Source organism: Streptomyces luteolus (genome assembly GCF_029968015.1).
GTDB lineage: Bacteria > Actinomycetota > Actinomycetes > Streptomycetales > Streptomycetaceae > Streptomyces > Streptomyces luteolus.
In genome coordinates this window covers 53958-111063 of record NZ_JASCIS010000020.1, presented here as the reverse complement: position 1 = coordinate 111063, position 57106 = coordinate 53958, and the positions used below count along the sequence as shown (strand labels likewise).

Here is a 57106-nt window from a genome sequence, read left to right as displayed (position 1 = left end):
AATGCGCGTACCTGCGCGAAGATCCCTGCTATTCCGGGCCAAGTCTGCCCGAGGGCACCGACACGTCAAGCCGGGTGCCCGTTCCGTGACCCTACGCGCAAGAACCGTCTCGGAAGCGTTACCGGGGGCGTCCGCAGGGTGATATGGCGCCCGTCACGCTCTTGTCACGTCCCGCGCCCCGCGCGCCGGGACAGACCACTCGATTTGCCCGAAACCCCGGGTAACAGGTTTGATGGCCGGTCCATCTCGAACCAGCGTGCCGCGCCGAGGCTGTAGCGTGGGCTGGCGGAGGCCGTAAGAGGAGACGCGCGCACTCGCCCATCTGGGGCAGATGCAGGCGGGCATGCCGGGTTCGCGGGCATGTCGGGTTACGGACCAGACGCGACCAGTTACGACAGGAAACGACGGCGAGGACTGATGGACCAGCAGCGCGCTCAGGGCCCGTCCGACCCCGAGGCGACTGGCGGCGGTATGTCAGACGCGCCTGAGTTGTGGGGTAATGGCGGGCTTGTCGGAGACGGACGATACCGGCTGACCCACAGACTCGGACGCGGCGGCATGGCCGAGGTCTTCGCCGCCGAGGACGTACGCCTCGGGCGCACGGTCGCCGTGAAGCTGCTCCGCTCCGACCTCGCCGAGGACCCGGTCTCCAAGGCCCGCTTCACGCGCGAGGCCCAGTCGGTCGCCGGTCTCAACCACCACGCCGTGGTCGCGGTCTACGACTCCGGTGAGGACCTCATCGGCGGCAACACCATCCCGTACATCGTGATGGAGCTCGTCGAGGGCCGGACCATCCGGGACCTGCTGCTCAACGCCGAGGCGCCGGGCCCCGACCAGGCGCTGATCATCGTCTCGGGTGTGCTTGAGGCGCTCGCGTACTCGCACCAGCACGGCATCGTGCACCGCGACATCAAGCCCGCCAACGTGATCATCACCAACACCGGTGCGGTGAAGGTGATGGACTTCGGCATCGCGCGGGCCCTGCACGGCGCGTCCAACACGATGACGCAGACCGGCATGGTCATGGGCACCCCGCAGTACCTCTCGCCGGAGCAGGCCCTCGGCAAGGCCGTCGACACCCGCTCCGACCTGTACGCGACGGGCTGCCTGCTCTACGAACTCCTCGCGCTGCGGCCCCCGTTCACCGGTGAGACGCCGCTCTCGGTGGTCTACCAGCACGTGCAGGACATGCCGGTCCCGCCGTCCGAGCTGTCCGACGGGGTGCCGCCGGAGCTGGACGGCCTGGTGATGCGCGCCCTCGCCAAGGACCCGGACGACCGGTTCCAGACGGCGGAGGAGATGCGCGGCCTCGTCCAGTACGGCCTGCAGATGCTGCAGGACCAGGGTGGCCACACGGGTACGTGGAGCACCGGCCCGGTGGCGATGCACGAGGGCGGCAACACCCCGGCGATGGGCGTCACCGGCGCCGCGGCCCGCCCGCACCCCGGGGACACGGGTACGGCGCAGATCCAGCAGCCGATGCTCCGCCCGATAGGGGACGACGACGGCGGCTTCGACGGCGGCGGCGGGAACGGCGGCGGCCGGGGCGGTCGCGGCGGCAACGGCCGCGGCAAGATGTGGCTCTTCGCGGTCCTGGCGATCGCGGCGATCGCGGTCGGCGTGGCCGTGGCCCTGAACGCCGCGCAGGGCACAAAGAAGGACCCGGGCCCGGACAAGGACCCGACGCCGACGCAGTCCCAGTCGAAGGACCCCACGGACGAGCCGACGGACGAGGAGACGACGCAGGAGGAGACGGAGCCCGGCAACACCGGCGGCAACCCGGACTACACCGACACTCCGACCCAGCCCTCGTACACCCCGTCCGAGGACCCGACGACGCAGGAGCCCACCGAGGATCCGACGACGCAGGAGCCGACGGAGGAGCCGACGACGCAGGAGCCGACCGAGGAGCCGACCGAGGAGCCCACCGAGGACCCGGTGACCGACGAGCCCACGCTGGACGTCGGGTAACCGACCCCCTGGACGTCGGGTAACCGACCCCCTGGACGTCGGGTAACCGACCCGCGGTCCCGGAACTCGCCGACCGCCTACGACAAAGCCCGCTCACGCACCCCGTGAGCGGGCTTCGTCGTACCGCTGTCGTCCCCGTCGTCGCCGGTGTCGCCGCCGGCCAGGCGGTCCATGCTGTGCACGCGCACGAACTGCGGCTCGACGCGCAGGTAGACCGGGTCGAACAGCTCGCCGTCCACGAAGTGCGGGGCGGGGCCGAAGAGTCCGAGCTCGGCCGCAGACGGCTCGACCGCCTCGCAGGTGCCGACGAACTGCACGGACCAGTGGCCGTCGGCGTCGCCGAGGGTGGTGAAGTTGTCCGCGCCGTAGGCGACGACGCTGCCCTGGCAGGCCTGGTGGTAGCCGACGCCGCGGTGCATCCGGAGCAGGACGCGGCCGTCCACCACGATGTGCCGCGCCGCGGCGAGGAACGGCAGGGCGCGCATGCTGGTCGCGACGCGTCCGTACGGGACCCGGCTCAGCAGTTCGACGGCGCGGAGTTCTTCGGTGGACATGTATTCCACTTTCCGCTGCCGGAGAGGCGCGCGGAAAGAGCCACCCGCCCCGATGGGCGGGGCAATAGGTCCCGGCCGAATGCGGGATTTTTGAACGGACCGGTCAGTGCTTTTCGGCCTGCATACGGGCGACAAAGGCGGCGGCCTGCGAACGGCGTTCCATGCCGAGCTTGGACAGCAGGCTGGAGACGTAGTTCTTGATGGTCTTCTCGGCCAGGTGAAGGCGCTCGCCGATGGCCCGGTTGGTGAGGCCCTCGCCGATCAGGTCCAGGATCTTGCGCTCCTGTTCCGTGAGGTTCGCGAGCCGGTCGTCGCCCTTGGCACTGTTGCCGTGGCGCAGCCGCTCCAGGACCCGGGCCGTGGCCACCGGGTCGAGCAGTGACTTGCCGGCCGCCACGTCCCGTACGGCGGTGAGCAGCTCGTTGCCGCGGATCGCCTTCAGGACGTACCCGGAGGCGCCGGCCATGATCGCGTCGAAGAGCGCCTCGTCGTCCGCGAACGAGGTCAGCATCAGACACTTGATGTCCTCGTTCCGGGAGCGGATCTCGCGGCACACCTCGACGCCGCTGCCGTCCGGCAGGCGTACGTCGAGCACCGCGACGTCGGGCCGCGTGGCGGGGATCCGGACGAGGGCGTCGGCCGCCGTGCCGGCCTCGCCGACCACCTCGATGTCCGACTCGACGGACAGCAGCTCATGGACTCCGCGACGGACGACTTCATGGTCGTCGAGCAGAAATACGCTGATTTTTCCCTGTTCGTGCACCCTGCCAGTGTCACACACCGACTCTTCCAATGCTCTGGGTGGCCGGGATAACGTGCCGTTGTTCCGGCCCCCTGCAAGGCGCTGACCAGTAGTTGTTCCCGCTTTCTCGAATTTACTTGGAAATCCAAGCAAAGTCGCAGGTCAAGTGGGGTTTCGCAGTTATGCGGAGCACTGGGTAACGTGCTTTGTGCAGGGCTCTCGCCGGGGCACCTGTCACGCCTGCCATCCCTGAAACGCCTTACGCACACACCCCGTGCACGGGCCGGGACGACAGGCGAGCCGCACTGGCTTACCCGGCGGACCCCGGGAAGCCGGACCGACGGAGGAGCACACGTGACCGTGGAGAGCACCGCCGCGCGCAAGCCTCGCAGCAACAGCAGCGGGGCGAGCACAAAGCGCGCGACCGCCAAGAAGGCGCCGGCCAAGCCGGCGAAGAAGGCGGCGGCGAAGAGCGCAGCGCGCGAAGCAGCACCGCACGACGCACCACCGCACGACCCCGAACTCGTCCAGCTGCTCACCCCCGAGGGGAAGCGCGTCGAGCACCCCGAGTTCTCGATCGACCTCGGCCCGGAGGAACTCCGCGGCCTCTACCGCGACATGGTGATGGCCCGCCGCTTCGACGCCGAGGCCGTCACGCTGCAGCGCCAGGGCGAGCTGGGCCTGTGGCCCTCGCTGCTCGGCCAGGAGGCGGCGCAGATCGGCTCCGCCCGCGCGCTCCGCGACGACGACTACATCTTCCCGACCTACCGCGAGCACGGCGTCGCCTGGTGCCGCGGGGTCCCGCCGGAGAACCTGCTCGGCATGTTCCGCGGCGTCAACAACGGCGGCTGGGACCCGAACAGCAACAACTTCCAGCTGTACACGATCGTCATCGGCTCCCAGGCCCTGCACGCCACCGGCTACGCGATGGGCGTCGCCAAGGACGGCGCGGACTCCGCGGTCATCGCCTACTTCGGTGACGGCGCCTCCAGCCAGGGTGACGTCGCCGAGTCCTTCACGTTCTCCGCGGTCTACAACGCCCCGGTCGTGTTCTTCTGCCAGAACAACCAGTGGGCGATCTCCGAGCCCACCGAGAAGCAGACCCGCGTCCCGCTCTACCAGCGCGCCCGCGGCTACGGCTTCCCCGGCATCCGCGTCGACGGCAACGACGTCCTCGCCTGCCTGGCCGTGACCCGCTCGGCCCTGGAGCGGGCCCGGCGCGGCGAAGGCCCCACGCTCGTCGAGGCGTTCACGTACCGCATGGGTGCGCACACCACGTCCGACGACCCCACCAAGTACCGCCAGGACGAGGAGCGGGTGGCCTGGGAGGCCAAGGACCCGATCCAGCGCCTGCGCACGTACCTGGAGACCGAGAAGATCGCGGACGCCGACTGGTTCGCCTCGCTGGAAGAGGAGGAGGCGGCGCTCGGCAGGCGGGTCCGTGAGGCGGTGCGGGCGATGACCGACCCGGACCCGATGTCGATCTTCGAGAACGTCTACGCGGACGGCAGCTCGCTCGTCGACGAGGAGCGCGCCCAGTTCGCCGCCTACCAGGCGTCCTTCGCCGACTCGGCTGTCCCGGTGGGAGAGGGCAAGTGACCATGGCCGTACAGAAGTTGCCGATCGCCAAGGCGATCAACGAATCCCTGCGCAAGGCCCTGGAGACCGACCCCAAGGTCCTGATCATGGGCGAGGACGTCGGCAAGCTCGGCGGCGTCTTCCGCGTCACCGACGGGCTGCAGAAGGACTTCGGCGAGGACCGGGTGATCGACACTCCGCTCGCCGAGTCCGGCATCGTCGGCACCGCGATCGGCCTCGCGCTGCGCGGCTACCGGCCGGTCGTGGAGATCCAGTTCGACGGCTTCGTCTTCCCCGCGTACGACCAGATCGTCACGCAGCTCGCCAAGATGCACGCCCGCGCGCTCGGCAAGATCAAGCTGCCGGTCGTCATCCGCATTCCGTACGGCGGCGGCATCGGCGCGGTCGAGCACCACTCCGAGTCGCCGGAGGCCCTGTTCGCGCACGTCGCGGGCCTGAAGGTGATCTCGCCCTCCACCTCGTCGGACGCGTACTGGATGATGCAGCAGGCCATCCAGAGCGACGACCCGGTGATCTTCTTCGAGCCGAAGCGGCGCTACTGGGACAAGGGCGAGGTCGACACCGAGTCCATCCCCGGCCCGCTGCACGCCGCCCGCACCGTGCGCGAGGGCTCCGACCTGACGCTCGTCGCGTACGGGCCGATGGTGAAGGTCTGCCTGGAGGCCGCGGCGGCCGCGCAGGAGGAGGGCAACTCCCTGGAGGTCATCGACCTGCGCTCGATGTCGCCGATCGACTTCGACACGGTGCAGGCCTCGGTGGAGCGCACCGGCCGCCTCGTCGTCGTGCACGAGGCCCCGGTGTTCTACGGCTCCGGCGCGGAGATCGCCGCGCGCATCACGGAGCGGTGCTTCTACCACCTCGAAGCGCCCGTGCTGCGGGTCGGCGGCTATCACTCGCCGTACCCGCCCGCGCGGGTCGAGGAGGAGTACCTGCCGGGCCTTGACCGGGTGCTCGACGCCGTCGACCGCTCGCTGGCGTACTGAGGGGAGCTGGACTGATGGTGTACGAGTTCAAGTTGCCCGACGTGGGCGAGGGTCTGACCGAGGCGGAGATCCTGAAGTGGTTCGTCGCGCCCGGTGATGCCGTGTCCGACGGGCAGGTCGTCTGCGAGGTCGAGACGGCGAAGGCGGCCGTGGAGCTGCCGATTCCGTTCGACGGGGTCGTACGGGAGTTGCGGTTCGCCGAGGGGACGACGGTGGATGTCGGCCAGGTGATCATTACCGTGGGTGGGGCGGGGGAGTCTGTGCCCGAGCCTCCCGCTGAGGTTGAGGCCGAGGAGCCTCAGGGGCGACAGCCTGTGCTGGTCGGGTACGGGGTTGCCGAGAGCTCGACCAAGCGGAGGGCGCGTAAGGACGACTCGGCACGTGGGGTTGTGCCCACCCTCCCCCAAGATCTCGACTCCGCTCGAGCAGGGGGGACCCCCATCGCCCCTGGCGGACCAGCTGCCCACAACGGGGAGGGAACGGCGGCCCCCACCACAGTGGTCAGCAACGGCACGGTCGTCCCCCGGCCCCTCGCCAAGCCCCCCGTCCGTAAGCTCGCCAAGGATCTCGGGGTGGACCTCGCGACCGTCACGCCCTCCGGGCCCGACGGGATCATCACGCGGGAGGACGTGCACGCGGCTGTCGCGCCCGCGCCGGAGCCCGTCGTCGAGGAGCAGGCTCCCGTCCAGGCACCCGTGGCCGCCGACGCCCGCGAGACCCGGATCCCCGTCAAGGGCGTACGGAAGGCGACCGCGCAGGCGATGGTCGGGTCCGCGTTCACCGCGCCGCACGTCACGGAGTTCGTGACCGTCGACGTGACGCGGACGATGAAGCTGGTCGAGGAGTTGAAGGGCGACAAGGAGATGCAGGGGCTGCGGGTCAATCCGCTGCTGCTCGTCGCCAAGGCGCTGCTCGTCGCGATCAAGCGGAACCCGGACGTCAACGCCGCCTGGGACGAGGCCAACCAGGAGATCGTGCGGAAGCACTACGTGAACCTGGGCATCGCCGCCGCGACCCCGCGCGGCCTGATCGTGCCGAACATCAAGGACGCGCACGCCCAGACCCTGCCCCAACTGGCCGAGGCGCTCGGCGAGTTGGTGTCCACGGCCAGGGAGGGCAAGACCTCCCCGGCCGCGATGCAGGGCGGCACCGTGACCATCACCAACGTGGGGGTCTTCGGGGTCGACACCGGTACGCCGATCCTCAACCCCGGCGAGTCCGCCATCCTCGCGGTCGGCGCGATCAAGCCGCAGCCGTGGGTGCACAAGGGCAAGGTCAAGCCGCGTCAGGTCACCACCCTGGCGCTCTCCTTCGACCACAGGCTCGTCGACGGCGAGCTGGGCTCCAAGGTCCTCGCCGATATCGCGGCGATCCTGGAGCAGCCCAAGCGCCTGATCACCTGGGCGTAGCCTGCACACGCCCTTCGCACATCGAGCCCGGGTGCGCCCCGCAAGGCGCATCCGGGCTCCCGCCTGTCCCGCCTCTCCCGCCCGTCCCGCCTCTCCCGCCCGTCCCCGTACGAAAGCTCCTGCCGTGCACGTCCTCTGGTTGCTCCTCGCCGTCTTCTCCGGGGCGCTGATATCCCTGCAGGCCCGCATCAACGGCCAGCTCGCCGCCGACCTCGGCGACGGGACGGCCGCCGCGGTGCTCTCCTTCGGCTCCGGGCTGCTCGTGCTCTCCGTGGGGCTGCTCGCGGTGCGGGGCGCCCGGCACGGGTTCGGCCGGGTGGTCCGGGACGTCCGGGCGGCGCGGCTGAAGTGGTGGCAGCTCCTCGGCGGGTGCGGCGGCGCCACGTTCGTGCTGGCGCAGGGCCTGACCGTCGGGGCGCTCGGCGTCGCGCTGTTCACGGTGGCCGTCGTCGCCGGGCAGGTGGGCGGCGGGCTGCTCGTCGACGCGAAGGGCCTCGGCCCTGCCGGTCCGCAGCGGCCCACGGTGCGGCGGGCGGTGGGTGCCGGGCTCGTGCTCGTGGCGGTCGGGGTGTCGATGGCGGACCGGCTGGGTGCCGGGTTCCCGTATCTGCTGCTCGTGCTGCCCGTGGTCGCCGGTGTGTGCGTCAGCTGGCAGCAGGCGGTGAACGGTCACGTACGGCTGTCGTCCGGGTCCGCGTACACCGGCACGTACGTCAACTTCCTCACCGGTACGGCCGTGCTGGGCCTGGTCTTCGTGGGGCACGCGGTCGCGGTCGGGGTGCCGGCGGGGCTGCCCGGCGATCCGTACCTGTATCTCGGCGGGCTCGTCGGCATCGCGTTCATCTCGGTCGCCGTGGCCGCTGTGCAGAAGCTGGGCGTGCTGCTGCTCGGCCTGTGCACGATCACCGGGCAGCTGCTCGGCTCGCTCGCCCTCGACGTGTTCCTGCCGCACGGCGATGCGCAGGTCAGCGCGTTCACGGTGGGCGGGGCGGCGCTGGCGCTCGCGGCTGTGGCGCTCGCGGCGGTGTCCGGCTCCTCCCGGGGCGGCAGGAGCCGGATCAGGGCCGCGAGCCCTCAGACCGGGAACGGCCGGGGCGTCAGTCCTGCTGCGCGCCGCTCGGCAGCGGACGCAGACGCATCGTCTTCGCGGAGTTCGACTTGAAGCCGTGGTCGAGCATCTTCGCCGCGTCGGCGTAGCGGTTCGAGTCGTTCAGGATCGCGCCGACCAGGGTCTTGTCGCCGCGAGTCGCGGCGAACACGAGGCAGGAGCCGGCGGCGCTGCCGGTACCGGTCTTGATGCCGATGGCGCCCTTGTAGGAGCCGAGCAGCTTGTTGGTGTTGTACCAGGTGTAGGTGCGGGTGCCGCCGCTGCTCGCCCGGGCCTTCTGCCTGGTGCTCTTCGCCTTCACGACCGTACGGAACGTGGAGTTCTTGACCGTGTGCGCGGCCAGTGTGCTCAGGTCCTTCGGCGTCGAGTAGTTCTTGCCGCCCTGCGAGATGCCGTCGAAGGAGTCGAACCTGGTGTTCTTCATGCCGAGCGCGGCGGCCTTCTTGTTCATCTTCGAGATGAACGACGCGGTGCGCGCCTTCACCGTCGAACCGCTGCCGAAGGCGTCGGCCAGGGCGTACGCCGCGTCGCAGCCGGAGGGCAGCAGCGTCGCGTAGAGCAGCTGGCGGACGGTGAGCTTGTCGCCGGTGCGCAGGTCGGCGGTGCTGGCGCCCTCCTTGGCGACGTAGTCGCGGTAGGTCTTCTTGACGGTGATCTTGCGGTCGAGTTTCAGGCCGGGGCTGTCCAGGACGACGGCAGCGGTCATGACCTTGGTGGTGGAGGCCATCTGCCGCTTGGTGTCGACGGCCTTCCCGAAGAGCTGTCTCCCGCTCTTCGCGTCCGCGAGGTAGGCGCCCTTGGCGCTGACGGACGGGGGTTTGGCGGCGGCCTGCGCGGGCGTCGCGAGCGGCGAGACGACCAGGGCGGCTCCGGTCGTGAGGACGACGGCGGCAGTCCTGCGCGCGCGTCGGGTGGTACGGATCAAAGTCGATGCTCCGAATTCGCGTAAGCGTCTGGGGAAAGACACCCGAGAGGTGTCAAATCGGAAACCCAGAAAGGCAGTTCCGGATACAAGACGTACGGCCGAAGTGAATGGATGCGCACTCGTCCGGGTGAAAGCGGGAACGCGCGAGCGTGTCCTGCGACCGACTTCGCACGTCCGATATCCGCACCCGTCCCGGATCCTGTCCCGGACCCCGTCCCGGACCCCGTCCCGGACCCCGTCCCGCATCCCGGACGCCGGTTCCTGATGCACACCTGATGTATCTATGCTGTGCGCATGCCTGCCGCACCCTCCCCCGCCCCCGCGCCCCCGACGAAGCAGCCCCCCGCCGCGGAGCGCGTCTACCAGCACGTGAAGCAGGCCGTACTGGAACGGCGGTACGAGGGCGGCACCCTCCTCACCGAGGGCGAGCTGGCCACCGACGTCGGCGTCTCCCGTACGCCCGTGCGCGAGGCCCTGCTCAAGCTGGAGGTCGAGGGGCTGCTGAAGCTCTACCCGAAGAAGGGCGCCCTGGTCCTGCCGGTCTCCGCGCAGGAGATCGCGGACGTGGTCGAGACCCGGCTGCTCGTCGAGGAGCACGCGGCGCGCAAGGCCGTGCCCGCGCCCGCAGCGCTCATCGAGCGCCTGGAGGAGCTCCTCGCCCAGCAGCGCGCACAGGCCGCGGCCGGGGACTTCGCGGCGGCCGCCGTCAGCGACCGCTGCTTCCACGCCGAGATCGTCCGCAGCGGCGGCAACGAGATCCTCTCCCGCCTCTACGACCAGCTCCGCGACCGGCAGTTGCGGATGGGCGTCGCCGTGATGCACTCGCACCCCGACCGCATCGCCAAGACCCTCGGCGAGCACGCCGAGATCCTCGACGCGCTGCGCGCGGGCGACGCGGACGCGGCCGTCGCCGTCGTCCACCGGCACGTCGGCTGGTTCTCCAACCTGGCCAGGGGAGACGTGCGATGAGCGATCGAGAGATCCGGCTCCCCGGCGATCCGCCCGGCGGCCGGAGGGCCGTCGCGGTCTGGTCGATCGGCGTCGCCGTCTACTTCGTCGCCGTCATCTTCCGCACCTCGCTCGGCGTCGCAGGCCTTGACGCCGCCGAACGCTTCCACGTCAGCGCCTCCGCCCTGTCCACGTTCTCGATCCTCCAGCTCCTCGTCTACGCGGGCATGCAGATCCCCGTGGGCCTGATGGTCGACCGGCTCGGCACGAAGAGGGTGCTGACCCTCGGCGTCGTCCTGTTCACCGTCGGCCAGCTCTCCTTCGCGCTCGCGCCCTCGTACGGCATGGCGCTCGCCGCGCGTGCGCTGCTCGGCTGCGGGGACGCGATGACCTTCATCAGCGTCCTTCGCCTGGGCACCCGCTGGTTCCCGGCGCGGCGCGGACCGCTCGTCGCGCAGCTCGCCGGGCTCATCGGGATGGGCGGCAACCTCGTGTCCACGCTCGTACTCTCGCGGATGCTGCACGGGCTCGGCTGGACCGCCGCGTTCGTGGGCAGCTCGCTCGCGGGCGTCGTCGTCCTCGTCCTGCTGCTGCTCTTCCTCAAGGACCACCCGGAGGGCCACGAGCCGCCGCCGGTCAAGCAGGCCCAGGGGCCCGCGTTCGTACGGCGGCAGATAGCGGAGGCCTGGCGGGAGCCCGGCACCCGGCTCGGGCTCTGGGTGCACTTCACCACGCAGTTCCCGATGATGGTCTTCACGCTGCTGTGGGGGATGCCGTTCCTGGTGGAGGCGCAGGGCCTGTCCCGCGCCGCGGCGGGTGAACTCCTCACCCTGACCGTGCTGTCGAGCATGACCATCGGCCTTGTCTACGGCCAGGTCGTCGCCCGCCACCACGCCGCCCGCACCCCTCTGGCCCTCGGCACGGTCACCGCGACCGCCCTCGCGTGGGCCCTCACCCTCGGCTACCCGGGCGAATCGGCGCCGACGGCCCTGCTCGTCGTCCTCTGCGTGGTGCTCGGCACCTGCGGACCGGCCTCGATGATCGGCTTCGACTTCGCCCGCCCCGCCAACCCGCCGGAGCGCCAGGGCACCGCCTCCGGCATCGTCAACATGGGCGGCTTCGTCGCCTCCATGACCACACTCCTCGCGGTCGGCGTCCTGCTCGACGCGACCGGCCAGAACTACCGGATCGCGTTCTGCTCGATCTTCGCCCTGGAGGCTCTGGGCGTCACGCAGATCCTGCGGCTGCGGCGGCGCGCGGTGCGGTTGGAGAGTGAGCGGTTGGTGGCGAGCCGGGTGGAGGCGGTGCACGTACCGGCGTAGGTCTTACGTCGGCGTCCCGGTGCGGGTGGTCCGGGGCTCGGCACCTGGGGCTGCGCCCCAGACCCCATCGGCCTGACGGCCTCGTCCTCAATCGCCGGACGGGCTAGCCGGTCACACCGTCATCGCCAAGTTCCGCAGGATCGCCTCCGCCAGCTCCTGGTCACCGTCCGCCTTCACGCGGTCCCGTACGGAGCCCGGCTTCACGCGGCCGCAGCACAGCTTGTAGAACGTCTCCCAGTCGAGCGCGAGCGTGACCGCGGGGCCGAGCGACGGGGCGTTGTCCACGGTCCCCCTGCCGTCGGCGTCGATCCGGACCGTACGCAGGAAGTCCACGGGGCCGCCGACGTCGAAGACGACCGCCGAGTTCACGGGCGCACCGGCCTGCTTGGCGACCACCTTGGGCAGCCCGGAGATCAGGATGTCCCGCGCGACATACGCGCCGGGGGAGTCCAGGTTGGCCGGGGTGTCGAGGGCCGTGCGCAGGTCCTGCTCGTGCACCCACACGTCGAACGCCCGCTTGCGAAGAGCCTCTTCGAGCGGCTCCTGGTTGCCGAGCGGCCCGCGCACCTGCGTCTGCGGGTCGCGCGACTCGTTCCGCAGCTGCCGGGAGCGGCGGATGATCGTGTACTCCAGCTCGGCGGTCATCTCCGGCGCCGTGTGGTGCCGGCGGACGTCGACCTGCACCTCCATGTACCGCTGCAGCTCCGTCTGCACGTGGTACAGGTCCCGCGGCAGCGTGTGGATCGGCCGGGGGTCGCCGAGCATCTCGCAGTCGAGCCCGATGACATGGGAGACGAGGTCCCGCACGGACCAGCCGGGGCAGGGCGTCGCCAGGTTCCAGGAGCCCTCCGCGAGCGGTGTCACCAGCTCGGATATGGCCTCCACGGAGTGGGTCCAGGAGTCGGCGTAGGTCTGGATGCTGGGATGGACGGTCACGGGACCCCTCGGGCGGTTCGTCTGTACGGGCTGGCAGGACTGCGTGGGAGGCTCGGCCCCTTAAGTTACGCTGCCGCACGGGCCGCCTGCAGTGCTTTCGTGTGACGATCGTAGGCGGTGATGGGTACTCGAATGCCAGGACGGTGGTAGTGTGCGCGCCTCGCTGATCCAGATCGACGTAGACCCCGACGAATCGGTCAATTCCCGCCGCTCCAGGGTGGCTTCACTGGTACGCGACCAGGCCGGGGCCGACTTGGTGGTGCTGCCGGAACTGTGGCCGGTCGGCGCCTTCGCGTACGACTCCTTCGGCACCGAGGCGGAAGCGCTGCGCGGGCCCACGCACGACGCGATGGCCGCCGCCGCGCACGACGCGGGCGTCTGGCTGCACGCCGGGTCGATCGTGGAGCGCGAGGACAGCGGCACGCTCTACAACACGACCCTCGTCTTCTCCCCCGACGGCGCCCTCGCCCAGACGTACCGCAAGATCCACCGCTTCGGCTTCGACAAGGGCGAGGCCACGATGATGGGCGCCGGCAAGGACCTCGTCACGGTCCCGCACCCGTCGACCGTGCTCGGCCTCGCCACCTGCTACGACCTGCGCTTTCCCGAGCTGTTCCGCGGCCTGGTCGACGCGGGCGCCGAGACCCTCGTCGTCTCCGCGGGCTGGCCCGAGCGCCGCCGCGCCCACTGGACGCTGCTCGCACAGGCCCGCGCGGTCGAGAACCAGGCGTACGTCCTGGCCTGCGGCACCGGCGGCGCGCACGCGGGGGTCCCGCAGGCGGGCCACAGCATCGTGGTCGACCCGTGGGGCGAGGTGCTGGCGGAGGCCGGCTCGGGCGAGGAGATCCTGACGGTGGACTTCGACCCGAGCGCGGTGGCGACGACCCGGGAACGCTTCCCGGCCCTGAAGGACCGGGTCCTGGGCTGACCCCGGGGCTCTGCCCCGGACCCCGTGTCGCGCTGAGGCGCTCGTCCTCAATCTCCCCCAGCTACCGCTGGGAGGTGCCCCCAGACGGGCTGGATTTGTCCCGCTCCGCCAACCGAATCACGCACACCGCCACCGCGATCACCAGCGCCGCATCCACGTCCTCCCGGACGACATTCACCCCGTACGTCTCCCTCAACGTCACCCACCGTCGAGAGATCTCCGCCAGCAGCTCCCCGTCGTACTCGACCGCGAACTCCCGGTCCAGGATCTTCCCGCTGACGTCCAGCTCCGTGCCCTCGACCAGGCTCACGCGGTAGTGGTTGCGCAGCAGCGAGAACTGCTTGCGGCGGACCGTCGCGAGGGGCTGCTCGCCGCGCTCGATGGTCATCGTGTCCCGCAGGGAGAGCATCTTCTTGCGGATGTCGATCAGCACGTCGCCCTGCGGATCCTTCAGCTCGAACGTCTCGCGCAGCCGCATCGCCTTCCCGTCCACGAGGAACGCCTTGCGGCCCTGCTCGTCCTCGATCCAGTAGTCGTCCCCGATACCTAAGACCCGGTCGCGCACCACGTATCTCATGGCGGGAATGCGTACCCGGGTGAGTGAGGTTGGATGGGGACATGGCTACACGTGCACGCGTTCGGGCCCCCGAGCTGATCGGCAAGGGCGGCTGGCTGAACACAGGAGATCAGCAGTACACCCTCGCCGACCTGCGGGGACGCATCGTCGTTCTGGACTTCTGGACCTTCTGCTGCATCAACTGTCTGCACGTACTCGACGAGCTCCGCGAGATGGAGCGCAAGCACGCCGACACGGTCGTGATCATCGGCGTGCACTCGCCGAAGTTCGTGCACGAGGCCGAGCACCAGGCCGTCGTCGACGCCGTCGAGCGGTACGAGGTGCACCACCCGGTGCTCGACGACCCCGAGCTCGCCACCTGGAAGCAGTACGCGGTCCGCGCCTGGCCCACGCTCGTCGTCATCGACCCCGAGGGGTACGTGGTCGCGCAGCACGCCGGTGAGGGGCACGCGCACGCGATCGAGAAGCTGGTCGAGGAGCTGGAGGCCGAGCACGAGGCCAAGGGCACGCTCCGCCGCGGGGACGGTCCGTACGTCCCGCCGGAGCCCGTCGCCACCGACCTGCGCTTCCCCGGCAAGGCGCTGCTGCTGCCCGGCGGCACCTTCCTGGTCTCCGACTCGACCCGGCACCAGCTGGTCGAGCTGGAGGCGGACGGGGAGACCGTCGTACGCCGCATCGGCAGCGGCGAGCGCGGCCTCGGCCCGGACGCCTTCAGCGAGCCGCAGGGCCTCGCGCTGCTGCCCTCCGGCAAGGTCCTGGTCGCCGACACGGTGAACCACGCGCTGCGCACGTACGACCCGGAGACCGGTGCCGTCGAGACGGTCGCGGGCACCGGGCGGCAGTGGATGCAGGGCGAACCCACCTCCGGCCCGGCCCGCGAGGTCAGCCTCTCCTCGCCCTGGGACGTGGCGGTCTTCGACGGCCTGGTGTGGATCGCGATGGCGGGCGTGCACCAGCTGTGGACGTACGACCCGGAGGCGGGCACCGTCCAGGTCGCGGCGGGCACCACCAACGAGGGCCTGGTCGACGGCCCGGCCGCCGAGGCCTGGTTCGCGCAGCCGTCCGGGCTCGCGGCGACCGAGGACCGGCTGTGGATCGCCGACTCGGAGACGAGCGCACTGCGCTGGATCGACCCGGACCGCGTGGTCCACACGGCCGTCGGCACCGGCCTCTTCGACTTCGGCCACCGGGACGGCGCGGCCGGACAGGCCCTGCTCCAGCACCCGTTGGGCGTCACCGCGCTCCCGGACGGCTCGGTGGCGATCTCGGACACGTACAACCACGCGCTGCGCCGCTTCGACCCGGCGAGCGGTGAAGTGACCACCCTGGCAACGGACTTGAGGGAGCCGAGCGCCGCGGTCGTGGTCGGTGAGGACGTCGTGGTCGTCGAGTCGGCCCGCCACCGCCTCACCCGCCTGCGCCTGCCCGAAGAGGCCGTACGCGTCGAGTCCGTCGCCCACCGCACCCAGCGCGCCGCCACCGAAGTGGCCCCCGGCGCGCTGCGGTTGGACGTGGTCTTCCAGGCGCCGACAGGCCAGAAGCTCGACACCCGCTACGGCCCCTCGACCCGTCTGCTCGTCTCCTCCACCCCGCCCGAGCTGCTGCTCGACGGCGAGGGTCAGGGCACGGACCTGGCCCGCGCCCTGACCCTCAACCCCGAGGTCACGGAGGGCGTCCTGCACGTCTCGGCGATGGCCGCGAGCTGCGACGACGACCCGAACAACGAGTACCCGGCCTGCCACGTCCACCAGCAGGACTGGGGCGTCCCGGTCCGCCTCACGGAGAGCGGCGCGGACCGGCTGCCGCTGGTGCTCGCGGGGCTCGACGCCTGAACCGCGGGGGTGCGGCGGGCGCGGCGGTCGCGGCGATCAGAGGCCGTGCCCGTCGTCCCGCTCGGTGACGACCGGCGGGACGACAGCCCGCCTGCGCCGGGCGATGGACGTGTAGGCCGCCACACCGATGAAGCCGACCAGCATCAGGATCAGACCGACCAGGTCCAGGTCGACTCCGCTCATCTCCCAGTCCGTGGCGAACGTGAGAATGGCTCCTACGGCGATCAGCAGAATGCATCCGCCCAGGCCCATGGTCTCGCCTCCTCGTGTATCCGTGGTCCTCGGGTACCCGAGGGGCGAACGGACATGCAGGAAGCGGGAGTTCACCCCTCCAGGAACGCCGCGAGCGCGTTGGCGAGCAGATACGGGTCCTTCGCCCCGCACAGTTCACGCGCGCTGTGCATCGACAGGATCGCGACGCCGATGTCGACCGTCTTGATGCCGTGCCGGGCCGCGGTGATCGGGCCGATGGTCGTGCCGCACGGCATCGAGTTGTTGGAGACGAATGACTGGAAGGGCACGTCCGCCTTCTCGCAGGCGGCGGCGAACACCGCGCGCCCCGAACCGTCCGTGGCGTAGCGGTTGTTGACGTTGACCTTGAGGATCGGCCCGCCGCCCGCGCGCGGCAGATGCGTCGGGTCGTGCCGCTCCGCGTAGTTGGGGTGCACGGCGTGCCCGGTGTCCGAGGAGAGGCAGACGCTCCCGGCGAAGGCGCGGGCCTTGTCCTCGTGGGCGCCGCCGCGCGCGTACACCGACCGTTCGAGCACGGAGCCGAGCAGCGGACCGTCGGCGCCGGTGTCGGACTGGGAGCCGTTCTCCTCGTGGTCGAAGGCGGCGAGCACGGGGATGTACGGCAGGCTCTCCGAACCCGCGACCGCGACGAGGGCGGCCGTACCGGCGTGCACCGAGAGCAGGTTGTCCATCCGCGGCCCCGCGAGCAGCTCCCGGTCGCGGCCGAGGTAGGCGGGCGGCTCGATGGAGTGCGTCATCAGGTCCCAGCCGGTGACGTCGCCCGCCGCGAGGGAGAGTTCCTCCTCCAGGAAGCGGATCAGGTCGCCCTCGCGGGTGTCGCCGAGGCCCCAGACGGGCTGCATGTGCTTCTGCTTGTCGAGCTGCAGCCCCTTCTCGTAGATGGTCCGGTCCATGTGGATCGCCAGCTGCGGTACGCGGAGCAGCGCGCGGTCGACGTTGACGAGGCGGGTCGAGCCGTCCTTGAGGGAGAGGCGGCCGGCGAGGCCGAGGTCCCGGTCGAGCCAGGAGTTGAGCAGCGGCCCCCCGTAGATCTCCACGGCGACCTGGCGCCAGCCGTGCGCGCCGGTGTCCGGCAGCGGCTTGACCCGCAGGTTCGGGGAGTCGGTGTGCGCGCCCACGATCCGGAACGGGGTGTGCGCCTCGGCGCCCTCCGGCACGTACCAGGCGACGACGGCGCCGCCGCGCACCACGTACTTGCCCCCGCTCGTCCCGTCCCAGGCGTCGGTCTCCGCGACCTGCCGGAACCCGGCCTTCTCCAGGCGCTCCGCGACGCTCGCCACCGCGTGGTACGGCGAGGGGCTCGCGCTGAGGAAGGACATCAGGTCGTCGGTGTGTCCGCGGTCGAACCGGGAGGGCGATGAGCTCATGGTGTTCACCTTAACGACGTACGCGGGCCCCCTCCCCGTGATGGGAAGGGGGCCCGCGCAGCAGTGATCCTTACAGTGCTTAGAACGCGGCCTCGTCCAGCTCCATCAGGTCGAGGCCCGACTCGCTGGTGGACTGGGCGAGCTTGCGCGCACCCGTGACGCCGGGCAGGACGTTGGCGGCGAAGAACTTCGCGGCCGCGATCTTGCCGGTGTAGAAGGTCTTGTCCTTCGAGGAGGCCGTCTCCAGCTTCTCGGCGGCCACGGCGGCACCGCGAAGGAGCAGGTAGCCGACGACCACGTCACCGGAGGCCATCAGCAGGCGGGTGCTGTTGAGGCCGACCTTGTAGATGTTCTTGACGTCCTGCTCGGTGGCGGCGAGGTCGGTGAGCATCAGGCCGACGATGGCCTCCAGCTCGACGGCGGCCTTGGCGAGCTGCTCGCGGGCGGCGGACAGCTCGTCGCCGCCGGTGCCGACGGCCAGGAACTTCTTGATGTCCTCGGCCAGGCCGTTCAGGGCGGCGCCCTGGTTGCGGACGATCTTCCGGAAGAAGAAGTCCTGGCCCTGGATGGCGGTGGTGCCCTCGTAGAGGGTGTCGATCTTGGCGTCCCGGATGTACTGCTCGATCGGGTACTCCTGCAGGAAGCCGGAGCCGCCGAAGGTCTGCAGCGACTGGGCCAGCTGCTCGTAGCCCTTCTCCGAGCCGTAGCCCTTGACGATCGGGAGCAGGAGGTCGTTCAGAGCCTCAAGGGCCTTGGTGTCCTCGCCCGCGGCTTCCTTCAGGGCGATCTCGTCCTGGACGGAGGCGGTGTGCAGGACCAGGGCGCGCATGCCCTCCGCGTACGCCTTCTGCGTCATCAGGGAGCGGCGCACGTCCGGGTGGTGCGTGATGGTGACCTTGGGCGCGGTCTTGTCCATGAACTGCGACAGGTCGGTGCCCTGCACGCGCTCCTTGGCGTACTCCAGGGCGTTGAGGTAGCCCGTCGAGAGCGTGGAGATCGCCTTCGTGCCGACCATCATGCGGGCGAACTCGATGATGCGGAACATCTGGCGGATGCCGTCGTGCTTGTCGCCGATCAGCCAGCCCTTGGCGGGGTGCCGGTCGCCGAAGGTCATCTCGCAGGTGTTGGAGGCCTTGAGGCCCATCTTGTGCTCGACGTTGGTGGCGTAGGCGCCGTTGCGCTCGCCCAGCTCGCCGGTCTCGAAGTCGAAGAGGTACTTCGGGACGAGGAAGAGGGACAGGCCCTTGGTGCCGGGGCCCGCGCCCTCCGGCCGCGCGAGGACGTAGTGGAGGATGTTCTCCTCCATGTCGTGCTCACCGGACGTGATGAAGCGCTTCACGCCCTCGATGTGCCAGGAGCCGTCCTCCTGCTGCACGGCCTTGGTGCGGCCGGCGCCGACGTCCGAACCGGCGTCCGGCTCGGTGAGGACCATCGTCGAGCCCCAGGTCTTCTCGACTGCGATCTTGGCCCACTTCTTCTGCTCCTCGGTGCCCTCCTCGAAGAGGATGCGGGCGAACGCCGGGCCGGAGGAGTACATCCAGACGGCCGGGTTGGCGCCGAGGATCAGCTCCGCGTACGCCCAGATCAGGGACGGCGGGGCGGTGGTGCCGCCGATCTCCTCGGGCAGGCCGAGGCGCCAGTACTCGGAGTCCATGAAGGCCTTGTAGGACTTCTTGAAGGATGCCGGGACGGGCGCGGTGCTGGTCTCCGGGTCGAAGACCGGCGGGTTGCGGTCGGCGTCCGCGAAGGACTCGGCCAGGTCGTTCTCGGCGAGGCGGGTGAGCTCCGACAGGACGCTCTTGGCGGTCTCGGTGTCCATCTCCGCGAACGGGCCGCTGCCGTACAGCTTGTCGCGACCGAGCACCTCGAAGAGGTTGAACTCGATGTCCCGGAGGTTCGACTTGTAGTGCCCCATGGCGACGGCTCCAAAAAGACTTCAATGCGGCGCGAAGCGCCTCGATGAGGGGTGGTGGTCGGGCGACGGGTGGGCGGCTTGGGAGGCGGATTCTCATACACGTACCAGCAAGTAGCTACGATGATGCTACCCGTCGGTAATAAGACGCAACCCCTGAACCGCGAACTGTGACGAGGCTCTAATCCGCGGACGATTCGGAAGGAGTCGTTCCGGCGTAGTGGGTGCGCAGCTCGGAGAGGATGCCGAAGGCCGCCGCGGTCAGCGGGACCGCGAGCAGCATGCCGAGAATCCCGGCCACCGAGGCGCCCGCGGTGATCGCCAGCATCACCACCGCCGGGTGCATCTGCACCGTCCGGCTCTGGATCATCGGCTGCAGCACATGCCCCTCCAGGACCTGCACGGCGAGTACGACGCCCAGCGCCCACAGCGCGATCACGAACCCGCGGTCGGCGAGCGCCACGAGGATCGCCACGGCACCGGAGATGAACGCCCCGAGGTACGGGATGTACGCCCCGACGAACACGAGCGCCCCGAGCCCCACCGCCCCCGGCACCCGCAGGATCAGCAGGCCGACGGTGATGCACAGGGCGTCGATCAGCGCGATCAGGGTGGTCCCCCGCATGAAGCCCTCGATCGCCTCGAAGGCCTTGCGCCCCATCTGCTCCAGGGCGGCGCCGCGGCGCGGGACGAGGGTGTGCAGGGCGGCGGTGGCCCGGTCGGAGTCGCGCAGGAAGAAGAAGACCAGCAGCAGCGCCAGTACGGCCATGGCGATGACCTCGCCCACGACGCTGACGCCGCTGATCACCCCGGAGGCCGCGGTGCCGCCGAACTTCGAGAGCAGGTCCTTGGAGTTCTTCGCGAGGTCGTCGAGCGAGGTCCCGGCGGCGCCGAGGTGCTCGGCGAGCGACTTCGCGGCCGCGCGCAGCGAGGTGATGATCTGGTCCCCGGTCTCGATCAGCGCGCTCACCACGATGTACGTGGCGCCGCCCGCGACGATCAGCACGGCGAGGCAGGTGAGCCCGGCGGCCAGCGACTTGTTGACGTGCAGCGCGAGCAGCCGCCGGTAGAGGGGGCCGAGGAGGGCGGTGCCGAGGAGGGCGAGCAGGACCGGGGTGACGGCGGTCTTGAAGGTGATGCAGAGCCATACGCCGAGTCCGCCGAGGGTGGCGAGCAGCAGGGCGACGACGCACCAGGCCGCGAGCCGGCGGACGGGTTCGGGGAGCAGGGTCTGCACGGTTGCAGGTGATCACGGGAAGGGGTGCCCGGCACGTTCGGACGCACCGCCCGGGTGAGGCACCGCGGATCGCCCTGCGGGCTCGTCCTCAATCGCCGGACGGGCTCAGATTGAGCCCCTCCGGCGATTGAGGAGCGGGGGGCCGGGGGCGGAGCCCCCTGGGGGTCACATGCCGTGGACCGCCGGGATCCGCCCCAGACGACCCCGCTGGAAGTCCTCGAAGGCCTGCTGCAGCTCCGCCTGGGTGTTCATCACGAACGGGCCGTAGTGGGCCATCGGCTCCCGGATCGGCCGACCGCCGAGGAGGACGATCTCCAGGTCCGGCGTGTGGCCGTCCTGCTTCTCGTCCGCGCGGACGGTCAGCGACGAGCCCTCGCCGTAGACCGCCGTCTGGCCCATGCGGACCGGCCGCCGCTCCTCGCCCACCGTGCCGCGTCCGGCCAGGACGTACGCGAGGCCGTTGAAGTCGGAGCGCCAGGGCAGGGTGACGGAGGCGCCGGGGCGGACCGTCGCGTGGATCATCGTGATCGGGGTGTGCGTGATGCCGGGGCCCTCGTGGCCGTCGAGCTCGCCCGCGATGACGCGGAGCAGGGCGCCGCCGTCCACAGAGGTGAGCAGCTGGACCTGGCCGCCGCGGATGTCCTGGTAGCGCGGGTCCATCATCTTGTCGGACGCGGGCAGGTTGACCCACAGCTGGAGGCCGTGGAACAGGCCGCCGGACATGACGAGTTGCTCCGGCGGGGCCTCGATGTGGAGGAGGCCGCTGCCCGCGGTCATCCACTGGGTGTCGCCGTTCTGGATGGTGCCGCCGCCACCGTTGGAGTCCTGGTGCACGAAGGTGCCGTCGACCAGGTACGTCACGGTCTCGAAGCCGCGGTGCGGGTGCCAGGGGGTGCCCTTGGGCTCGCCCGGCGCGTACTCCACCTCGCCCATCTGGTCCATCATGATGAACGGGTCGAGGTACGGGTACTTGATGCCCGCGAAGGCGCGGCGCACCGGGAAGCCCTCGCCCTCGAAGCCGGACGGAGCGGTCGTCACGGCGAGCACCGGGCGCGGGGTCGCGTCGGCTGGTGCGGTCACGCGGGGCAGGGTCAGCGGGTTCTCGACGGTCACTGCAGGCATGGTCGGTACCTCCTCGTGCTCCGAGTTTAGTTGAACAGTGAACTTCCTGCCACCTTGGAACACAGAAGCGCCCGGGAGGATTCCTCCCGGGCGCCCACGTCGTACGGAGAAACTCAGCCGTACATCCGCCGCATCGCGAAGTCGACCATCTGCTCGACCGCCTTCGCGTCGAAGACCATGCGGTGCTCGCCCTCCATGTCGAGCACGAAGCCGTACCCCGTCGGCAGCAGGTCGATGACCTCCGCGCCGGTGATGACGAAGTACTTGGACTCCTTGCCCGCGTACCGCCGCAGCTCCTTCAGGGACGTGAACATCGGGATCACCGGCTGCTGCGTGTTGTGCAGCGCCAGGAAGCCGGGGTTGTCGCCGCGCGGGCAGTACACCTTCGACGTCGAGAAGATCTGCTGGAAGTCCTCCGCCGACATCGAACCGGTCGTGAAGGCGCGCACGGCGTCCGCGAGCGACGGGGGCGACGGCTCCGGGTACAGCGGTGCCTGCTGGCCGTACGCCCCGGGGCCGCCGGGCTGCTGGGGCGGGGGCTGCGGCGGGGCGTATCCCGCTTGCGCGCCCGCGGACTGGTCGTAGCCGTACATGCCGTCGAGCGTACTGGGTGCGGGGGGCCCGGGCGTCACGGAGCCGGGGACTCGTGGAGCTCGAACCAGATCGACTTGCCCTCGCCGCGCGGCGTCACGCCCCAGGCCTCGGCGAGCAGCTCCATGAGCACCAACCCCCGCCCGGACGAGGCGAGTTCACCGGGGTGGCGCTTGTGCGGGAGTTCGTCGCTGCCGTCCGCGACCTCGACGCGCAGCCGCCGCTCGCCGACCTCGCCCTGCGCCTCGACGAGCAGCAGGGCGTCGCCGTCGGTGTGCACCAGGACGTTGGTGAGCATCTCGGAGACCATCAGGACCGCCGAGTCCACCTGCTCCGGCTGCGTCCAGTCGTGCAGCAGCTCGCGCAACTGCTGCCGGGCGCCCGCGATCCGCTCCGGCTCGGCCTGCTGCACCGTCAGCAGGAAGCGGCGGAGGCGCGGCGGGGCCGTGCCCGTACCGGCCGCCCCGCCCTCCTCGACCGCGGCGCGGCAGAGCAGGACCACCGCGATGTCGTCCTCGCGGCGGTCGGCGAGCGGGCCGGTCGAGTAGTGCGAGGTCGGGCCGTGCACCGCCTGCACCAGCTCGTCGGCGAGCTGCTCCAGGTTGTCGCCGCCGTACCGCTCCAGGACCTTGCGGAGCCGGCCCCAGCCGGAGTCGAGGTCGTGGCCGCCGGTCTCGATCAGGCCGTCGGTGCAGAGCATCATCGTCTCGCCGCGTTCGAGGACGACGCGGGTGGTCGGATAGTCGGCGTCCGGGTCGATGCCCAGCGGAAGCCCGCCCTCCGTGGGGCGTACGACGACGGTGCCGTCCCCGATCCGCACCACCGGGTCGGGGTGCCCGGCCCGCGCGATCTCCAGGACCCCGGTCGTCGGGTCCGCCTCGACGTACAGGCAGGTCGCGAAGCGCGGGTCGGCCGTGCCGCCCGCGGCGCCCGTGCGGGACTCGGGGCCGCCGGTGGAGCCGTACGTATGGGAGTCCGTGATGCCGGTGAGGAAGCGGGAGGCGCGGGCGAGCACCGCGTCCGGGCGGTGGCCCTCGGCGGCGTACGCCCGCAGCGCGATCCGCAGCTGTCCCATCAGGCCCGCGGCGCGGACGTCGTGCCCCTGGACGTCGCCGATGACCAGGGCGATCCGGCGGCCGCCGGGCAGCGGGATCATGTCGTACCAGTCGCCGCCGACCTGCAGCCCGCCGCCCGTCGGGACGTACCGGGCGGCGAGGGCGAGGCCGGGTATGTCCGGGCCGAGCGTCGGCAGCATCGAGCGCTGCAGGCCGTCCGTCAGCTCCCGCTCCGACTCGGCGATCCCGGCCCGCGACAGGGCCTGGGCCAGCATCCGGGCCACCGTCGTCAGGACGGAGCGCTCGTCCGGCGTGAACTGCACCGGGTAGCGGAACGCCGCCATCCAGGCGCCGATGGTGCGGCCCGCGACGGTCAGCGGCAGAAACGCCCAGGATTCCCGCCGGAAGCGCTCGGCGAGCGGCCAGGTCGCGGGGTAGCGGTGCTTGTACTCGGCGGGAGAGGAGAGGTAGACGGCCCGGCCGTGGCGCACCACGTCCGCGGCCGGATAGTCGGTGGCCAGGGACATCTCCGTGAACGGGCCCTCGTCGCCGGGCTGCTGCCCGTGGTGCCCGATGATCGTCAGCCGGTCGCCCCGTACGCCGAAGACCGCGAGGCCGTCCGGCTCGAAGCCCGGCATCGACAGGCCCGCCGCGACCCGCAGCACCTCGGCCGTCGACCGGGCCTCGGCGAGCGCGCGGCCCGCGTCCAGGAGGAACGCCTCGCGGGACCGGCGCCAGTCCCCGGTCACGGGCGTACGGGCCGGGCTGCCCGGCAACGGGTCGTTGACCTCTTGCAGGGTGCCGATCAGCTCGTACTGACCCGCGATGTCTCCCGCGAGTACCGGCTTGGAGCGGCTGCGGACGGTGCGGATCACCTGGCCCTGCTCGTCCATGATGCGCAGCCGGGCCTCGGCCAGGGTGCCCTCGGCGACGGCGAGGTTGACGATGCCGTGGATCTCGTTCCAGTCCACCGGGTGGAAGCGGGAGCGCACGCCCGCCTCGGTCAGGGTCACCGGCTCGGCGGGCAGGCCGAGCAGGCGGGCGGCCTCCGCGTCGAGCGTGACCAGTCCGGTCGCGTTGTCCCAGCGCCAGAACCCGGTCGCGATCAGCGCGAGGATGTCGCCCGCCGGGGGCAGGGCCGCTCCGCCCGTGTCCTGGGAGCCAGTGCGCATTGCCCTACTTTATGAAGAGTGCACAGGTGCCCGCCACCGAGGCGGGCGCTCCAGGGGCCTCGGAGGCCGCTCTCCGGGCCCCGGCGGGCGCTGACCTGGCCATGCCAACGAACGGTTCGAACCCGGGCGGTAACCTGGTTCGCGTTGATTCCCGCCTGTCTCGCGACGAACGACGCGAAGAATTGGAAGAGAAATGCACCGGTACAGGTCACACAACTGCGGCGAGCTCCGCGCCACCGACGTCGGCAGCGACGTCCGGCTGAGCGGCTGGCTGCACAACCGCCGGGACCTGGGCGGCATCCTCTTCATCGACCTGCGCGACCACCACGGCCTGGTCCAGCTGGTCGCCCGCCCCGACACCGCCGGCTTCGAGGCGCTCGACAAGCTCTCCAAGGAGACCGTCGTCCGCATCGACGGCAAGGTGATCTCGCGCGGCGCCGAGAACGTCAACCCCGAGCTCGCCACCGGTGAGATCGAGGTCGAGGTCGGCGAGGTCGAGGTGCTCGGCGCCGCCCAGCAGCTGCCGTTCCAGATCAACCAGGACGACGGCGTGGGCGAGGAGCGCCGCCTGGAGTACCGCTTCCTGGACCTGCGCCGCGAGCGCATGCACAAGAACATCATGCTGCGCACGGCGGTCATCTCCGCGATCCGTCACAAGATGACGGCCCTCGGCTTCAACGAGATGGCGACGCCGATCCTCACGGCCACCTCCCCGGAGGGCGCCCGCGACTTCGTCGTCCCGTCCCGCCTGAACCCGGGCAAGTTCTACGCGCTGCCGCAGGCGCCGCAGCAGTTCAAGCAGCTGCTCATGATCTCCGGCTTCGACCGGTACTTCCAGATCGCGCCCTGCTTCCGCGACGAGGACGCCCGCGCGGACCGCTCGCCCGGCGAGTTCTACCAGCTCGACGTCGAGATGAGCTTCGTCGAGCAGGAGGACGTCTTCCAGCCGATCGAGCAGCTCATGACGGAGCTGTTCGAGGAGTTCGGCAACGGCCGGCACGTCACCTCGCCGTTCCCGCGCATCCCGTTCCGCGAGTCGATGCTCAAGTACGGCAACGACAAGCCGGACCTGCGCGCCCAGCTCGAACTGGTCGACATCACCGACATCTTCGCGGACTCCGGCTTCAAGGCCTTCGCGGGCAAGCACGTGCGCGCGCTGCCGGTGCCGGACACCGCGGGCCAGTCCCGGAAGTTCTTCGACGGCCTCGGTGAGTACGCCGTCGAGCACGGCGCCAAGGGCCTGGCCTGGGTCCGCGTCGGCGAGGACGGCTCGCTGTCCGGCCCGATCGCGAAGTTCCTGACGGAGACGGACGTCGAGGAGCTGACCAAGCGCCTCTCCCTGGCGCCCGGGCACGCGGTGTTCTTCGGCGCCGGCGAGTTCGACGAGGTCTCGAAGATCATGGGCGCGGTTCGCGTCGAGGCCGCCAAGCGTGCCGGTCACTTCGAGGAGGGCGTCTTCCGGTTCTGCTGGATCGTGGACTTCCCGATGTACGAGAAGGACGAGGACACCGGCAGGATCGACTTCTCCCACAACCCCTTCACGATGCCCCAGGGCGGCATGAAGGACCTGGAGGAGAAGGACCCGCTCGACATCCTCGGCTGGCAGTACGACATCGTCTGCAACGGCATCGAGCTGTCCTCCGGCGCGATCCGGAACCACGAGCCCGACATCATGCTGAAGGCCTTCGAGATCGCGGGCTACGACCGCGAGACCGTCGAGGCCGAGTTCGCGGGCATGCTCCGCGCGTTCCGCTTCGGCGCCCCGCCGCACGGCGGCATCGCCCCCGGCGTGGACCGCATCGTCATGCTGCTCGCGGACGAGCCGAACATTCGCGAGACGATTGCGTTCCCGTTGAACCAGAATGCGCAGGATCTGATGATGGGTGCGCCTACGGTGCTGGATGAGGCGCGGTTGAAGGAGCTCAACATCTCGCTGCGCAAGTCGGTTACTCCGTAGGTAGGCGCGACTAAAGGACCCGGAACCCCCCGGTTCCGGGTCCTTTCGTTTGGTGCTCGGCTGCGGGTGCGTCGTGGTTGGTCGCGCAGTTCCCCGCGCCCCTAAAAGATGCGCAGTTCCCCGCGCCCCTAAAAAGATGCGGAGTTCCCCGCGCCCCCAAGATTGCGCAGTTCCCCGCGCCCCTAAAAAAGATGCGCAGTTCCCCGCGCCCCTAAGGATGCCTAGCGGGGCGCGGTCAGTACCAGGAGCGCGATGGTTCCCACTGCTGCCGTGGCCAGGATCCAGGAGCCGTAGCGGCGTTTGCGGCGGGGTTTGGTCGGTTTCTCGGGCTTGCGGGCTCGGGGTGGTGGCGGCGTGTGGTCCGCCGCCGAGGTGATGTCGGCGAGTAACCGGCGGCAGACCGCGGCCAGTTCGGACGTACCGCTCGCCAGGGGCACGACCGCCTCCGAGCGGGCCGGTGCCGTCGTACCGCCGTCCAGGATGCGGCCCGCGCGGATCAGGACGTCGCCGCGGGTGCCGGAGTTGCCGAGGCTGATCCAGCGCTGGACGTGGTCGCCGCGGATGACGACGCCGCCGTTGCGTTCGCGGTAGACGGTGTGCCGCTGCCACAGAACAGCCGCCAGCTGCTTGGCAGTTGAGTGAAGATGCGCGCTCAAGGCCCCCCCTTGGAGTCGAACAAGCGTCGCACTCTACCAACGGGGGGCCGGACAAACGGAGTTCTATTCCTCCGAGCCGCCGAAGCGCTCCTTGTACGTTTCGAGGTCCTCGTCCGTCAGCTTGGCGAACAGGACCGGCGGGACCGTGAACGGCGTGCCGGAGGGGAGGAGGTCCAGGGCGCGGGCCTCGTCCGCCGTGACCCAGGTCTTCGCGTCGTCCGCCAACTGGAACGCGCCGCGCATCGCCGCCGCCGAGGACGGGATGAACGGCTCGGAGACCACCGCGTACAGGTGGATCAGGTTCATCGCCGTACGCAGCGTCAGCGCGGCGGCTTCAGGGTCCTGCTTGATCTCCAGCCAGGGCGCCTTCTCCTCCAGGTAGGAGTTGCCCGCCGACCACAGGGCGCGCAGCGCGGCCGCCGCCTTGCGGAACTGGAGGGAGTCCATCTGGGCCTCGTACTCGGCGAGGAGCGTCGCGATCTCACCGCCCAGCCTCTGCTCGGCCTCTCCGGCCGCGGCGCCCGCCGGGACCTCCTCGCCGAAGCGCTTCTTGGAGAAGGACAGGACCCGGTTGACGAAGTTGCCGAGGGTGTCGGCGAGGTCCTTGTTCACCGTGGCCGTGAAGTGCTCCCAGGTGAACGACGCGTCGTCCGACTCCGGGGCGTTGGCGATGAGGAAGTACCGCCAGTAGTCGGCCGGGAGGATGGCGAGGGCCTGGTCGGTGAAGACGCCGCGCTTCTGCGAGGTGGAGAACTTGCCGCCGTAGTACGTCAGCCAGTTGAAGGACTTCAGGTAGTCGACCTTCTTCCACGGCTCACGGACGCCCATCTCCGTCGCCGGGAACATCACCGAGTGGAACGGGACGTTGTCCTTGGCCATGAACTGCGTGTACCGGACGTCGGACGCGCCCTCCGGCTCGTACCACCACGACTTCCAGTCGCGCTCCGCCGGGTTCTCGTCCGCCCACTCCTTCGTCGAGCCGATGTACTCGATCGGGGCGTCGAACCATACGTAGAAGACCTTGCCCTCGGCCGCCAGCTCCGGCCAGGTGTCCGCGGGGACCGGGACGCCCCAGTCCAGGTCACGCGTGATCGACCGGTCGTTGAGGCCCTCGGTCAGCCACTTGCGGGCGATGGAGGACGCCAGGTGCGGCCACTCCTCGGCGACCTCGTCGATCCAGGCCTCGACCTCGCCCTGCAGCTTGGACTGGAGCAGGAAGAGGTGCTTGGTCTCGCGGATCTCCAGCTCCGTGGAGCCGGAGATCGCCGAGCGCGGGTCGATCAGGTCCGTCGGGTCGAGGACGCGCGTGCAGTTCTCGCACTGGTCGCCGCGGGCCTTGTCGTAGCCGCAGTGCGGGCAGGTGCCCTCGACGTAGCGGTCCGGCAGGAAGCGGCCGTCCGCGGGCGAGTACACCTGGCGGATCGCGCGCTCCTCGATGAAGCCGTTCTCGTTCAGCTTGCGGGCGAAGTGCTGGGTGATCTCCGCGTTCTGCTGCGAGGACGAGCGGCCGAAGTGGTCGAAGGCCAGGCCGAAGCCGTCGTAGACCGCCTTCTGCGCGTCGTGCGCCTGCGCGCAGAACTCGGCGACCGGCAGGCCCTGCTCCTTCGCGGCCAGCTCGGCGGGGGTGCCGTGCTCGTCGGTGGCGCAGATGTAGAGGACGTCGTGACCGCGCTGGCGGAGGTACCGGGAGTACACGTCCGCCGGGAGCATGGACCCCACCATGTTGCCCAGGTGCTTGATCCCGTTGATGTACGGAAGGGCGCTGGTGATGAGGTGTCGAGCCATCGCGGGCTGCTCCCAAGTCGCTACGAAAAGTGACGGTTGATGTTTTACGGAACCGTCCACGGAACCTTGAAATCGTAGCCGACATGGGCCAGCCGCCCACCCCGTGTTTACAGGGCGGACGGCTGTCCGGCAGGGCATGGCCCTACGAGCGCTCGGCAGGCTCCCAGCTCGCGAGCAGGCCCTGGTACAGCTCGGCGTCCGTGAGCTCCTTCGGGACCGGGCCCGCGTGGAAGAACGCGGCGTTCCCGGAGGCCTCGTCCGCGTCCAGCTTGCGGAGGTAGTCGAAGGCCTTCGCCTCGTGCTCGCCGAACGCGACGAACTGGAAGAAGAAGTTCGACGGGGCGTCGGATAGGGACTTCGTCGCGGCGGTCTTCACCTCCGGGGCGCCGTCCGTCTGGAAGATCACCAGGGCGGGGGAGGCTGGGTCCGCGGATTTCTGGTGCAGCTTGACGATCTCGTCGACGGCCACGTGGTAGTTCGTACGTCCCATACGGCCGCAGGCGGCGTGCAGGTCGTCGATCTTCCCCTCGTACGCGTCGAGCGAGAGGGTGCCGGTGCCGTCGATCTCCGTCGAGAAGAAGACGACGTTGACCACTGCCTGATCGTCCAGGTGCGCGGCGAGGGCGAGGGCCTGCTCGCCGAGGTTCTGGGCGGAGCCGTCCTTGTAGTACGGGCGCATGGAGCCGGAGCGGTCGAGTACGAGGTAGACGGTGGCTCGGGCCCCCGTCAGCCCCTTCTTCTTGAGCGCGGCTCCCGCTGCCTTGTGTGCGGCGGTGAGGGTGGGGGCTTTTGCCTTCAGGCGGGCGGGGGTGGTGGCGGGCTTTCCTTGAGCCTTGGCGGGCTCGGGGGCAGCGGTCGGCTCCTGGTCAGCCTTGGCAGGCTCGGGCTCAGCGGTTGGCTCAGCCTTGGCCGGCTCGGGGTCCGGCTCCGGGTCGGACGTGGGGTCCGGCTCCGGGGCGGGGGTGGGGTCAGCCTTCGGCTGGGGTTTGTTTTCGGCCTCCGGCTCGGGGGTGTGCACCCGGTCTTCGACCGGGTTGTCGCTCCCACCCGCAGCCACCCGTGCGGATTCGTCTTCGGCTGCCGGGTCCTCCTGTGGGGCCACCTCGCCGTCGGCGGCTCCACCGCTGTGGGCAGCTGGGCCGCCAGGGGCGATGGGGGTCCCCCCTGCTCGAGCGGAGTCGAGAGCTTGGGGGAGGGTGGGCACAGCCCCCGGTGCCGGGTCACCTTCCGGCTTGGCGTCCACCTCGTCGGCCTTCTGCGGTGACCCCAGCGACGGATTGTCGAAAGCCGCCGACACGAGGTCGACCTCGGCAGGCTCGGGCTCCGCCGCAGGCGCCGGGACCTTGGGCTTCGGAGCCTCCGTAGCCTCCACGACGGGCTCGGGCGTCGGCTCGGGCGTCGGCTCCGGCTCCGATGCCGGCGCAGGCACCCTCACCTCGTCCTCCGCCGGAGGCGACACCTCCCGGGACCGCCGTCCGAACGCATTCCGCAAACGATCCAGAATGCCCATGTGCGCAACCCTTCGCGTGAGTTGATTCCGTAACCCCTGGCCAGGGCGGACACGTAAGGTTAGCCGCCGCGTGGAGCGATCTTCGGGAGGGTGCGGTCTGCGGACGTGACCGCCGTAACTCCCCTCCATGCGTTCCGGGTTCACCTCCTGTTCACTCCTCGTCCGCCGCCCTGCTGGTCTACGCGCCTAACGTCACGGCCGAAATCATTCCGACACGGTGTCGGCGCGGGGTGCGCCGAAGACGGGCCGAGGGCGGGCCGCGAAGGCCGTCGAGGCCCGGGCCAAGGCCAAATGGAGGACGAACGTGCGCAAACTGCTTCCGCTCATCACCGGCTCGAAGGCAGGCTCGCACCCCGGCGGCCGCTCCGCCCTCACCTGCCGCTTCCGCTGCGGTGACGCCTGCTTCCACGAGGTGCCGAACACCAGCGACAACGAGTACGTCGGTGACGTCATCTCCGGTGCCGTCAGCCGCCGTTCGATCGTCCGCGCGGCCGCCGTCGTCACCGCCGTGACCGCCGCGGGCACCGGTGCCGTACTCGCCCAGGGGGAGAGCGCCGTCGCCGCCCCGCCCGCCGGACGAGGGTCCGAGAAGCGCGCCAGGTCCGCACGCGGCCTGCGCTTCGGCGCCGTCGCGCCCAACACCGCGGACCGGGTCACCGTCCCCGAGGGGTACGGCCAGAACGTCGTGATCCGCTGGGGCGACCCCATCCTGCGCGGCGCCCCGGAGTTCGACCCGGACAACCAGACCGCGAAGGCACAGGCCGGACAGTTCGGCTACAACAACGACTTCCTGTCACTGCTCCCGCTGGAGCGCGAACGCGGCCGCCAGGTGCTCGTGTCGAATCACGAGTACACGGACGAGGTGCTGATGTTCCAGGGGTACGACCCCGAGAACCCCACCCGTGAGCAGGTCGAGATCGCCTGGGCCGCGCACGGCCTCGGTGTCGTCGTGGTCGAGGGCGAGCGTCGTACGGGCAAGCTCACCGCCGTACCGCGGCACCGCCTCAACCGCCGGATCACCGCCACCACCGAGTTCCGCGTCCAGGGCCCGGCGGCCGGATCGGAGTTCCTGAAGACCTCCGCCGACCCGACCGGCACGAAGGTCCTCGGCACCCTCAACAACTGCTCGGGCGGTACGACGCCGTGGGGTACGACCCTGCACGGCGAGGAGAACGTCGACCAGTACTTCGCCCACGGCACCCGCGCCACGGACAAGCGGTACGGCCTCAAGCCCGGCGCCACCGAGCGCAAGTGGGAGCGGTTCGACCGGCGCTTCGACGTCGCCAAGGAGCCGAACGAGCCGCACCGCTTCGGCTATGTCGTCGAACTCGACCCGTACGACCCGGAGTCGACGCCCGTCAAGCACACCGCGATCGGCCGCTTCAAGCACGAGGGCGCCTCGATCGCGCTGACCCCGGACGGCCGTCCGGTGGCGTACAGCGGTGACGACTCGCGCTTCGAGTACTTCTACAAGTTCGTCAGCAGCAAGCGGATGCGCCGCGGCAACTCCCGCGCGGACCGCGAGTACAACATGACCCTGCTCGACGAGGGCACGCTGTACGTCGCGAAGCTGACCGGCGACTCCCCGGCCGAGTCGATCGACGGCTCCGGGAAGCTGCCCGCCGACGGCGAGTTCGACGGCAGCGGCACCTGGATCCCGCTGGCCACGGCCACCGCGGACGGCGCCGAGTCGCACGTCGAGGGCATGACCGCGGAAGAGGTCTTCGTCTTCACGCGGCTCGCCGCCGACAAGGCCGGTGCCACCAAGATGGACCGCCCCGAGGACATCGAGCCCTCGCCGCGCACCGGCAAGGTCTACCTGGCGCTCACCAACAACGTGGACCGCGGCCTGGACGGCAAGGCCCCGGCCGACGAGGCCAACCCGCGCAAGGCCAACAAGCACGGCTCGGTCCTCGAACTCACCGAAAAGCGCAACAATCCGGCGGCCACGAAGTTCGGCTGGCTGCTCTTCCTGGTCGCGGGCGACCCGGAGGACCCGGCGACGTACTTCGGCGGCTTCCCCAAGGACCAGGTCTCGCCGATCTCCTGCCCGGACAACGTCGCCTTCGACTCGCACGGCAACCTGTGGATCTCCACCGACGGCAATGAACTCGGCTCGCATGACGGCCTGTTCGGCGTCGCCACGGTCGGCAGGTACCGCGGCCAGCTGAAGCAGTTCCTCACCATGCCGACCGGCGCCGAGACCTGCGGCCCGCTCGTGCAGGACCGCCGGGTGCTCGTCGCGGTGCAGCACCCGGGTGAGGTGGACGGCGCCTCCGTCGAGAAGCCGGCCTCGACCTGGCCCGACGGACCGGGCACGCTGGTCCGCCCGTCGGTGGTGTCGGTCTGGCGCGAGGACGGCTGCGACATCGGCGTCTGAGCCCGCGGCTGATACGTACGAGCCCATCTGCGCGTGCGCGTACGAGAACGTGGGGCACCCTCCGCCGGGTGCCCCACGTCTCCCTTGCCCGCCAGGGCAGTTCAGTCCTGTTCGCGGCCGCGGCGCAGCATCGCGAAGCCCAGGCCCGCGGCACCGGCCGCCGCCATGCCGCCGCCCGCGGCGAGGAGCGGGGTGTGGTCGCCGCCGGGCAGCTCGGCCCCGGCCTTCACGCCGCCCTGCGGGACGAGCCGGTCGTGGGCGGCGTCGTTCTTGTGCCCGGTGTTGTCCTTGTGCCCGGTGTTGTTCTTGTGGTGGTCACGCTTGCCGCCGCCCTCGGTCCAGCCCTTCATGGTGCCGTCCGGGTTGAGCACGAAGTGGGCGCCGTTGTGCTCGCCGTAGGCGGCCTTGCTGCCGCGCTGGCGCAGGGTGTCCCACTTGATGTATGCGCCGGACGCCGGGTCCTTGGCCCACATCTCCGCGTCGTAGCCGCCCTTGACCTTGAACACCTTGGCGTCGAAGCCGGAACCGCCGAGGTTCTTGTACGTACGCACGTAGGCGCGCTTGGCGGTCTGGTCGCCGTCGCCCTTGCCGGACTTGGTGATCGTGCCGTCGCTGGTCAGCGTGAACGTACAGCCGTCGATCCTGGTGGTCGCCGTCTTCAGTTCGGCGGACAGGGAGCCCTTGGCCGCGCCGTTCAGCAGGATCCGGGCCTTGGCGCTGCGCGCGGAGACGTTCACGTCGACCTTCGCGGACCAGCCGCCGCCGAGCTGCACGGTGCCCTTGCTGGTCCAGCCGCCGGGCACGGGCTTGTCCTTGTCCCGGTCCTTGTCCCGGTCCTTGTCCCGGTCGTTGTCGTTGTCGTTGTCCAGCTTCGTCAGGCCGATGTGGCCGTTGTCGGCGTTGAGTTCGTAGGTGTAGCCGTCGTGCGTCACGGTCGGGTGGGTCGAGGAGAGGGTGGCGATCTCCGTACCGCCGACCTTGATGATCGCGACGTAGCTGCCGCCGCGGTTCTGCACCGTGGCCGTGGCGCCGTTGCCGAGCGTGACGGTGGTGGCCTCGCCCCAGTGGTTGTCCTGCTGGTCCTGCTGGTCTTGCTGGTCCTGGTTGTCCTTGTCCCGCTGCTGGTCGCCCTGGTCCTGGTGCTGGTCCTGGTCGCCCTGGTCCTGGTCGCCCTGGTCCTGGTCGTCCGGTCCCGGCTGGTCGTTGTCCGGCTTCGGGCTCGTGTCGTCCTGCGTCTGCGCCGCCGGCTGGGGGGTGTCCGCGAAGGCGGTGGCCACCGGCATCGCGGCTATGCCCGCGACGACGCCGGCGGCGAGGACGGAGGTGCGGAGGGTACGGCGGGTGGCGCGCATGACGGTGCTCTCTCTCGTAGCGGTCCAGTTGGCGGTGAGTTCGCCTCCAGCGGCGGCGACACGGACGAAGCTACGGATGCCGTATGGGGGTCATGCGTAAGGAACGTAACGAAAGACGCGAAGGCGGAGCACGTCTGTGTAAAGGCGGATCCAGCGGCAGAAGAAGGGACTAAATGCCTGTTCAGGGCAGGTCAGGCGGCCCTACCGCGCCCAGGCCCGCGGCGTAGCCAGGCCCGGTACTCCGGCGCCTCCCAGGCCGCCTCCCAGTAGGCCGACTCCAGATCGTCGTACGCCCGGTCCAGCTCCTGCTCCGTACGTCCCACGAGCAGCAGCCGTACGCCGAGGGGGTCCCCTTCGAGGGGGCGGACCGCCATGCCGGGGCGGCCGAGGGAGGTGGGCTGGCAGACCGTGACGACATCGCCGGTCGCGACGAGCGTGGCCGCGGTGAGGTAGTCGCCGTGCAGGACGCGGGGGTCGATGCCCGCCGCCCGCAGCACCCGGAGCAGGCCCGTGCGCTCCCCGTCCACCGTCGGGTCGACCATCCACTGGTCGCCCGCCAGGTCGGAGAGCCGTACCGTCTCCCGGGCCGTCGCCTGGTGGTCCGCGGCGATCCCGACGAACTGCGGCTCGCGCGCCACCAGGACCCGGTGCGCGAGGCCAGGCGGCAGCCGCAGCGGGGAGCCCTCCACCTCGTGCACGAACGCCACGTCCAACTGGCCCTCGGCGACCAGGCGGACCAGCGCGTCCGCCGACACGTCCGTCTGGATGGCGGGCCTGGCCTGGGGGTGCCGGGCGCGAAGGCGGCGCAGCCAGCCGGGGATGGCGCGGCTCGCGGTGGAGCCGATCCGCAGGTCCGGGCCGTCGCCCGCCCGCGCGGCCACCGCCCTGGCCTCGTTGACCAGCTCCCGCATCTCCGTGACCAGCGGTCTGGCCCGGCTGAGCAGGACCCGGCCGAGCGGTGTCGGGCGGCAGCCGGTGCGCTCGCGGGCGAAGAGCCGGCCGCCGAGCGAGTCCTCGATCCGGCGGAGCTGAGTCGTCAACGAGGGCTGACTCATGCCGAGTTGGCGGGCAGCCTTGTGCAGACTGCCGGTGTCGGCGATGGCGCACACCGCGCGGAGGTGTCTCACCTCAAGCTCCATGCGGTGAGCGTATGGCCGTCACAGTGATCACACCAGACTCTCAAACCGTCACAGATGGACCGGAGTTGGCCACGCCCCATCAGTGCCTTATCAGGGTGATAGCCCGGCATTATCGCCGACTGCCATCATCCCCCGGGCCCCGAACTCCCCACACACTCTCGGGTGACCGCTCGCCCCACACGAGTAGGAGCCCCCCATGCGACTGTCCAAGTCGGCGCTCTCGGCCGCCATCGGCCTCGGTCTCGCCACCGCGGCGCTCGGCGCGGCACCCGCGTCCGCCGTTCCCGACGTACCCTCCGCTCCCTCGTCCGTACCCTCGTACGCCGCGTACGAGAAGTCCGGCGAGAACGCCGCCGCCAACAAGGCCTTCTTCGACGCCGTCTGGAAGACGGTCGCGAAGAAGCGCGCCGCCAACCCCGGCGCGCAGGCGGTGACCGTCACGTACAGCGCGTCCAAGGCCCCGACCTTCAAGGCTCAGATCGACCGCAGCACTCAGATCTGGAACAGCTCCGTGGCGAACGTGAAGCTGCAGGAGGGCTCCTCCGGCGACTTCGAGTACCGCGAGGGCAACGACCCGCGCGGCTCGTACGCCTCCACGGACGGCCACGGCCGCGGCTACATATTCCTCGACTACGCGCAGAACCAGGAGTACGACTCCACCCGGGTCACCGCGCACGAGACCGGCCACGTGCTCGGCCTCCCGGACCACTACCAGGGCCCGTGCAGCGAGCTGATGTCCGGCGGCGGTCCCGGCCCGTCCTGCACCAACGCGCAGCCGGACGCCAACGAGCGGGCCCGCGTCGACCAGCTCTGGCAGAACGGCCTGGCGAAGGGACTCGCCAAGCTCCGCTGACCACAAGGCACTCCGACTGTGCCCGTCGGCAAGCAGCACACCGGCGGGACGACCGGCCGCTACACACCCCGGCGGCCGGATCACATCAGGACCGGTCGGGCCGAGCAGACTGGGCGGACCGCTTCCCCCAATGCCCGCCCAGGCCACCCCCCCCAGGCCCGACCGGTCCTGTGCTCCACTGCTTCGCCGCTCCACCGCTCCACCGCTCCACCGCTCCACCGCTCCACCGCTTTACGAACGAACTCCCGGGTGCCACCGCTCACTCGTGCCGAACCACACCGATGACCAGACCTCGGCACGGGTCCCGGTCCCGAACGGACTGCTCCCCCAGTTCGTGCGGCTCAGCCGGGGGGCAGGCGCAGCACCGTGCGTGCGCCGCCCTCCGGCCCATGGGTGAACTCCACGCCCACCCCGAGCACCTGGGCCTGGCCGAGTGCGATGGTCAGGCCCAGGCCGTGGCCCGTCCCGCGCCCCGGATCGCCCGTACGGAACCGCTGCGGGCCCTGCTCGATCAGCTCCTCCGGATAGCCCGCCCCGTGGTCGAGCACCTCGATCACCGGGCCGTCGACGGTCACCACCACGGGCGGACGGCCATGCCGGTGCGCGTTGATGATCAGGTTGGCGAGGATGCGGTCGAGGCGGCGCCGGTCCGTCTCCACCACCGTGTCCCGCACCACCCGCACCTCGGCCTCCAGGCCCGTGGCGCGTACCGCCCGCTCCACCAGCGGGCCGAGGGCGCAGGGCGCAAGGTCGGCGTGTTCGGCGCCCGCGTCGAGCCGGGAGATCTCCAGGAGGTCCTCGGTGAGGGAACGCAGCGCCTGCAGCCGGTCGTTGATCATCTCCTTGGGCCGTCCCTCGGGCAGCAGCCCGGCCGCCGCGACCATGCCGGTCAGCGGGGTGCGCAGCTCGTGCGCCACATCCGCCGTGAACCGCTTCTCCGTCTCCAGGCGGGACTGCAGCGAGGCGGCCATGGAGTCGAGCGCCCCGGCCACGTCCCGCACCTCGTCCCGTCCGCCGCGCCCGCGCCTGCGTCCGCGTCCACCGCGCCCGTCCCGCCCGTCCCGCCCGTCGTGCCCGCCTTGGTCACCGCGTCCGCCACGTCCGCCGCGTCTGCCGCGCCCCGGCCTCATCCCGACCCGCGCGTCCAGGTCGCCCTCGGAGATCCGCCGCGCCACCTGCGCCGTACTGCTCAGCCTGCGGCTGATCCCGGTGGCCAGGAAGATCCCGGCGAGCGTGACGGCCCCGGCGGCGAGCAGCGCCGAGCCGAGGATCGCGGTGTCGATGGCGGCCAGCCGGTCCCGGGTGTCCCGGTACGGCGACCAGACCGCGAGCGGCCTGCCGTCCGCGGGCGCCGCCGCCCACATCACGGGCTCCCCGTGCCGGGCGCCGACCATGCTGCCCTGCTCGCCGTCGGCCACCAACTCCCGGAGAGGGCCGGGCAGTTCACGGGGGTCGAGCACGATCCGGTCACCGCTCGTGGACGTCCCGTACTCGTACGCGGAGAGGGCGGCGTCGAGCTCCTGGCGCACCTCCTTGCGGACCTCGCCCACGGTCTGCCGGGCCACCACGTTGTGCACGAGGACGCCGAGGACCGCCGCGACCACACAGGACACCGCGGTGATCGTGAGGGCGATCTGCCAGCGCAGACTCACCGGTCCGCCCGCGGGCAGGGCTCGTCGCCGGTCCCGGTGCCGGTGCGGGGCGCGCGGCACTCGTCGAGGCTCAGGTCGTCCAGGGCCATGGCGCCCTTCCCGTCCCACACGTAGTCCGAGACGCTCACGTACACCGGGTTGCTGGTCGGTTCGCGTACGGCGAGGTGTCCGGCGGCGACCTCGACGCCCTCCAGGACGGCCCGCCGCGCGAGCACGCGGGTGACGCGGCCGGCCTCGACGGTGTAGACGCGCAGTTCGCTGGTACGGCCGTCCACGTCCACGGCGGTGATCAGCTCGGCCTTGCCGTCCCCGGTCAGGTCGTGCAGCACGGGCGGCCGCACCGGGCACGCCTGTCCCGAACACTCCGCGAGCAGCCGCACGGCCCGCTGGTCGACAAGCCGCCCGCTGCCGCCGTCCTGCTCGCCCGCGGCGGCGAAGTCGGCCTGTACGACGGCCAGCGGGTCGGCGTCCCGCATGTCCCCCGAGGGGACTTCGGGCACCCCGGGCACGGGCGCGGGCTTCCCCGGCTGCTGCCCCGGCGCGGCGGGCGCGGGCCGGCTGTCCCGCCACAACGAGAGCGGCTTGGTCACCTCGTCGATCCGCCCGTCACTGCGCAGCCCGTCCACGTCGGCACACCCGGCGGCCCCGGCGGTCAGGGCGAGGCTTCCGGCGAGCAGCACCGCGGTACGTCGACGGCGAGCGGTGCACGGGGTCATACGTCCATCGTGTCGACCCGGCCGGGAGTGCTCGCGGTGGATGGGCCGGACGGGGCAACGGGGGGCGTCCCGAAAGGGGCGCGGGGCTGTGACATTGGCGGCTCCGCCGCGGGGCGCGACCAGCCACGACGGCGCGGCAGCCGAGATGCGGCCAGGCGGCCAGGCGGCCAGGTGCGGCTGGGGGCGGCCGGGGAGATTTACGTCGGCGCCGACCCACCCGGCCCCGCCACCGCCCGCGCCGCCGCGATCTCCCGCCGCAGGGGACCGAGCGTGCCGTCCTCGTCGTCGAGCGGCTCGTGCGGCCGGGGCCCGGAACCCCCGGCCCGCCGTAGCGCGGCGTCCTCCCTCAAGTCCTCCGCCAGTTGCTCCAGTTGGAGCGAGAGTTCCTTGGACTCGGCGGGGGCGGGCCGGGGTGCGCCGTGGCGGACGCGGACGCGGGCCGAGGTCGTCGCGTCCACCACCCGTTCCAGGGCGACGACGAGCGGCCAGAACGCGGCGGCCCGCGTCCCGAACGGCGGCGGTTCGGTGAGGGCGCGCTGGAACTCCGTACGGACGACGGACAGATCGCGGTAGATGCGCCGACGCATGCGGGCACGGGCCGCCGGGTCGGGGACGCCGGGGGTCGCCGGGTCGAGGAACGCGCACTCGACGTACCGGGCGGTGTCCGCGACCGCGTCCGCGAGCCGGTCGCCGATCCGCGTGCCCCAGCTCTCCGGCCACAGCAGATAGCCCGCGACCAGGGCGATCCCACAGCCCATCAGGGAGTCGTACATGCGCGGTGCGATGAGGGCCGCGCCCTGGCGGTTGAGGACGTCGGAGAGGAGCAGGATCACCGGGGTGATCGCCGCCGTCTGGTAGCCGTACCCGCGCGGCGTCAGGGCCGGGATCAGCGGCGCGAGGAGCACCATCACGGGCACGTCCCACCAGCCGCGCGGTACCTGCGAGAGCACCGCCGCCGCGAGCACCAGGCCCGCCGCCGTGCCGACGGCGCGCAGCACGGCCCGCGAGAACACCGAGCCGAAGTCCGGCTTCATGACGAAGGTGATGGTCAGCGCCACCCAGTACGAGCGCGGCACGTCCACCAGCGACACCAGGGACTGCGCGAGCCCGATGCACAGCGCCAGCCGCAGCCCGTACCGCCAGGAAGCGGCCGAGAGCAGGACGTTGCGGGCGGCGCGGCGGACGCGGTCGCGCAGGGCGGCGGGGCGGCCGAGCCGGTCGTCCACGTTGCCCGGGTCGGACTCGGCCAGCGCTTCCGCCGCGTACCGGACCGCCGCGTCCACCGCGTGCGCGGCCGGACCCTGCGGGCCCTCGGGCAGCCGCAGCTCGACGGGCCCGGCGAAGCCCCGCTCCACCGCGTCCGCCAACGACCGCACGGCACCGGGCACTTCCGGCGGCAGCGGGCGCCCGCGCTCGTACGCGGCCGGCGCCGCCTCCACGATCGGGATGACCGCGTTGAGCTGCGCGAGCAGCCGTACGAGGTCCTGGTTGCGGGCGTGGTAGAGCGCGCGCCGGGCAAGCACCACGTCGTACGCCTGGTTGAGCGCGTGCGTGACGTCCTGCCGGGCCGCCGCGTACGCCTCCGCATCGGCGGCGCCCGCCTTCTCCAGGAGGTCGGCCACGGTGCGGTACGCCCCGGCGACCGTGGCCCGTTCCGGCACCCCGGACCGCACGGGCCAGGCGAGCAGCGCGAGCGTGAGGACGAGCAGGCCGCCGCTGGTCATCAGGAGCGGCGGGAGCCACCAGTCGTCGCCCGGCATCGGAAGGCCTGCCCCGATCACCGAGTTGAGCAGGAGCAGCAGCCCGGACACGGACGCCACGGCGCCGACCGTGGAGATCATCCCGGAGATCAGCGCGATGGCCGTGACGACGCCGACGGCGACCCAGCCGTGTCCGTACACCAGCGTGCCGAGCATGATGCCGACGGCGCCGAACAGCTGCGGCACGGCGATGTTGTAGACGCGCATCCGGTACGCGGTCGCGGTGTCGCCGATGACCCCGGACAGGGCGCCCATCGACGCGAGCGCGCCGTACGCCGGATAGCCCGCCGCGAGCCCGACCGCCAGCGGCAGCGCCATCGCGACGGCCGCACGGGCGACCGCGGGCCACGGGATCGGCGCCGGCTGCGGCTTCAGCGTCCCGAGGCTCCGGACCAGCCACTCGGGCGGGGCGAGTCGGGCGACGGTGAACTCTCGGGGCCGGGGCATGGGCCCATTATCTGCGGGTCGTCCGGGTGGGGTCTTCGCCGGTCGAGGTCTTCGCCGCTCGGGGTGTTCGCCGGTCGGGGTCATCCCCGCTCGGGGTGTTCGCCGGTCGGGGTCATCCCCGCTCGGGGTGTTCGCCGGTCGGGGTCATCCCCGCTCGGGGTGTTCGCCGGTCGGGGTCATCCCCGCTCGGGGGCTTCGCGCGCGTGCAGGGTGAGGTCGACGACCAGCGAGCGGTGGTCCGTGTGCGGCAGGTCGAGGAAGCGTGCGGCGCGCGCCGTGAAGTCCCGGCTCACCAGGACGTGGTCGATCTGCGCGCCGAGCGACGGTGTGCCGGACGCCGTCGACGCCGGCCAGGTCGGCGTGCGCGCCCCGCCCGCGAGGCGGGTGCTGTCGCGCAGCCCGGTGTCGAGGACGCGGCGGAACGCGGCGTGGTCCTGGCTCGCGTTGAAGTCCCCGGCCAGCACGGTCGGCTGCCCGGACCCGTCGCGCGCCCAGTGTTCGAGCTCGGCCAGCTCGGCCCGCCACAGCCCGACCCCGCCGGGCACGGGCGGCATCGGATGCGCGAGCTGCAGCCGTACGGAGTGCCCCTCGACCGCCGCCACCGCTCCCGGCATGCCGAGCGTGCCGTCCACCCCGGGCCCCCGCTTCAGCGGATACCGGCTGAGGATGGCCGACCCCTCCGCGCCCGTCGCCTCCACGAGAGTGCGGTACGGGAACCGCCCGCCGAGCCGCTCCTTCAGCGCCGCCGAACAGCCCGGGTCACACTCCTGGACGAAGACCAGATCGGGCCGCTCGCGCCGCACCGCCGACAGCAACTCCTCGGTGGCGCCGCCGAACTCGATGTTCGAGGTCAGTACGCGCAGCTGCGCCACCGCCCGCCCCTCCGGCTCGGCCGGTTCGCCGTACGGTCGGCAGAACAAGCCGGTCACGGCCAGGACGACCGCGCCCCAGACGAGCCCCGTGCGCCAGCGCGCGAGCGCGGCGAGCGCCGCCGCCACGGCACCGGGCAGGAGCAGCCAGGGAAGGAACGCGAGCAGCTGCGGCACGGGGGTCACGCCGTCGACATCGAGGATGCGGCAGAGCAGGACGACGCTCACGCCGGTGAGGGTGAGGGCGGCCGTCCAGCCGGCGAGCACACGCCAGGTCCCGCTCCGCCGGTCGGCGCGGGCGCCCGGGTCGCCGCCGGCCCGGATCTCGTCGCTCCGGGTGTCCGTCTCCACGTCGTGGGGCCTTTCGCAGGTGATGTCTCAGTGTGTCGCGCCGGAACCCGCCCTCGGGGAAGGGCTTCTCCGCCTTGAAGGCTCCTCCGCCTGCAAGGCTCCTCCGACGCTTCAGACGGGGGATGAGGGTGGAAAGTTGCACCGCCTTCCACCCCCCCCAGGGTCCGTTTCACGTGAAACACCGCGCCGGTCCCGCCCCCGCGATCGCCGCCAGCCTCCGCAGCGCCGCCTCCAGTACGTCGTACGGCGGCGACGCGAGGCCGATGCGTACGGTGTCCGGCGCCGTCGTCGCACCGGCCGCGAAGGCCGCACCCGGGGTGACCGCGATGCCGTGGGCGGCGGCCGCGGCCGTGAAGGTCTCGCCCCGCCAGGGCGCAGGCAGCCGCCACCAGGCGTAGTACGCGTGCGGGTCGGTGTGGACGTCATGACCGCTCAGGCAGGCCGTGACGCGAGCGTGCCGGTCCGCCGCGTCGGCGCGCTTCGCGGCCGCGAGGCGGTCCGCCGTGCCGTCGGTCAGCCAGCGCGTGGCGGCCTCCAGCGCGAAGCGGCCCGCCGTCCACCCGCCGGAGCGCAACGCCGCCGCGGCCTGCTCGTCGTCCGGTCCCGGCGTGACGAGGAGGCCCACCGAAAGACCGGGCGCGATCCGCTTCGACAGGCCGTCCACGACATACGTGCGCTCCGGGGCGTACGCGGCGAGCGGTTCCGGCGCCTCCGGGTACAGGAACGACCAGATCCGGTCCTCCACGACCGGCAACCCCAAGTCCCTTGCTGTTTCGCCCAGTTCACGGCGCCGCGCCTCCGGCATCGTCACGCAGGTCGGATTGTGCAGCGTCGGCTGCACGTACAGCGCGCTCAGCGGCGCCCCGCGATGCGCCGCCGCCACCGCCTCCGGGCGCAGCCCGTGGGCGTCGGTGGCCAGTGGTACCAGCGTGAGCCGCAGCCGCGCCGCGATCTCCCGCACCACGGGGTACGTCAGCGCCTCCACGCCGACCCGCCCGCCCGGCGGCACCAGCGCGGCGAGCGCCCCGGCGATGGCCTGCCGCGCGGTACCGGTGAACAGCAGCCGCTCGGGACCCGGGCACCAACTCCCGTACGCGAGCAGTGCACTTGCCGCCGCCCGCGCCCTCGGAGTCCCGGCAGCCGCGGCCGTCTGTGTGGCCTCGGCGAACACATCCGGGCGAAGCAGCGGCCCGAGGCTCGCACTCAACACCTCCGACTGTCCTGGCGCGGAGGGGTAGTTGAGCTCCAGGTTGACCTCGGCGGGGAGCGCGGGCGGCTCGGTCAGCGCGCGCCCGGTCGGCTCCGGCACGGCCCGTACGTACGTCCCGCGCCCCACCTCGCCGACGACGAGCCCTCGCCGCACCAGCTCTCCGTAGACCCGGCTGGCCGTGGACGGCGCGATCCTGCGGCGCCGGGCGAACAGCCGCTGCGGCGGCAGCCGGTCGCCGGGCCGCAGCCGCCCCCGCGCGATATCGGCGGCCACGGCGTCCGCGATCCGCCGAAAGTCCCTGAACTCCTCGCCGCCCATGACGCCCCCGGTGTCGTAAGGGATTGCTCCGACTACAAACCCGTCCATTGCTCCGACCGTAACCCTCTCCTACGCTCCCGACCATGGCAGACGCACTCATCGCCGACGGTGTCCGGATCGCCTACGACGCGGTCGGCCCGGCCGACGCGCCCCCCGTCGTCCTGATCCACGGACATCCCTTCGACCGCACCCTGTGGGCGCCCCAACTCGCCGCCCTCGCCCCGGACTTCCGCGTCGTCGCACCCGATCTGCGCGGCTACGGCGCCTCCACCGTCGTCCCCGGCACCACCCCGCTCGACGTCTTCGCTCATGACATCGCGGCCCTCCTCGACCGGCTCGGCGTCCAGCGGTTCGTCCTCGGCGGGCTGTCGATGGGCGGCCAGATCGCCATGGAGTGCGTACGGCTCTTCGGCGACCGCGTCACCGGCCTCGTCCTCGCCGACACCTCCCCGCGGGCCGAGACGGACGAGGGCAGAACCTGGCGCCGCGCCCTCGCCGAGCGGCTGCTCCGCGAGGGCATGAAGGGGTACGCGGACGAGGTCCTGCACCGGATGGTCGCCCCGCATTCCGCCCCCGAGGTCCAGGACCACGTCCACCGGATGATGTGCGCCACCGACCCGGAGGGAGCGGCGGCAGCCCTCCGCGGCCGCGCCGAACGCCCCGACTACCGCACCCTCCTCAGCCGCGTCACGACCCCGACCCTCCTCGTCGTCGGCGCGGAGGACACGTACACCCCGGTCGCCGAGGCCGAGTCCCTGCACGCCACCCTCCCGAACTCCACCCTCCACGTGATCGAGCGCGCGGCCCACCTGCCGAATCTGGAGGGTCCGGAGGAGTTCAACCAGGCGCTACGGGGGTTCCTGGCGGGGGTCTGAGGGTCAACGGTCCGGGTGCCGGGTGCCGGGTGCCGGGTGCGGAGTTGTGGTTGGGGTTGGGGTTGAGGGCGCGCGTGCGGCTCGCGCGGGGGTTGGCGCCCGGGCGGCTCAGCCCCGGCCCGTCCGACGGTTGCGCCCCCAGCCGAAGCGGCTCGACGCCCAGGCCGCCAGGGCCACCAGCAGGGCGAGGGCGAGGATGATCCAGGACGCGGTACGCAGGGACTCCGTCAGGGCGTCGTAGACGGCGGCGACGGCCGGGCGGGACAGCTCGGGCGGCAGGTCGCCCAGGGTGCGGCTTCGGCCCACGGCCACGGCGACTTCGAGCAGGGCCGCGCTCAGGGCGAGGCCGAGCGCCGTGGCGATGACGGCCCGGCGGCGACGTACCGCGAGACCGATGCCCACCGCCGCACACAGCACCGCCGCGATCGGCAGCCAGATCCCTGCGACCTGCAGCATGTGGAACCCCTTCCCCAGGGTGCCGAGGTTCTCCAGGACCGTGATCTCGGTGTGCTCGACGGGGATGTTGCGCGCGAACGGCACTCCGTCCTCTACGAGTTGGTCCCGTACCTGCTTGATGATCGGCGCGAGATCGAGGGTGACGGCCCGGCCGCCGCCTTCGTTCAGGGCGTCCTGCACCGCGTCGTGGGTGGCCCGGTTCGCCGCGTTCCAGGCGGTCCTGAAGGTGCCGGTCTCCGTGAAGGACAGCACCGCGTCCTGGAGGAATGGTTCGACGGCGCTCTGCAGCGGGCCCAGGTCGATGTGCTGCATGATCTCCGCGCTGACCGCGTCCGCCACGGCCTGCTGCACGTCCGGGTCGGAGGCCAGTGGCGCCATCGTGGCGACGTAGTTGTCGGCGTCCCCGATCTCGTACTTCGCCCACGTCGACGCCGACCCCAGCGGTGCCAGGAGGCAGGCGAGCACCAGCAGGACCACGGCCAGGACCGCCCGCGCCCTGCCCGCCACGCTCCGCTCGCGTACCTCCCGGGAACTCCGCACCCGTCCAGGCAAGGGCGCCACCCGCCCACCCGCGACCGGTGTTGCTGCGGCCGAGTGGCCAGGACGGGGAGATCGACACCTATGGAGCAGCAGGGGCAGGGGCAGGGGCAGCGGCGGCGGCAGTGGCGGGAGCGGCAGTGGCGGGGCGGCAGCGGCATTGGCGGCGGCAGCGGCGGCGGAGGGTGCGAGGCCGGGTGGCCGTGGTTGACGTGGTTGACGTGGTCGGGTGTGGTGCTCGTGTCGTCTGGTGGGGGCCGGGCGTCCCCGTCGGCGCCCGGCCCCCAACCCCCGTATTCAGGTGGCTGTTTACTTGCGGTTGTAGAGCCGCATCGTTATCGGGCCGAACACCGCGACCAGGAAGGCCGCCCAGCCCAGCGTCCAGATCAGCTCCGTGCCGGGCCACTCGCCCTGCATGAAGGAGCGGACGGACGAAGAGACGTGCGTGACTGGGTTGTTGTTGACGAAGGCCTGCAGCCAGCCCGGCATCGTCGAGGTCTCCACGAAGATGTCGCTGAGGAAGGTCAGCGGGAAGATCACCATCATCGAGACGCCCATCACGGACTTCTCGGTGCGCAGCATCAGGCCGAACATCGTCCACACCCACGAGAACGCGAACGAGAACACGACGAGCAGCGCGATGCCTGCCACCACTCCGGCCACTCCGCCCGCCGGCCGGAAGCCGAGGATCAGGCCGACGGTGAGGATGACGAGGGAACCGAGGACGTACCGCAGCATGTCGCCGAGGAGATAGCCCACCATCACCGAGGGGCGCCAGATCGGCAGGGTTCTGAAGCGGTCGAAGACGCCCTTGTCGATATCGGTGTTGACCGATACGCCGGTGTACATCGTGATCATCACGATCGACATCACGAGGATGCCGGGCAGCAGCCGCTGCAGATACTCCTGCGGCGAGCCCGCGAGCGCCCCGCCGAAGAGGTACGTGTACATCAGCACCATCATGATCGGGAAGGCGGTGACGTCGAAGAGCTGCTCGGGGACGTGCTTGATCTTCAGCATGGCCCGCCACCCGAAGGTGACCGACGCGGAGAGCGCGCTGGGGCGCGGTGGGCGGTCCTTGGCGATGAGGAGCTCGGCCAGCGACTCGGTGGAGACCGCGGCGAGTTCCTCCGGGGCTCCGCCTGCGCCGGGGGCGTTCGTCTGGGTCGCGGTGCTCATGCCAGTGCCTCTTCCTGTGCGTCGTCGCGGGGGTCGGTGGGGGTGCCGCCGGGGGTGGCCGGGCGGTCGGTGAGGGCCAGGAACACTTCGTCCAGGCTGGGTTGGCCGAGGGAGAAGTTGTCGACGGTGATCCCGGCACGGGCCAGCTCCGCCAGCGCGCGGGAGGCCTTCTCGGCGGCCGCGGTGCCGTTCCCGTCGCCGTTGGCGATGCGTGCGGTGAGCGCCAACGGGTCTGCCTCCAGCAGAACTTGGGCGTCGAGGGCGCCCTTCAGGAGCTCCTCGGCATCGGGGCGCTGCTCGGCGTCGCGCAGCCGCAGGTGTACGGCGCCCGCGCCGACGGATGACTTCAGCTCGCCCTTGGTGCCCTCGGCGATCACCTTGCCCTGGTCGATCACCGCGATCCGGGCCGACAACTGGTCGGCCTCGTCGAGATATTGGGTGGTCAGCAGGACCGTGGTGCCTTGGGCGACGACCGCGCGCACGATGTCCCAGACCTGGTTGCGGCTGCGCGGGTCGAGACCGGTCGTGGGCTCGTCGAGGAAGAGCAGGTCCGGGGTGTTGAGGATGGATGCGGCGATGTCGATTCGGCGCCGCATGCCCCCGGAGTAGTTCTTCACCTGCCGGGGCGCGGCGTCGGTGAGGCCGAAGGCCTCCAGGAGCTGCTCGGCGCGCTGTGCGGAGGCCCGCTTGGAGTGTCCGGTGAGCCGGCCGAGCAGCACCAGGTTCTCGGTGCCGGTCAGGTCCTCGTCGACTGAGGCGTACTGACCGGTCAGGCTGACGCGGCTGCGGACCGCGTCCGCCTCGCGCACCACGTCGTGCCCGAAGACGTGTGCCTCTCCGCCGTCCGGTCGCAGCAGCGTGGCGAGCATCTTCACGGCGGTGGTCTTGCCCGCGCCGTTCGGCCCGAGCACGCCGTAGACGGTGCCGGCCGGGACGCTCAGGTCGATGCCGTCGACCGCGCGGTTGGCCCCGAAGGTCTTCACCAGACCCGCGGTCTCGATGGCCAGGCCGGTCGAACGGCCAGTCTGGTTGCTCATGGTCCTCCGGTCCTTTCTTGTTCCTTGTCGTGGAAGCCGGGGCGGCTTCTCGGTCTTCGGGGTGCTCGCGTACGGCGTCACGAGGGGTACGGGTGGGCCGCGCGGGCCGTGCGCAGTGCGTGACCCCACCAGACGAGCTGGTCGAGCATCGTGGCCACCGCCCGGCTCGGCCGGTTCTCCGGTCCTCGCGGCAGTTCTTCGACGAGGTTGAGACCGACGCCGTCGCGCAGACTCATCGCATGCAGCTCGGTGAACACGCACCGAAGTTGCTCGACCGCGTACAGTCCCAGGCTGTCGTAGCCGTAGCTGACGAAGCCGACGGGCTTGCCGTGCCACTCGTCGTACGCGAAGTCGATGGCCTGCTTGAGGACGGCGGGGAAGCTGCGGTTGTACTCGGGCGTGACGACGACGAAGCCGTCGGCCCGGTCTACATGGCGGGCGAAGCGGCGCATCGCGTCGGTGGGGGCGGAGGGGTAACGCACGGGCAGGTCCGTGTAGTCGACGAGGTCCACCACGTCCAGCGCCAGGTCGTCGCGTTGCGTGGCGCGCTCGAGGAACCATTCCGCGACACTGCCGCCGACGCGTCCCTCGCGGGTGGATCCCACGATCACCGCGACCGCGAGCCGCTCCTCCGCCTTCGTCATCACACCCCCTGCCCGCCTCTCCGCTTCCGCCTCGTTCGTCGAGTTCTGCCTGGGCTTTGCTGGTCGTGCTTGTCGTGCCTGCTGTGCGTGCTGTGCCTGTCGTGCTTGTTTCGTGCTCCTGCTGTCTCTCGCTGTCTGCTGCTGTCTCTTGGGCGCGAGATCGGATCGCGCGGCCGCCAGATTCGATCTCGCGGGATCTCGCGGGATCTCGCGGGATCTCGCGGGATCTGACGGAATCTGATGGCTGTCTGGCGGCGGTCCAGCGGCGGTCCGGGCGAGGCCTGGCAGCGGATCACGCGCCCATGTGGCAACGGTCTGTGACCGCCAACAGCCCGCCGGCCGAGCCGAATCGCCGAGCGGGATCGGGTCGTCGGGTGTTTCCTTGAGGATGGGGGAAGGGGGGTTCGAGGAGGTCGCTCCATGCGTACGACCAGGTCCTTGCGCACTCTTGCCGTCACCGCATTCGCGAGCGGCACTCTCATCGCCGTGAGCTTCGCCTCCGCGGCACCGGCGATGGCCGGGAACGACGGCTCCGTATGGGGCGTCGTCGTCTCGCACCGCGATATCAATCTGCGGGCGGAACCCAACCCCGGTTCTGCGAAGGTCGGTTCACTGCCGCCGGGCGCACGTGAGCGCATCGAGTGCGCCACGCTCAGCACCCACGTGAACGGCAACCCGTACTGGTACTGGCTGGGCGGGGGCCGCGGCTGGGCGAGCGGCGCGTACATGAAACCGGAACGGCAGGCTCCGATGTGCGACGACACCGGCCGCAATCAGCACCAGAACCGGGGCGACTGGAACCAGCACCGCGACAACCGGGACCAGAGCCGCGACCCGGGGCGCCACCACGATCAGAACCGTGATGAGTGGAGCCGGCACCGGAACGACGCGGACTCCTGCTGGTCCGACTGCCAGTGCCAGGACTCCTGCCGCGAGCACTGAGGACCCCACCGGGCACTGCCGAGGACCCCACCGGGCACTGCCGAGGACGCCACCGGGCAGGCACTGCCGAGGACGCCACCGGGCAGGCACTGCCGAGGACATCATCGGGCGTCGCTGAGGACACCACCGGGCGGGTCTTCGCCCGACTTGCCGGGGGACCTGCCCGGGTGTGCTCTTGAAGTGCAGGGGAGTGACTGCGAGGACGAGAGGACGACCTCATGGCACACGCCGCACCAGCACCTGTACGCGCCCACCGCCCCACCGGGTCGACGGCCTGGCTGGCCCCGCTCCTCGCGGTCGTCTACGGCCTGTGGGCCGCGGCCAACCACCGCGACGGCGGTCCCATCACGACGGGCAATGTCCTGTACGGCATCGTCGCCGGAGTCGTCTTCGGGGCCGTCTACTTCGGCCTGCGGTCGATCTCCGCACGCTTGCCGCGCGAGCTGCGCGCCCTGGCCTGGGGCTCGTTCACCGGCATCGCCTTCGGCTTCCTCTACAGCCTGACCGACGCGAGCATCCTGAGGTCCATCGGCAACGCGGCCATCGTGGGCGCGGCGGTGGCCGGTGCGATGTTCTACCGCTACTACACGACCGAGGACGCCAAGGGCCGTCACGACTGAACGGGCGGCGACGGAGGCGGAGTCGACCTCGCCGACCGCAGAGGTCCCCGGCGCCGTCGGCCAGGCCGGGGTGAGCCCCGCCGCGCCCGCTTCGGTCCGTGAGTCCTCATGGCTCCGAAGTTATCCACAGGCCCCGCCGACTGTCAGTGGCGGCGCCTATGGTTTCGAAGCATGACCCCAGCCGCTCTCATCGGACGAGACCACCCGGCGGCCGTGCTGCGCGCCGAGGTGGACCGCGCCGTGCACAGCCACGGCGGGCTCGTGCTGGTCACGGGCGAGCCCGGAATCGGCAAGACGACCCTGGTCACCCAGGCCGCGCACGAGGCGCGGGACAGAGGCGCCCTGGTGCTGACAGGCGCCTGCTGGGCGTCGGACAGCGCGCCCGGGTACTGGCCGTGGGTGCAGGTCGTGCGCGCCCTGCGGCGTGCGGTGGGGGAGGAGCGGTTCGCCGCGGCCCAGGAGACCATCGGTTCGGAGACCTCGTGGCGGCTCGGCGCGCTCCTCGGTGAGTCCCCGGTGCCGGGTGCCGACGACCCGACGGCCGCCTTCCACCTGTACGACGCGGTGACGACGGCACTGGTCACCGTCTCCCAGGACCAGCCCGTGGTGGTTGTCCTCGATGACCTGCACTGGGCCGACTCGGCCTCGCTGAAACTGCTCGAATTCGCCGCGGGACACGCCTGGTTCGAGCGCCTGCTGCTGATCGGCACCTACCGGGACGCGGAGGTGGACGCCGAGGGCCACCCCCTGCGCGGCCAGATCCTGCCCCTGGTCGCGAAGGGCACGACGCTCAGCCTCGCGGGCCTGACCCGCGCGGAGACGGGCGCCCTGGTGGCGCGTACGGCGGGACGGGAGCCGGACGAGCCCACCCTGACCGAACTGCACCGCTTCACGGGCGGCAACCCGTTCTTCGTGGAGCAGTCGGCCCGCCTGTGGGCGGCGGGCGGGACGCTCGGCGCGGTCGCACCAGGCGTCCGCGAGGCGGTGCGGCGCCGCCTCGACCTGCTGCCCGCGGCGGTCAAGGACCTGCTGACAACGGGTGCGGTGCTCGGCAGGGAGTTCCACCGGCAGGTGCTCGCGGCCGTCGCGGGCGCGCCGGTGGCGCACGTCGACCGCCTGCTCGACCAGGCGGTCACGGCCCGCCTGATGACGTCCTTGGGCAACGGCCGCTTCGCCTTCGCCCACGATCTCGTACGGGAGACCCTCCAGGAGGAGCCCGCCCCGGACGAGGCCCGCACGCTGCACGCCGCCGTGGTCGAAGCCCTGGAGCGGGCACCCGACCTGGCCGCGAAGGTGTTCCCGGCGGACCGCGCCCGGCATGCGTACGCCGCGGGGGACGAGGTGGCGCCCGAGACGGCGGTGCGGCTGCTGCAGGAGGCCGCGCACGACGCCGGGTCGCGGCTCGCACTGGAGGAGCAGGTGGTGCACCAGCGGCGGGCCGCGGAGCGCGCCGTAGGCCTGGAGGACCAGGGCAGGCGGGTCCTGGTCGCGCTGGCGCTCGGCGAGTCCCTGCACCACGCGGGCGAGGAGGACGCGTGCCGTGTCGCCTTCGACGAGGCCCTGGACCTGGCCCGCTCCCTGGACGATCCGACTCTCCTCGCGCGCGTGGCGCTCACGCTCTACAGCAGGCAGCAGGCAGCTGGCCGGCCTGTTCGGCACGGAAGGCCCGAGCGAGGCGGACGAGCTGCTGCGCGAGGCGCACCGCGCGCTGGTCGGAGGGGACGAACACCACAGCGGTGCGCCCGCGCGCGGCGGCGCCGTCGACCGCACCGAAGGGCGACCGGCGAGCGAACTCGCTCAGGAACTCAGCGTCCGCAGCGCCGTCCTGGCCCGCCGGCACGCGGACGACGAGGCGCTCGGCTTCAGCCTGTGGGCCCGCCACCACGCCATCTGGGGTCCGGGCACGGCGGCCGAACGGGTCGCGCTGGTCGAGGAGTTGACCGCGATCGCCCAGCGCTCCGACGACCTGGAGGGCGAGCACTTCGCCCGCGCGTTGCACTGGGTGGCCCGCATCGAGCTCGGCGACCCGCGCTATCTCGACGAGTACCACGCGTACGTGGCGCATGCCGAGCAGTCCGGCCTGCCTCTCATGGGCGTGGGCGCGGCCATCGACCAGTCCATCGTGTGCGCCCTGGGCGGCCGCTTCGCACAGGCCGAGAGCTTCCTCACGGAGGCCTTCGGGTACGCGAGCAGAACCGAACCCCACACCCACTTCCTCCCCCTCCTGGAGCACCACCGCTGGACGCTGGCGCTGCTCCAGGGGCGGTACGAAGGAGTGGACGAGGTGCTGCGCAGCCTGGAGCGCGGGCACCCGTGTGCGCGCCTCCTCTTCGGGATCACGGCGGTGGAGCGCGCCGAGGAGGAGGGCGCTTCCCGGGCCGAGTTGGAGGCGGCGGTGGCGTACGCGCGGGAGCTGCTCCCGGAGCCGGGCCCGGAGTCCGGCCCGGAGTCCGGGCCGGAGGCGGAGCCGCACCCTCGTACGGCGGACATCGACCGCGGTTTCCTGCCGTTGCGGCTGCGGTTCCAGGCGCAGGCCGCGGCGGCCTCAGGGGACCGCGCGCTGTGCGCGGCGGCCCGCGCGGCGCTCGTGCCGTACGCAGGGCAGTGGGCGGTGTCGATGTTCGGCTGGGACATCAGCGGCCCCGTCGTGCACTGGATCGCCCTGTGCGACGCCGCGTCGGGCCGCCTGGAGGAGGCGGAGCAGGGCTTCACGAGGGCGTACCGCTCGGCCGAACTCCTCGCGGCCAAGCCCTGGTCGGTGCTGGCCCGCGCCCAGCTCGCCGAGGTCCGCGCGGCTCGCGGCGAGGACCCGGCACAGCTGCTGACCGAGGTCGTACGGGACGCGGAGGACCTCGGCATGCGGCAGGTGCTGCGCCGCATGAGCCGGATGCGGGAGGTCCGCGCGGCACCGGAACCGACGACTCCCCCGGCCGCCCTGGCACAGCCACCGCCTTCCAGGGAACCTGTCGGCACCGCGACCGGTCCCGAACTGCCCACGCCTGCCCACGAGTTCCGTTACGACGGCACGGTCTGGACGCTGTCGTACGCCGGTCGGACGACACCGATGCCCGACGCCAAGGGACTGCGGGACCTGCGGCAGTTGCTGTCCCGCCCGGGCGACGACATCCCGGCCGTGCACCTCCTGGCGCCCGAGGGCGGGGCCGAGGTGGTCGCGGCCCGCAGCCTCGGCGGGGATGCGGTCCTGGACGAGGAGGCGAAGCGGCAGTACCGCGTCCGTCTCGACCGTCTCGACGAGGAGATAGACCGCGCTGCGGCGAGGGGCGCCACGGAGCGCGCCGCGGAGTACGACCGGGAGCGCAAGGCTCTCCTCGACGAGCTCCGTGCCGCAGCGGGCCTCGGTGGCCGCACCCGCCGCCTCGGCGACGAGGCGGAGCGCGCCCGCAAGACGGTCACCGCCCGCATCCGCGACACCCTCCGCCGCCTGGACACCCGCCATCCCGAACTGGCCGCGCACCTGCGGGAGTCGGTCTCGACGGGCAGCACGTGCGCGTACAGACCGAAGGGCGGGGCGCCGGACTGGCGGCTGTGAGGGCCTGAGGTCGCCGCCGCCCGGCCGGAAGCGTCCTGCCCATGAATGCCTGAACCGAGGGCTGGTGGCCCAGGGGAGTCTCCCTCTAGTCGCCGAACTGCTGCGCGGACCTGTCCACATGGGCGAGTCGGCGCAGGGCGTTGAACACGGCCTCGCCCAGCACCGTTCCGATGACCACGGTCTCCACGAGATCCTCGACCGCCACCCGGCGGTTCACATAGTCGAGGTCGGCGCGGGCGACCTGCTCGGCGGCGTCGGCGTAGTCGTCGAGGAGTTCGGCGAACGCGGCGTGGCCGAGGCGGTCGAGGGCGACGAGTGCGTGCGCCAGGTCGGTGGCGGCCGGGTTGTCCGTGCTGACGCGCCAGCCGCGTCGCGCGATCAACTCCTGCACGGTGTCCCGCGCTTCGGACCGGGCGTCGTCGTCTCCGTCGTCCGGCTGCGGCGGCCCGAGCCGGTTGGCCGCGGCGCCCAGCACGTCGTGCACGGGCCGGCCGGGCTCGTCGACGGCCTGCAGTACCTCCGCGATGGCCGCCACCTTCAGCCCGCCGACGTCGAGCAGCGCGCGGATCAGCCGGAGCCGACGCTCGTGGGTCTCGTCGTAGCGCGCCTGGTTGGGGCTGCTGAGCTCGCCGGGCGGCAGGAGTCCCTCGCGTACGTAGTACTTGATCGTCGGTACCGGAACCCCGGTTCTTCGGCTCAACTCACCGATGCGCATGGGCGGTTCACCTCTGGATCCATTCCTTCATCCGTCTCTCGGCCCTTCGGTCATTCGACCCGTCGGCCCTTGCCAAGGGTCCACCCATCATAGATAGTGGCACTATCGGATAGCGGATAGTGCCGCTATCCATTACGTCGCCATGCGTCTCAGCTGTCTTCACGGGAGGGGTTCGTCATGAGGAAGCCGAGCGAGTCATCAGGGCTGGTCAAGCCGGGGGAGTCGGGGGCGCCGGAGGGTCGGCGGGTGGCGTGGAATCGGCCGTTGCTCGTGTTCGTGGGGCTGATGGTCGTGACCTCCGTGGTCTGCGCCGCGGGCCTGGTCCTCGACGACCGAGTGCTCGTCGGCTCGCCGATCTGGCTCAAGCCGTTCAAGTTCTCGGTCTCGTTCGTGGCGTACTGCCTGTCGCTCGCCTGGCTTCTCGCGCAGCTTCCGCCCGGCGGCGGGGCGGCGCGCGTGGGCGGGTGGGCGGGGGCCGTCGTGGCCGCGTCGGGGCTGGTCGAGATGGTGATCATCGTGGGGCAGGTGGTCCGCGGCAGGCGCAGCCACTTCAACGAGGCGACGCCGTTCGACTCGGCACTGTTCACCGTCATGGGGGCGACGATCGTCGTGCTGTGGGCGGCCACGCTGCTGATAGCCGTCCTGCTGCTGCGCGCCCGCGTCGCGGACCGGGCGGCGGCGCGGGCGATGCGCGCCGGGATCGTGCTGGCGCTCGCCGGGTCGGCCGTCGGATTCCTGATGACACGGCCGGCGCCCGGGCAGCTGCGCGGGGAGTCGGATGTGATCGGCGCGCACAGCGTGGGCGTACCGGACGGCGGGCCGTCGATGCCGCTCACCGGCTGGTCGGTCACCGGCGGTGACCTGCGTATCCCGCACTTCTTCGGCATGCACGCGCTGCAGCTGCTGCCGCTGCTCGTCATCGCCCTGGTGCTGCTCGGGCGACGTGTGCCCCGGCTGCGGGGTGAGCGGGTGCGAGCGCGACTCGTCGGCCTGGCGTCGCTGACGTACGCGGCGGTCTTCATCGTCCTCGGTCAGCAGGCGCTGCGCGGCCAACCCCTGCTGCGCCCGGACGTGACGACGCTGGCCGGGACGGGCCTGATCCTGGCGGCGACGGGGGCCGGGGCATGGGTGATTCTGCGAGCGGAGTCACGGCCGGGACCTCCGTCGCGGCCGAGATCTCCCTCACGGCCGGAGAGCGGGAGTCGGCCGGAGTCGGACAGTGGCGCGCATCGAGGCCCACGAGCGGCCAACGCGACCATCACAACAAGGAGTTGACGAGTCATGACCGGCTTTCTCTTCGAGCTCACCTTCTGGCTGGCCGCCCCGGTCTGGCTGTTGCTGATCCTCGCGCCGGGCACCCGGCTCACCGAACGGGTGGCCGCGTCCCCGCTGACGGTGGTCCCCGTGCTGCTCGTCTATCTGGCGCTCGCACTGCCAGTGCTGCCCGAGCTGTGGGCGGCGGTCAGCAGCCCGGACGTGGACGGGTTCCGCGAGCTGACCGCGCTGGCCGATGGTGCGGGTGCGGTGTGGGCGCAGGTCATCGCGTGGGACCTGCTGCTCGGCCAGTGGATGTACCGCGAGGCCCGCCGACTCGGCATCTCTGCCTGGGTGATGGGCCCCCTTCTCGTACTGACGATCCTGCTCTCACCGATCGGCCTGCTCCTGTTCCTTCCGCTGCGGGCGATACGGAGGGCCGGTGCGGGGGAGGCCACGCCGGTCGTGGCCGGTGCGGATGAGGCCGCGCCCGTAGCCGTCCCGGCGGGCGAGGCCACGCCCGCCGGGACGGCCAGGGCTGCGGCGGCCGACCCGGTGGCGGGAAATTAGCCTGGCCCCATGGGAACAGCCGAGCTCCGAGCGCCCGCCCTGCTGCGCGGTCAGGGGCCGACGCTGGCCGCGGTCGCGGTGGGCGGTGTGCTCGGGGCGGCGGCTCGTTACGGGGCGTCGCTGATCTGGCCGACGCGGGCCGGGGCGTTCCCGTGGACGACGCTCGGTGTGAACGTCGTGGGGTGCGCCGCGATGGGCGTCCTCATGGTCGTGATCACGGAGGGCCGGCAGCGGCACCGCCTGGTCAGGCCGTTCCTCGGCACGGGCGTGCTCGGCGGGTTCACGACGTTCTCGACGTACGCCGTGGACATCGAGCGCCTGACCGGCCTGCGCGAGGTCCGCGCCGCGTTCGGCTACCTCGCCCTGACCCTGGTCGCGTCCCTCGCGGCGGTGTGGCTCGCGGCGACGACCACCCGCCGCGCCCTGAACACGACGCGTACGAAACGGATGACGCGTACGAACCGGATGGCGCGTACGAACCGGATGACGCGTACGACCCGCCCGCCCCGGAGGCGATGAGGACGATGACGACGATGACGAAGAGGCTCACCGGCACCGCCCTGCGCCTGACGATCTTCATCGGGGAGAGCGACACCTGGCAGCGCAAGCCGCTCTACAGCGAGATCGTGCACCGCGCCCACCGGACCGGCCTCGCGGGCGCCAGCGTGTTCAAGGGGATCGAGGGCTTCGGCGCCTCCTCCCTCGTCCACACTCAGCGGCTGCTCTCGCTCAGCGAGGACCTGCCGGTGGCGATCGTGATCGTCGACACCGAGGAACGCGTCCGCGCCTTCCTGCCCGAGCTGGACGAACTCGTCGGCGAGGGGCTCGTGACCCTCGACGACTGCGAGGTTGTCCGCTACACCGGCCGGGACCACACGTGACCCACCGGACCCACCCCCGCCACCAGCCCCTCCAGCGGAGGGCTCCGCGATGAACTGGCTGTATGTGCTGGCCGGTGCGGCCGTCGGTGCCCCGCTGCGCTACCTCACGGACCGGGCCGTGCAGTCGCGGCACGACTCGGTGTTCCCCTGGGGCACGTTCACGGTGAACGTCACCGGCTGCCTCGTCCTCGGCCTGCTCACCGGCGCGACGCTCACCGGCGCGACGCTCGCGGGTGCCGCGCCCTCCCCGCTGTATCTGCTGCTCGGCACGGGCCTGTGCGGGGCGTTGAGCACGTACTCGACGTTCTCGTACGAGACCCTGCGCCTCGTGGAGTCGGGGGCCCGCCTG

47 protein-coding genes and 1 pseudogene (1 of these 48 running past the window's edge) are annotated in these 57106 nt (G+C 71.4%); 21 read left to right on the top strand and 27 right to left on the bottom strand.

Annotated features, from left to right (window positions below):
* Positions 1-414 precede the first annotated feature (414 nt).
* Positions 415-1971 (top strand): protein kinase domain-containing protein, encoded by a 1557-nt coding sequence (locus tag QIT00_RS20835; RefSeq protein WP_408909812.1) that lies wholly within the window; start codon positions 415-417, stop codon positions 1969-1971.
* Positions 1972-2048: 77 nt separating this feature from the next.
* Here QIT00_RS20835 and QIT00_RS20830 read toward each other — a convergent pair whose 3' ends face one another.
* Both QIT00_RS20830 and QIT00_RS20825 read right to left on the bottom strand, forming a co-directional pair.
* On the bottom strand, positions 2049-2525 hold the full coding sequence (locus QIT00_RS20830; protein ID WP_282536834.1) for a pyridoxamine 5'-phosphate oxidase family protein: 477 nt from the start codon (positions 2523-2525) through the stop codon (positions 2049-2051).
* Between the two features lie 103 nt (positions 2526-2628).
* Positions 2629-3288, bottom strand: a complete 660-nt coding sequence (locus QIT00_RS20825; protein WP_282536833.1) for a response regulator — start codon at positions 3286-3288, stop codon at positions 2629-2631.
* Between the two features lie 333 nt (positions 3289-3621).
* Between QIT00_RS20825 and pdhA the strand changes: the two genes are divergently transcribed.
* The 4 genes from pdhA to QIT00_RS20805 all read left to right on the top strand — a co-directional run bounded on the left by pdhA (position 3622) and on the right by QIT00_RS20805 (position 8420).
* The gene (gene pdhA, locus QIT00_RS20820; RefSeq protein WP_282536832.1) at positions 3622-4866 is read left to right on the top strand and encodes a pyruvate dehydrogenase (acetyl-transferring) E1 component subunit alpha; all 1245 of its coding nucleotides are present in this window, start codon (positions 3622-3624) and stop codon (positions 4864-4866) included.
* A 2-nt stretch (positions 4867-4868) separates the two neighbouring features.
* Entirely contained in the window at positions 4869-5849 is a 981-nt protein-coding gene (locus tag QIT00_RS20815) for an alpha-ketoacid dehydrogenase subunit beta (protein WP_282536876.1), read from the top strand.
* Positions 5850-5863: 14 nt separating this feature from the next.
* A complete protein-coding gene (locus QIT00_RS20810; protein ID WP_282536831.1) occupies positions 5864-7258 on the top strand; it encodes a dihydrolipoamide acetyltransferase family protein in 1395 nt (464 codons plus the stop codon).
* A gap of 124 nt (positions 7259-7382) precedes the next feature.
* On the top strand, positions 7383-8420 hold the full coding sequence (locus tag QIT00_RS20805) for a DMT family transporter (protein ID WP_282536830.1): 1038 nt from the start codon (positions 7383-7385) through the stop codon (positions 8418-8420).
* On the opposite strand, the gene QIT00_RS20800 is transcribed toward QIT00_RS20805, so the two are convergent.
* Entirely contained in the window at positions 8356-9291 is a 936-nt protein-coding gene (locus QIT00_RS20800; protein WP_408909810.1) for a D-alanyl-D-alanine carboxypeptidase family protein, read from the bottom strand. The genes QIT00_RS20805 and QIT00_RS20800 overlap by 65 nt on opposite strands.
* A gap of 294 nt (positions 9292-9585) precedes the next feature.
* Here QIT00_RS20800 and QIT00_RS20795 point away from each other — a divergent pair, with 294 nt between their 5' ends.
* Both QIT00_RS20795 and QIT00_RS20790 read left to right on the top strand, forming a co-directional pair.
* Positions 9586-10260, top strand: a complete 675-nt coding sequence (locus QIT00_RS20795) for a GntR family transcriptional regulator (protein ID WP_282536829.1) — start codon at positions 9586-9588, stop codon at positions 10258-10260.
* Positions 10257-11561, top strand: a complete 1305-nt coding sequence (locus QIT00_RS20790) for an MFS transporter (protein WP_282536828.1) — start codon at positions 10257-10259, stop codon at positions 11559-11561. The genes QIT00_RS20795 and QIT00_RS20790 overlap by 4 nt, the downstream gene beginning before the upstream one ends.
* A gap of 111 nt (positions 11562-11672) precedes the next feature.
* Here the strand turns inward: QIT00_RS20790 and QIT00_RS20785 are convergent, their stop codons facing one another.
* Positions 11673-12497 carry a maleylpyruvate isomerase family mycothiol-dependent enzyme gene (locus QIT00_RS20785; protein ID WP_282536827.1) on the bottom strand — a complete coding sequence of 275 codons (825 nt, stop codon included), beginning with the start codon at positions 12495-12497 and terminating at the stop codon, positions 11673-11675.
* Between the two features lie 151 nt (positions 12498-12648).
* Here QIT00_RS20785 and QIT00_RS20780 point away from each other — a divergent pair, with 151 nt between their 5' ends.
* On the top strand, positions 12649-13425 hold the full coding sequence (locus QIT00_RS20780) for a carbon-nitrogen family hydrolase (protein WP_282536826.1): 777 nt from the start codon (positions 12649-12651) through the stop codon (positions 13423-13425).
* Between the two features lie 61 nt (positions 13426-13486).
* Here the strand turns inward: QIT00_RS20780 and QIT00_RS20775 are convergent, their stop codons facing one another.
* The gene (locus tag QIT00_RS20775; protein ID WP_282536825.1) at positions 13487-14002 is read right to left on the bottom strand and encodes an LURP-one-related/scramblase family protein; all 516 of its coding nucleotides are present in this window, start codon (positions 14000-14002) and stop codon (positions 13487-13489) included.
* A 41-nt stretch (positions 14003-14043) separates the two neighbouring features.
* Here QIT00_RS20775 and QIT00_RS20770 point away from each other — a divergent pair, with 41 nt between their 5' ends.
* Positions 14044-15834: an NHL domain-containing thioredoxin family protein gene (locus QIT00_RS20770; protein WP_282536824.1), complete on the top strand. Its 1791-nt coding sequence runs from the start codon at positions 14044-14046 to the stop codon at positions 15832-15834.
* Between the two features lie 36 nt (positions 15835-15870).
* On the opposite strand, the gene QIT00_RS20765 is transcribed toward QIT00_RS20770, so the two are convergent.
* From QIT00_RS20765 to QIT00_RS20735, 7 genes are all read right to left on the bottom strand, one after another.
* Entirely contained in the window at positions 15871-16086 is a 216-nt protein-coding gene (locus QIT00_RS20765) for a DUF6458 family protein (RefSeq protein WP_282536823.1), read from the bottom strand.
* Between the two features lie 71 nt (positions 16087-16157).
* Complete coding sequence (locus QIT00_RS20760) at positions 16158-17453, bottom strand: M18 family aminopeptidase (protein WP_282536822.1); 1296 nt, start codon at positions 17451-17453, stop codon at positions 16158-16160.
* 79 nt (positions 17454-17532) lie between these two features.
* Positions 17533-19368 (bottom strand): acyl-CoA dehydrogenase, encoded by a 1836-nt coding sequence (locus QIT00_RS20755; protein WP_282536821.1) that lies wholly within the window; start codon positions 19366-19368, stop codon positions 17533-17535.
* 178 nt (positions 19369-19546) lie between these two features.
* Positions 19547-20602, bottom strand: coding sequence for an AI-2E family transporter (locus QIT00_RS20750; RefSeq protein WP_282536820.1), 1056 nt, complete (start codon positions 20600-20602; stop codon positions 19547-19549).
* Between the two features lie 165 nt (positions 20603-20767).
* A complete protein-coding gene (locus QIT00_RS20745) occupies positions 20768-21724 on the bottom strand; it encodes a pirin family protein (protein WP_282536819.1) in 957 nt (318 codons plus the stop codon).
* Between the two features lie 113 nt (positions 21725-21837).
* Entirely contained in the window at positions 21838-22317 is a 480-nt protein-coding gene (locus QIT00_RS20740; RefSeq protein ID WP_282536818.1) for an SseB family protein, read from the bottom strand.
* Between the two features lie 35 nt (positions 22318-22352).
* The gene (locus tag QIT00_RS20735; RefSeq protein WP_282536817.1) at positions 22353-24542 is read right to left on the bottom strand and encodes a SpoIIE family protein phosphatase; all 2190 of its coding nucleotides are present in this window, start codon (positions 24540-24542) and stop codon (positions 22353-22355) included.
* Positions 24543-24735: 193 nt separating this feature from the next.
* On the opposite strand from QIT00_RS20735, the gene aspS reads away from it, so the two are divergent.
* Positions 24736-26499 carry an aspartate--tRNA ligase gene (gene aspS, locus QIT00_RS20730; RefSeq protein ID WP_282536816.1) on the top strand — a complete coding sequence of 588 codons (1764 nt, stop codon included), beginning with the start codon at positions 24736-24738 and terminating at the stop codon, positions 26497-26499.
* A gap of 221 nt (positions 26500-26720) precedes the next feature.
* Here the strand turns inward: aspS and QIT00_RS20725 are convergent, their stop codons facing one another.
* The 3 genes from QIT00_RS20725 to QIT00_RS20715 all read right to left on the bottom strand — a co-directional run bounded on the left by QIT00_RS20725 (position 26721) and on the right by QIT00_RS20715 (position 30369).
* A complete protein-coding gene (locus tag QIT00_RS20725; RefSeq protein ID WP_282536815.1) occupies positions 26721-27155 on the bottom strand; it encodes a hypothetical protein in 435 nt (144 codons plus the stop codon).
* A 63-nt stretch (positions 27156-27218) separates the two neighbouring features.
* Entirely contained in the window at positions 27219-28940 is a 1722-nt protein-coding gene (metG, locus tag QIT00_RS20720) for a methionine--tRNA ligase (protein ID WP_282536814.1), read from the bottom strand.
* Between the two features lie 142 nt (positions 28941-29082).
* Positions 29083-30369: a VWA domain-containing protein gene (locus tag QIT00_RS20715; protein WP_349017196.1), complete on the bottom strand. Its 1287-nt coding sequence runs from the start codon at positions 30367-30369 to the stop codon at positions 29083-29085.
* 385 nt (positions 30370-30754) lie between these two features.
* Here QIT00_RS20715 and QIT00_RS20710 point away from each other — a divergent pair, with 385 nt between their 5' ends.
* Complete coding sequence (locus tag QIT00_RS20710) at positions 30755-32830, top strand: PhoX family protein (protein ID WP_282536812.1); 2076 nt, start codon at positions 30755-30757, stop codon at positions 32828-32830.
* Positions 32831-32931: 101 nt separating this feature from the next.
* Here the strand turns inward: QIT00_RS20710 and QIT00_RS20705 are convergent, their stop codons facing one another.
* Entirely contained in the window at positions 32932-34182 is a 1251-nt protein-coding gene (locus tag QIT00_RS20705) for a hypothetical protein (protein ID WP_282536811.1), read from the bottom strand.
* Between the two features lie 191 nt (positions 34183-34373).
* Positions 34374-35321 carry a LysR family transcriptional regulator gene (locus QIT00_RS20700; protein ID WP_282536810.1) on the bottom strand — a complete coding sequence of 316 codons (948 nt, stop codon included), beginning with the start codon at positions 35319-35321 and terminating at the stop codon, positions 34374-34376.
* Between the two features lie 196 nt (positions 35322-35517).
* Here QIT00_RS20700 and snpA point away from each other — a divergent pair, with 196 nt between their 5' ends.
* On the top strand, positions 35518-36174 hold the full coding sequence (gene snpA, locus QIT00_RS20695; protein ID WP_282536809.1) for a snapalysin: 657 nt from the start codon (positions 35518-35520) through the stop codon (positions 36172-36174).
* Between the two features lie 341 nt (positions 36175-36515).
* On the opposite strand, the gene QIT00_RS20690 is transcribed toward snpA, so the two are convergent.
* The 5 genes from QIT00_RS20690 to QIT00_RS20670 form a co-directional block, all read right to left on the bottom strand.
* The gene (locus QIT00_RS20690; protein WP_282536808.1) at positions 36516-37886 is read right to left on the bottom strand and encodes a sensor histidine kinase; all 1371 of its coding nucleotides are present in this window, start codon (positions 37884-37886) and stop codon (positions 36516-36518) included.
* Entirely contained in the window at positions 37823-38542 is a 720-nt protein-coding gene (locus QIT00_RS20685) for a hypothetical protein (RefSeq protein ID WP_282536807.1), read from the bottom strand. Before QIT00_RS20685 ends, QIT00_RS20690 begins: the two co-directional genes overlap by 64 nt.
* Before the next feature lie 197 nt (positions 38543-38739).
* Entirely contained in the window at positions 38740-40749 is a 2010-nt protein-coding gene (locus tag QIT00_RS20680) for an FUSC family protein (protein WP_282536806.1), read from the bottom strand.
* Positions 40750-40925: 176 nt separating this feature from the next.
* Positions 40926-41969 carry an endonuclease/exonuclease/phosphatase family protein gene (locus tag QIT00_RS20675; protein WP_408909809.1) on the bottom strand — a complete coding sequence of 348 codons (1044 nt, stop codon included), beginning with the start codon at positions 41967-41969 and terminating at the stop codon, positions 40926-40928.
* 169 nt (positions 41970-42138) lie between these two features.
* Entirely contained in the window at positions 42139-43497 is a 1359-nt protein-coding gene (locus tag QIT00_RS20670; RefSeq protein ID WP_282536873.1) for an aminotransferase-like domain-containing protein, read from the bottom strand.
* Between the two features lie 83 nt (positions 43498-43580).
* On the opposite strand from QIT00_RS20670, the gene QIT00_RS20665 reads away from it, so the two are divergent.
* Complete coding sequence (locus QIT00_RS20665; protein ID WP_282536805.1) at positions 43581-44372, top strand: alpha/beta fold hydrolase; 792 nt, start codon at positions 43581-43583, stop codon at positions 44370-44372.
* A gap of 108 nt (positions 44373-44480) precedes the next feature.
* Here the strand turns inward: QIT00_RS20665 and QIT00_RS20660 are convergent, their stop codons facing one another.
* The 4 genes from QIT00_RS20660 to QIT00_RS20645 form a co-directional block, all read right to left on the bottom strand.
* Positions 44481-45368 (bottom strand): hypothetical protein, encoded by an 888-nt coding sequence (locus QIT00_RS20660; protein WP_282536804.1) that lies wholly within the window; start codon positions 45366-45368, stop codon positions 44481-44483.
* Positions 45369-45674: 306 nt separating this feature from the next.
* Entirely contained in the window at positions 45675-46544 is an 870-nt protein-coding gene (locus QIT00_RS20655) for an ABC transporter permease (RefSeq protein WP_282536803.1), read from the bottom strand.
* Positions 46541-47581, bottom strand: coding sequence for an ATP-binding cassette domain-containing protein (locus QIT00_RS20650; protein WP_282536802.1), 1041 nt, complete (start codon positions 47579-47581; stop codon positions 46541-46543). The genes QIT00_RS20655 and QIT00_RS20650 overlap by 4 nt, the downstream gene beginning before the upstream one ends.
* A gap of 77 nt (positions 47582-47658) precedes the next feature.
* Positions 47659-48225, bottom strand: coding sequence for an NADPH-dependent FMN reductase (locus QIT00_RS20645; RefSeq protein ID WP_282536801.1), 567 nt, complete (start codon positions 48223-48225; stop codon positions 47659-47661).
* Between the two features lie 420 nt (positions 48226-48645).
* Between QIT00_RS20645 and QIT00_RS20640 the strand changes: the two genes are divergently transcribed.
* The 3 genes and pseudogenes from QIT00_RS20640 (at position 48646) to QIT00_RS38975 (ending at position 53337) form a co-directional block, all read left to right on the top strand.
* Positions 48646-49167 (top strand): SH3 domain-containing protein, encoded by a 522-nt coding sequence (locus QIT00_RS20640; RefSeq protein ID WP_282536800.1) that lies wholly within the window; start codon positions 48646-48648, stop codon positions 49165-49167.
* 218 nt (positions 49168-49385) lie between these two features.
* Positions 49386-49787: a hypothetical protein gene (locus QIT00_RS20635; RefSeq protein ID WP_282536799.1), complete on the top strand. Its 402-nt coding sequence runs from the start codon at positions 49386-49388 to the stop codon at positions 49785-49787.
* Between the two features lie 171 nt (positions 49788-49958).
* Positions 49959-53337 (top strand): annotated as a pseudogene (locus QIT00_RS38975) (AAA family ATPase).
* An 85-nt stretch (positions 53338-53422) separates the two neighbouring features.
* On the opposite strand, the gene QIT00_RS20625 reads toward QIT00_RS38975, so the two are convergent.
* On the bottom strand, positions 53423-54052 hold the full coding sequence (locus QIT00_RS20625; RefSeq protein WP_282536798.1) for a MerR family transcriptional regulator: 630 nt from the start codon (positions 54050-54052) through the stop codon (positions 53423-53425).
* 285 nt (positions 54053-54337) lie between these two features.
* Between QIT00_RS20625 and QIT00_RS20620 the strand changes: the two genes are divergently transcribed.
* The 5 genes in view from QIT00_RS20620 to QIT00_RS20600 are tightly spaced (at most 49 nt apart) and all read left to right on the top strand, a layout consistent with a single transcriptional unit that may run on beyond the window.
* Entirely contained in the window at positions 54338-55327 is a 990-nt protein-coding gene (locus QIT00_RS20620) for a hypothetical protein (protein WP_282536872.1), read from the top strand.
* 6 nt (positions 55328-55333) lie between these two features.
* A complete protein-coding gene (locus tag QIT00_RS20615; RefSeq protein ID WP_408909808.1) occupies positions 55334-55876 on the top strand; it encodes an ABA4-like family protein in 543 nt (180 codons plus the stop codon).
* A 9-nt stretch (positions 55877-55885) separates the two neighbouring features.
* The gene (locus QIT00_RS20610; RefSeq protein WP_282536797.1) at positions 55886-56395 is read left to right on the top strand and encodes a fluoride efflux transporter FluC; all 510 of its coding nucleotides are present in this window, start codon (positions 55886-55888) and stop codon (positions 56393-56395) included.
* Between the two features lie 14 nt (positions 56396-56409).
* Entirely contained in the window at positions 56410-56757 is a 348-nt protein-coding gene (locus tag QIT00_RS20605) for a DUF190 domain-containing protein (protein WP_282536796.1), read from the top strand.
* 49 nt (positions 56758-56806) lie between these two features.
* Positions 56807-57106 carry the 5' portion of a fluoride efflux transporter FluC gene (locus tag QIT00_RS20600; RefSeq protein WP_282536795.1) on the top strand. The gene runs 90 nt beyond the window's last position, so only the first 300 of its 390 coding nucleotides appear in the window; its start codon is at positions 56807-56809; its stop codon lies beyond the right edge, outside the window.

What these genes read in the sequence shown, in the direction of transcription:
- QIT00_RS20620 (WP_282536872.1), top strand. Translation starts at nt 54,338, where the DNA reads ATGGTCGTGACCTCCGTGGTCTGCGCCGCGGGCCTGGTCCTCGACGAC.
- QIT00_RS20640 (WP_282536800.1), top strand. Translation starts at nt 48,646, where the DNA reads ATGCGTACGACCAGGTCCTTGCGCACTCTTGCCGTCACCGCATTCGCG.
- QIT00_RS20670 (WP_282536873.1), bottom strand. Translation starts at nt 43,497, where the DNA reads ATGGGCGGCGAGGAGTTCAGGGACTTTCGGCGGATCGCGGACGCCGTG.
- QIT00_RS20635 (WP_282536799.1), top strand. Translation starts at nt 49,386, where the DNA reads ATGGCACACGCCGCACCAGCACCTGTACGCGCCCACCGCCCCACCGGG.
- QIT00_RS20795 (WP_282536829.1), top strand. Translation starts at nt 9,586, where the DNA reads ATGCCTGCCGCACCCTCCCCCGCCCCCGCGCCCCCGACGAAGCAGCCC.
- QIT00_RS20770 (WP_282536824.1), top strand. Translation starts at nt 14,044, where the DNA reads ATGGCTACACGTGCACGCGTTCGGGCCCCCGAGCTGATCGGCAAGGGC.
- QIT00_RS20645 (WP_282536801.1), bottom strand. Translation starts at nt 48,225, where the DNA reads ATGACGAAGGCGGAGGAGCGGCTCGCGGTCGCGGTGATCGTGGGATCC.
- QIT00_RS20790 (WP_282536828.1), top strand. Translation starts at nt 10,257, where the DNA reads ATGAGCGATCGAGAGATCCGGCTCCCCGGCGATCCGCCCGGCGGCCGG.
- QIT00_RS20700 (WP_282536810.1), bottom strand. Translation starts at nt 35,321, where the DNA reads ATGGAGCTTGAGGTGAGACACCTCCGCGCGGTGTGCGCCATCGCCGAC.
- QIT00_RS20625 (WP_282536798.1), bottom strand. Translation starts at nt 54,052, where the DNA reads ATGCGCATCGGTGAGTTGAGCCGAAGAACCGGGGTTCCGGTACCGACG.
- QIT00_RS20765 (WP_282536823.1), bottom strand. Translation starts at nt 16,086, where the DNA reads ATGGGCCTGGGCGGATGCATTCTGCTGATCGCCGTAGGAGCCATTCTC.
- QIT00_RS20650 (WP_282536802.1), bottom strand. Translation starts at nt 47,581, where the DNA reads ATGAGCAACCAGACTGGCCGTTCGACCGGCCTGGCCATCGAGACCGCG.
- snpA (WP_282536809.1), top strand. Translation starts at nt 35,518, where the DNA reads ATGCGACTGTCCAAGTCGGCGCTCTCGGCCGCCATCGGCCTCGGTCTC.
- metG (WP_282536814.1), bottom strand. Translation starts at nt 28,940, where the DNA reads ATGGCTCGACACCTCATCACCAGCGCCCTTCCGTACATCAACGGGATC.
- QIT00_RS20610 (WP_282536797.1), top strand. Translation starts at nt 55,886, where the DNA reads ATGGGAACAGCCGAGCTCCGAGCGCCCGCCCTGCTGCGCGGTCAGGGG.
- QIT00_RS20735 (WP_282536817.1), bottom strand. Translation starts at nt 24,542, where the DNA reads ATGCGCACTGGCTCCCAGGACACGGGCGGAGCGGCCCTGCCCCCGGCG.
- QIT00_RS20810 (WP_282536831.1), top strand. Translation starts at nt 5,864, where the DNA reads ATGGTGTACGAGTTCAAGTTGCCCGACGTGGGCGAGGGTCTGACCGAG.
- QIT00_RS20815 (WP_282536876.1), top strand. Translation starts at nt 4,869, where the DNA reads ATGGCCGTACAGAAGTTGCCGATCGCCAAGGCGATCAACGAATCCCTG.
- QIT00_RS20775 (WP_282536825.1), bottom strand. Translation starts at nt 14,002, where the DNA reads ATGAGATACGTGGTGCGCGACCGGGTCTTAGGTATCGGGGACGACTAC.
- aspS (WP_282536816.1), top strand. Translation starts at nt 24,736, where the DNA reads ATGCACCGGTACAGGTCACACAACTGCGGCGAGCTCCGCGCCACCGAC.
- QIT00_RS20605 (WP_282536796.1), top strand. Translation starts at nt 56,410, where the DNA reads ATGACGAAGAGGCTCACCGGCACCGCCCTGCGCCTGACGATCTTCATC.
- QIT00_RS20760 (WP_282536822.1), bottom strand. Translation starts at nt 17,453, where the DNA reads ATGAGCTCATCGCCCTCCCGGTTCGACCGCGGACACACCGACGACCTG.
- QIT00_RS20705 (WP_282536811.1), bottom strand. Translation starts at nt 34,182, where the DNA reads ATGCGCGCCACCCGCCGTACCCTCCGCACCTCCGTCCTCGCCGCCGGC.
- QIT00_RS20665 (WP_282536805.1), top strand. Translation starts at nt 43,581, where the DNA reads ATGGCAGACGCACTCATCGCCGACGGTGTCCGGATCGCCTACGACGCG.
- QIT00_RS20755 (WP_282536821.1), bottom strand. Translation starts at nt 19,368, where the DNA reads ATGGGGCACTACAAGTCGAACCTCCGGGACATCGAGTTCAACCTCTTC.
- QIT00_RS20615 (WP_408909808.1), top strand. Translation starts at nt 55,334, where the DNA reads ATGACCGGCTTTCTCTTCGAGCTCACCTTCTGGCTGGCCGCCCCGGTC.
- QIT00_RS20745 (WP_282536819.1), bottom strand. Translation starts at nt 21,724, where the DNA reads ATGCCTGCAGTGACCGTCGAGAACCCGCTGACCCTGCCCCGCGTGACC.
- QIT00_RS20685 (WP_282536807.1), bottom strand. Translation starts at nt 38,542, where the DNA reads ATGACCCCGTGCACCGCTCGCCGTCGACGTACCGCGGTGCTGCTCGCC.
- QIT00_RS20655 (WP_282536803.1), bottom strand. Translation starts at nt 46,544, where the DNA reads ATGAGCACCGCGACCCAGACGAACGCCCCCGGCGCAGGCGGAGCCCCG.
- QIT00_RS20830 (WP_282536834.1), bottom strand. Translation starts at nt 2,525, where the DNA reads ATGTCCACCGAAGAACTCCGCGCCGTCGAACTGCTGAGCCGGGTCCCG.
- QIT00_RS20680 (WP_282536806.1), bottom strand. Translation starts at nt 40,749, where the DNA reads ATGCCCCGGCCCCGAGAGTTCACCGTCGCCCGACTCGCCCCGCCCGAG.
- QIT00_RS20740 (WP_282536818.1), bottom strand. Translation starts at nt 22,317, where the DNA reads ATGTACGGCTACGACCAGTCCGCGGGCGCGCAAGCGGGATACGCCCCG.